The sequence below is a fragment of the Streptomyces sp. NPDC005799 genome, assembly GCF_040630525.1.
Lineage (GTDB): Bacteria > Actinomycetota > Actinomycetes > Streptomycetales > Streptomycetaceae > Streptomyces > Streptomyces griseorubiginosus_B.
Map to the genome: position 1 here is coordinate 1 of NZ_JBEXXQ010000056.1, position 53,905 is coordinate 53,905.

The window sequence follows — 53,905 nt, forward strand, 5'->3', positions numbered from 1 at the left end:
ATCGGCCCGCTCGTCTCCCAGCGCCAGCGCGAACGCGTCGAGGAATACATCGCCAAGGGCCGCGCCGAAGGCGCCCGCATCACCACCGGCGGCGGGCGGCCTCCCGGCCTGGACCGCGGCTGGTTCGTCCAACCGACGATCCTCGCGGACCTCGACAACACCTTCACGCCGGCCCGCGAAGAGATATTCGGCCCGGTCCTGTGCGTCCTGCCGTACGACGACGTGGACGACGCCGTACGGATCGCCAACGACTCCGACTACGGACTCGGCGGCACCGTCTGGAGCGCCGACAAGGACCGCGCCCTGGACGTCGCCCGCCGTGTGCAGACCGGCAGCATCGGCGTCAACGGCTACGCACTCGACCTCGGAGCACCCTTCGGTGGCGTCAAGGCGAGCGGCCTGGGCCGGGAGCTGGGGCCCGAAGGCCTGGCGGCGTACCAGCAGTTCAAGAGCATCTACCGTACGTCTTGACCGGAACCGCCACCGGGTACGTGCAGTACGTCGATGACAAGGTCCGCGTAGCGGCGCCACACCGCCGGGCTCACGGTGTTGTCGCTCACGAGCTGCTGGGCGACGCCGCCGACCAGGACGCGGCCCTCTTGCGGGGTGACGTCCGGGCGGACCCGGCCGGTGGCCTGGGCTGCGGTGAGCAGTACAGCGAGCTGTTCAAGGGTGTTGCCCACACTCGGGTCCGTGGCCGGCATCCGGCCGTGGCGCAGCAGGTGGATGACGGCCACCGGGCCGCCCGTGTGGGCGAGGGCCTCGCGGATCAGACGGTGCAGGCCGGCCACCGGATCGGGCTCGGTGGCGGCCTTCCCCGCCCGCTTGCTCATCGGCTCCATCCGCCTCACCGCGACCGCTGCGACGACAGTCCTTAGTCGGAAACCCCCAGTACACCGTGCATTTGCTGACCCCCGCCCGATCTCCGATGTTGGCAACAGAGGCCTCCAGCCCCCTTTTTCTCGAACAGCTCGACGGCGCAGTCCAGGACCCGTTCGCGATTACGGCCGGCATCTGCGCGGGGCGGGCAGGCGTCGGTCATGAGGTCGATTGCCCCGACCACTGGGAGGGACCTTCGCCCCTGCTGGGGCGCTCGACGGGGAGGCACGCCGTCGAATCAAGCGGGCCGCAGAGTCCGTTTCCGCAGTCCATAGGCGTTCGGCGCAGTCCAGTAAGCCCAATGACGCCGTCCATCCGCTACTCCGCCCGTCAAGGGCAGTTGGGAATCACATCATGTCCGTCACCACCAAGGCCGCGCTCGCCGTTCCCGGCCAGGACGCGTACCGCATCGCTGACATCACCGTCGGAGAGCCGCAAGACCATGAGGTCTTGGTCCGCGTCGTCGCCGCGGGTCTTTGCCACACAGACGCCCTCTTCAAGGGCGCCTGGCAGGACCCGTCCCTGCCGCCGATCGTGCTCGGGCACGAAGGCGCGGGCGTGGTCGAGAAGGTCGGCGCGCTGGTCACCTCGGTCAAGCCGGGCGACCGCGTCCTGATGACGTTCAACTCGTGCGGTGAGTGCGACCCGTGCCGCACCGGCCACCCCGCCTACTGCGCACGCTTCAGCGACCTCAACACCAGCCCCACCGGATCGGCCCGCACCGACGGCACCTCCGGACTGACCACCACCGACGGCAAGCCGCTGGCCGGCGGATTCTTCGGCCAGTCCTCGCTGGCCGGCTACGCGATCGCCAATGACCGCAACGTCGTGGCTGTCGACGCCGACGAGGACGAACTCGCCCTCCTCGCCCCGCTCGGCTGCGGCATCCAGACCGGTGCGGGCGCCATCCTCAACGAGCTCAAGCCCGAACCCGGCTCCACCGTCGCAGTGTTCGGCACCGGTGCCGTCGGCATGGCCTCAGTGCTGGCCGCCGGTCTCACCGGTGCGTCGAAAATCGTTGCCGTAGACATCGTGGACTCGCGCCTCGAGCTCGCGCGTGAACTGGGCGCCACCCACACCGTCAACAGCGCCACCACCGACCCTGTCGCCGCCCTGCGTGAGATCAGCGGTGGGCCGGGCGTTCAGGTCGCTGTCGAGACCAGCGGGGTACCGCAGGTCCAGGTGCAGGCCGTCGATGCGCTCGCGACCCGCGGCCGCCTCGGATTGATCGGCGTACGCCTGGATGGGCACTTCGATGTCCTGGGCACCTCGCTGCTTCGCGGCATCACCGTGAACGGCGTCATCGAGGGCGACAGCGACATCGTCACCTTCCTGCCCGCCCTCGTCGACTACGTCCGCCAGGGCCGCTTCCCCCTCCAGCGCCTCATCCAGGAATACCCGCTCAAGCAGATCGACCAGGCCGCCGCGGACTCCAAGTCAGGCAGGACCATCAAGCCGGTCATCCGCTTCTGACGGCTGGCCGCTCCGCACGCGTCGCTTCCTTCCCTCCCTGTCAATCCCCTCGCAGCGTGGAGACGAACTATGCGGCCAGTCCCTCGGTTCGGGTGGCCCGGTAGTCACGTTCGTAGTCGATCGGGCTCTTGAACCCGCATACGCTGTGTAGCCGCCTGGCGTTGTAGAAGTCGGTGATCCAGGTGGTGATCCTGATCCGTGCCTCGGCGCGGGTGGCGAAGGTGTGCCGGTGGACGTACTCGACCTTCGGCACGCCGTTGAACGCCTCGCTCACGGCATCGTCGAAACAAGATCCAACTCTGCCCATGGACTGGGTGACGCCCAGCTTGCGGCAGGCCCGCTGGAACGTCCGGGAGCAGTACTCGGCTGCCCCCGTCCCTGTGCATGATCACGACGCGGACGTCTCCGCCCCGGGTGGCCGCGGCCATGTTGAGTGAGGCCACCACCAGCTCGGCGTCGTGCCGCTCGCCCATCGCGTAACCAAGCAGCCGACGGGAGAACCGGGCGATCACGGTAGCGAGGTAGAGCTTGCCCTCGCCGGTATCGATCTCGGTCATGTCACCTGCCCAGACGAGGTCGGGCCCCTCGGCGGTGAAGTCCCGGCGGACGAAGTCCGGGGCCGCGGGCCGCTTGCCCGCCCTGGTCAGCGACCGGCGCCGGCGGACCTTCCATCCGGCCAGCCCGAGCTCGGCCATCACCTTCGCGACGGTGTTCACCGACACCCGCCAGCCCCGGCGCACCAGCTCGACGAACACCTTCGGCGAGCCGTAGGTGCCCCCTGAGCCGTTGAAGATCTCCTCGATGTCCTCCGCCAGGTGCTGCCGCCGCGTCTCCCGCGCGGCGGGCGGTCGCGCCACTTGTAAAACCACGACTCCGACACCCCCAACGCCCGGCAGGCGGTGCGCAATGGAACCTTCTGCCCGGCCTTGCAGCTGCTGATCACCCCGACCGCGACGGCGGGGTCCGTGTCAGCTGCTTCACCCACAAGGCCACGAATCGCTTGCACACATCACGCCCATCTCCAGCTCACGGATGCGCTTGTCCTTCTCCCTGGCCCCGGCCCTCAGCCGTGCAAGATCCGCCCGCTCACTCTCCCGCAGCCGGCCACCCGAGGGTTTGGCCGACGGCCTGTCCGACGACGGCGACCCGTTGCGCCGAGCCCAAGACACCCAGCTCTGCAGTGTCCCCGAATGAATGCCCAGATCCGCAGCCACCTCCGGGATCGGCTTCCCGGTCTCCGTCACGATCCGTACCGCCCCCTCGCGGAACTCTGCATCGGAGAGGCGCTTCTTGGATGCCATGACTCCAACTATCCCGACGGTCACGGTCTCCACAGTAGGAGGGGAACCTCCTCATTCTCGATAAAGCTGTGCATGTATGTCTCCATACCGCCGCCGATGATCATGACAAATCACTACTTCATGTCGTGGAGGCTGAGCTTGTCGCCGTAGACCTCGAGGTTTCCGATGATGGCGGCGAAGTCGTCGGTGGGATTTCCGGCGCTCGATGGCAGGGGCTCGTGCCGTAGTCGGCAAGGAGACAGCTCGTACATGTACTCCTAAGTGCAGCCGAGTCCAAGATGTCTGCTGCAGAGCGACACTGGACCGCATTCGACACCCGGAATGCCCGAATACGCAGTGTGAGCGGCAGACAGAAACGACGATACCTGCAGCGCAGATTCGACCCGGATTCGACCCCGAGGGTTTGTTCAGTCAGTAAACATAGCCTCTGACCTGCGAAAATACGGGGCGGCAGACGAGCAGGGCTGTACGCCGGGTTCTGTTCCCCGGTCCCTCGCGGGAGTCGGGGTGACGGCCATCCATCTAGGGCCGGTGTTGCCACCGGCCTCGTGCGGTCTACCCGGGGACTTGGGCGGGCAGCCCTCGAACGTCCCCGCAGAGCGCTTTTCACGGCGCTCCTTTTGACCTTGCTCCGGGTGGGGTTTACCTAGCTGCCCAGGTCACCCTGGGCACTGGTGGTCTCTTACACCGCCGTTTCACCCTTACCCGGCACCGAAGTGCTGGGCGGTTTGTTTTCTGTGGCACTGTCCCGTGGGTCGCCCCAGGTGGCCGTTAGCCACCACCCTGCCCTGTGGAGCCCGGACGTTCCTCGGGGAGCCCCTCAAGGGGACTCCACGCGGCCGTCCGCCCGGCTCGTCTGCCGTGATGACCATGCTACCCGCCGTGTGCGGGTGCCCGCGGACGGACCGGGCGGACCGGACGGACCGGCGGGGCCGTCGGGAGCAGCGGCCACCGGGCCCGCCGTCGTCGCCAGGACCGAACCCGCCAGGATCAGCGTGAACGCCGCTCCGATGCCCCACGTCAGGTCCTCGCCCAGGAAGAGGGCCCCGGCCGCGACCGCCACCGCCGGGTTGACGTACGTGAAGACCGTCGCCCGGGTCGGGCCCACCTCCCTGATCAGTTCCAGGAAGGCGACGAAGGCCAGGGCCGTGCAGATCACGCCCAGGCCCAGCAATGCCGACAGGACGGAGGCGGAGGGGAGGGAGGAGGGCCAGGAGAGGGCCGCCGACGGGGCGTAGACCAGGGCCGCCAGGGCCAGGCACGGGGCCGTCAGTTGCAGGGTGGGGACGTCCTTCAGCCAGCGGGATGCGATCAGGGGGGCCGTTGCGTAGCCGAGGACCGTGAGGAAGACCTCGACCAGGGAGCGGGCGTCTCCGCCGGTGAGGTGTGGGATGGTCAGGACGGCCACCCCGGCCAGGCCCAGCCCCAGGCCCACCATCCGACGTACGCCCAGTCGCTCCGCGCTGCCGAAGAAGCGGGCCAGCACGACCCCCACAATCGGTACGCCCGCGATCAGCAGGCCCGCCGTCGAGCTGGACAGGTGGCGCTCGGCGTCGGTGAGGGTGAACCAGGGGCCGATGATCTCTATGCACGCGAACGCCAGCATCGGCAGCCAGTGGGCGCGGAGGACGCGGAGCAGGCCGCCGCCTCGGATCGCGAACGGCAGCAACAGCAGCGCGCCCAGGGCGCAGCGCGTGAACACCACCATGGACGGGGACAGTGGGGCGTCCACCGCTACCTTGATCATCAGGTACGGGATGCCCCAGACCACTCCCATCAGGGAGAACAGGAACCAGCCGCGTGCAGTCATGCGGACAGGATCGGCCGAGCCGCTACCTGCCGTCTTGAACGCTGTTGCGGTACGCCGCCGGCGTCACCCCCAGCACCCTCCGGAACCAGCGCGTCAGGTGGGCCTGGTCCGCGAAGCCGACCAGAGGTGCGACCTCCGCCGGGCGCAGGCCCGCGTCCAGGAGGCGGCGGGCGCGGGTCACGCGGTGCTGGGCCAGCCAGGCGTACGGCGGTATCCCCATCGTCGTACGGAAGGCTCGGAGGAGTTGGTAGCGGGACAGGTTCAGCTCTGTGGCGAGGGCTGCCAGGGACGGGGGCTGCAGGAGTTCGTCGGCCAGGCGGTCTCGTACGAGCAGTGCTATGCGCTCGGCTCCCGGTACCTCGTCGCTCGTGGGGCGGGCTGTCGAGTGGCGGCGGGCCAGGGCAGTGAGGAGCCAGGGGAGGCGGGACTCCGTCTCCAGGGGGTCGGGGCAGGCACTCAGTTCGGTGTGGGTGGAGAGGATCGCCGCGGCCAGTTCCGGGTCGTCTATCAGGGGGTCGCGGAAGTGGGGGAGGCCGCCGAGGGTGCCTTCGGTGAGGAGGGTGGTGTCGGCGTAGAGGGCGCGGTAGGCGTAGCCGTCGGTCGCGTTTCCCGGGCCGCCGGTGTGGACCTCGTCCGGGGCCAGTACGACGATCGAGCCTGGGCCCGTGCGGATGTGGCCGCCTCGGTAGTCGATGACCTCGGAGCCGCCGACGCAGACGCCGACCGTGAACTCGTCGTGGGCGTGCGGCGAGTAGACGTGTTTGTCGAAGCGGGCGGTCAGGAGGTCGAGGGAGGGGCCGCAGCGGCCCAGCCACGTCCTCGTCCACAGCGCCTGTTCGGCCATCGCTTCCCCCTTCGACCCCTTCGTCGTTCTAAGGGTGGAACGCTCTCAGGCCCCTTTTCCATGCCGCCCCCAGATCCGCGTCGTCCGGAAAACGGCCGTGGATTTCCAGGATCACCATCCCGTGCGCGAAGGCCCACAGGGACCGGGCCGTGTCCAGATCGCCGCCGCACACCCGCATCAGCGGCATCGCCGCCCGGTCCTCCAGCCCCGGTGGGAGGGCGGCGCGGGGCAGGGGGCGTTCCGTGGCCAGGCAGTACAGGTGCGGGTGGGTGAGCGCGTAGGCGCGGTACGCGTCCGCCAGTGCCGTCAGTGAACCCGGTTCGCGCTCCTCCGCCGCCTCCAGGGCCGCCGCCGACTCCTCCAGCATCTGGGCGATCAGCTCGACCTCGACGGCGTTCTTGTCGGGGAAGTGCTTGTAGAGGGACGGCGCCTTGATGCCGAGGCGGTCGGCGAGGGCCCGCATGGTCAGGGCGGTGGGCCCGGACTTCTCGAGGATGTCCCGGGCGACCGCCGCGATCTCGCCGGCCCTCGGCGTCAGTCGTTCACCCACGCTGGAAGCCCTCCTTCGTCCGCAGCCCATAGCCGAAGGCGCGATCGTACGAGATGTGAGCGAGCCAGCCGCACAGCGCCGCGAAGGCCGGCGCCCAGGCGAAGTACGGCTGGACCGCGTACCCGACCAGCAGCGCCAGCGGGACCAGGGCGCGGTGCATTGCGTTGTAGTACGGCACCGCGCGCGGCGCCAGCTGCCCCTTCGCCATACGGGGCGCGTCGTCCAGGGCGACCAGGAAGGTCAGGTCCGGCAGGACGAGGAAGACGAGCGCGAGAGTGCCCGCGAGCCAGCCGTGGTTCACGGCTTCGAGGACCGCGAAGGCGGACCAGAACAGGGCGTTCGCGAGCCACGCGGTGCGGCGGACGACCAGGGTGGCCGAGGGGCGGCGGGAAGTAGTGCTGGTGCTGGTGCTCACGAGGGGCTCCTGAGGGTCTCTGCCGTGGCTAACGGCGTTAGCCCCTGACATCCATGACCGTACGGCTAACAGCGTTAGCCGTCAAGAGCTCCCTTGATCCTGCCGCGACGTCAACCTCCCGACTGGTCCCATGCGGATCGGAGAACTCGCCGCCACCATCGGTGTCACCACGCGGGCTGTGCGGCACTACCACCATCAGGGGCGTATTCGGCGGCTGACCGAGGTGGGGCTCGGGTTGGCGGAAGTGCGGACCGCCTCGTCCGCTTCCACGCCGACGACGCCGAGGTCGTCGTACACCAGATCACGCAGGCGCGAAACGTACCTTCGCCGTTCCCGGGTCGGCCTGGGTGAGGCGGACCCGTAGGCGTTCGCCGAGGGGGAGACGACCGAGGGGGAGATTGTCGCCCTCGATGCGGCCTATGACCGCCGGGGACGTCAACTGCACCACTCCCACGGTTGGTTGACGCTCCTCGACCTCCACCACGCAGCCGTCGAACTCCTCCCCCACCCGGTCCTTCAGCAGCGCCGCCTCCACGATGTCCACGCACTCCCGCTCGACCGTTCCAGCGCGCCGGTTGCCGTCCGCCATCTCGTGCGGCAGCACGTCGAGGGCCGCGAGGACCCAGTCCGGCGCAGGAACACCTGCCACCGCGGCCAGGCAGATCTCCGACGCGTAGCGGTCGGCCAGGCGTCTGAGGGGGGCCGTGCAGTGGGCGTAGGGGGCGGCTACTGCGGCGTGGGTGGTGATGGCGGGGAGGTGGCCGTCCCGGAAGACGGTGTAGCCGGCGCCGCGGAGGAGGGTCGTGCACTCCTGGAGGAAGGCCGCGTGGTGGGAGTTGTGGGGGTCCAGGGAGCGGATCAGGTGGGCGTAGGAGACGTGGTGGGGCCAGTCGACGTGCAGGGCGCGTGCGGTACGGCGGAGGCGGCCGACGGCACCGTCCGGGGCTGCGGGGAGGGTACGCAGTACACCGGTGCCGTGCGTCAGCATCAGGTCGGCGGCCGCCATTCCGGTCAGCAGGGAGATCTGCGCGTTCCAGCCGTCGGCCGGGAGCGGGGCGCGGTACGTCAGCTCGTACGCGTCGTCCCGCTCCACGATCTCCTGCTCGGGCACGTTCAGGGAGATGCCGCCTCGCTCCACCTCCAGGCGCTCCCGCAGCTCGCCGATCACCTTCAGAAGGGCCAGTGGCTCGTCGGCCGTCCCCTCGTCGATCTGGCGCTGCACGCCCTCGTAGTCGAGCTTGGCGCGGCTGCGGACCACGGCCCGGCGGACGTCGACGGCGACGGTACGGCCGTCCTCGTCCAGGTCGATCGCCCAGAGGGCGGCGGGGCGTTCCTGGCCGGGGAGGAGGCTCGCGGCGCCCTCGCTCAATACCTGTGGATGCAGCGGGACCTTCTCGTCGGGGAAGTACAGGGTCGTCACCCGGCGGTGGGTCTCCGCGTCCAGTGTTCCGCCGGGTACAACGAAGGCGGCGACGTCTGCGATGGCGTACCGGACGCGGTAGCCGCCGGTGGGCCGGCGGGACAGGTGCATGGCCTGGTCGAGGTCGGTGGAGGTGCGTGGGTCGATCGTGAAGAGGGGGATGGCCGTGGCGTCGTACGGCGGGATGGGCGGGGCCTTCGCGGTCTGCTCGGCCTCGGCCAGGGCCTCGGGTGGGTAGCCGTCGGTCACGCCCAGTTCGGTGCGCAGGGCGGTGAGGGCGGCCCGGAGGGGGGCTTCGGGGGCGCCGGTCACGCGGATGTGGCGGCGGGGCATACAGCGAGGGTATGCAGATCGGGGGTCGTACGCTGTGCGGAGCTCAAGAGAAGGAGATCGTCCGTGCTCGTCCTGCTGCCCCCGTCCGAAGGCAAGGCCGCCTCATCCGGCCGTGGCGCCCCGCTGAAGTTGGAGTCGCTGTCGCTGCCGGGGCTGACCGCCGCTCGTGAGGCCGTACTCGGTGAGCTGGTGGAGCTGTGTGCCGGGGACGAGGACAAGGCGTGTGAGGTGCTCGGGCTGAGTGAGGGGCTGCGGGGCGAGGTCGCCAAGAATGCCGGGCTGTTGACGGCCGGGGCGCGGCCCGCCGGGGAGATCTACACCGGGGTGCTGTACGACGCCCTGGATCTGGGCTCGCTGGACGCGGGTGCGAAGAGGCGGGCGGGGCGGTCGCTGCTCGTCTTCTCGGGGTTGTGGGGTGCGGTGCGGGTCAACGACCGTATTCCTTCCTACCGTTGCTCGATGGGCGTCAAGCTGCCGGGGCTCGGGGCGCTGGGGGCGCACTGGCGGGCGCCCATGGCGGACGTGCTGCCCGAGATCGCGGGCAGTGGGCTCGTGCTTGACCTGCGGTCCTCCGCTTATGCCGCCGCCTGGAAGCCCAAGGGGGAGGTGGCTGGGCGGACGGCCAGCGTGCGGGTGCTGCACGCGCCCACGCGGAAGGTCGTCAGTCACTTCAACAAGGCGACCAAGGGGCGGATCGTACGGAGTCTGCTGGCGTCCGGGATCGCGCCGAAGGGGCCGGCGGAGCTGGTGGAGGCGCTGCGGGACCTGGGGTATGTGGTGGAGGTCGAGGCGCCCAAGGGGGCTGGGCGGGCGTGGACGCTGGATGTGCTGGTGGACGAGGTGCACTGAGAGAGCGACCCGAGGTGTTGCAGCATGCGCAATGAGCTTTGCGCATGCTGCGATACGGCGGCACGATGACGTCATGACCTCGCCCCTGTCCTCGCCGCCGTCCTCGCCTCTGCCCGGCTCCGTGCTGGACCTCGCCCCCGTCGTCCCGGTCGTCGTCATCGAGGACGCCGCCGACGCCGTACCGCTCGCACGGGCCCTGGTCGCCGGGGGGCTGCCCGCGATCGAGGTGACTCTGCGGACGCCGGTCGCGCTGGAGGCGATTCGGGCCATTGCCGCCGATGTGCCGGACGCGGTCGTCGGGGCCGGGACCGTGATCACGCCGGAGCAGGTGAAGGAGTCGGTGGCCGCCGGGGCTCGTTTCCTGGTCAGCCCGGGGTGGACGAACGTACTGCTGGAGGCGATGCGGGGGGCGGGGGTGCCGTTCCTGCCGGGGGTGTCCACGGCTTCGGAGGTGGTGGGGCTGCTGGAGCGGGGGGTGCGGGAGATGAAGTTCTTCCCGGCCGAGGCGGCGGGGGGTACGGCGTATCTGAAGTCCCTCGCCGGGCCGTTGCCGCAGGCGCGGTTCTGTCCGACGGGCGGGATCGGGGCCGGGAATGCCACTGACTACCTGGCGTTGCCCAACGTCGGCTGTGTGGGCGGGACTTGGATGCTCCCGGCGGACGCCGTGGCCGCCCGGGACTGGGGGCGGGTCGAGGCCCTTGCCCGGGAAGCCGCCGGGCTCCGTCAGCGCAGGTGAGACGTGTCGTTGAACAGCCGTACGCTCGCGTTGCCGTCGGCGTAGTACGCCACCGCGGACAGTGAAGCCGCCGAGAGTTCCATGCGGAACAGGGCCTCCGGCGGGGCGCCCAGGGCTAGTTGGACGAAGGTCTTGATCGGCGTGACGTGGGAGACGAGCAGGACCGTGCGGCCCGCGTAGGCCGCGACCAGCTTGTCCCTCGCCGCCGCGATACGGGTCGCCGTCGCCGCGAAGCTCTCGCCGCCGCCGGAGGGTTCCACCGTGGGGTCGGACAGCCAGCGGGTCAGGTCGTCCGGGTAGCGTTCGCGGACCTCGGCGAAGGTCAGGCCCTCCCAGGCACCGAAGTCCGTCTCCCTGATCTCGTCCTCGACGCTCACCTCCAGACCGAGGTGGCGGGCGACGATACCGGCGGTCTCGCGGGTGCGAGCGAGGGGGGACGCGACGATCGCCTGGATGGTCCCGCGCCGGGCCAGCGAGGCGCCCGCCCGCTCGGCCTGCTCCCGGCCGACGTCGGAGAGGGAGGGGTTGGTGCCGCCGGAACCCGAGAACCGCTTCTGCGGGGTCAGCGGGGTCTCACCGTGCCGGAGCAGTACGAAGGTCGCGGGCGCGCCCATGTCGACGGGGGCCCAGCCGGGGGTGGCGACAGCCGTAGCGGCCCGCACGTCGGCGTCAGCGGGAGAGGAAGGAGCGGCGGCGGAGTCGGAAGCATCCGCGGCCGACCGGGACGCCCCGCTGTCCAGTTCCGCCGTCGACCTCGTCGCCGACCACTGCTCCCCCCGCTTCCCCGCGTCCATCGCCTCGTTCGCCAAGCGGTCCGCGTGCTTGTTCTGCTCGCGCGGGATCCACTCGTACGTCACCTGGTCCGGCGGGAAGATGCGGGACGCCTCGGCGGCCAGCGGCTTCATGTCGGGGTGCTTGATCTTCCAGCGGCCCGACATCTGCTCGATGACCAGCTTGGAGTCCATGCGGACGTGGACGGTCGCGGAGGGGTCCAGTTGGTGCGCCGCCCGCAGGCCCGCCATCAGTCCCCGGTACTCGGCGACGTTGTTCGTGGCGATGCCGATGTACTCGGCCGCCTCGACCAGGGGCTCCCCCGTCGCCGCGTCCAGCACGACCGCTCCGTAGCCCGCCGGGCCGGGGTTGCCCCTCGACCCTCCGTCGGCCTCGACGATGAACTCCCGCACGGAACGCGCCCCTTACCCTTGCAGCCCTTACAGACCGGACTCGGCCGTACGCACCAGGATGCGGCGGCAGTTCTCGCAGCGCACCACCGTGTCGGGGGCGGCCGCGCGGATCTCGTTGATGTCGGTGATGGCCAGCTCCTGGCGGCAGCCCTGGCAGGTGCGCTGGTAGAGCTTGGCCGCACCGATGCCGCCCTGCTGCTCGCGCAGCTTGTCGTAGAGCTTGAGCAGGTCGGCGGGGATGGTGGCGGCGATGACCTCGCGCTCCTTGGTCACCGTGGCCACCTCGCCGTCGATCTCCTCGAAGGCCGCGTCCCGGCGCGCGGTCGCGTCGTCGATCTTCGACTGGACGGAGGAGACCCGCTCGGTCAGCTCGCGCACCCGCTCCTGCACGGACTCGATGCGCTCCATGACCTCCAGGACGACGTCCTCGAGGTCGCCCTGCCGCTTGGCGAGGGAGGCGATCTCGCGCTGGAGGTTCTCCAGGTCCTTTGGAGAGGTCACCGCGCCGGAGTCCAGGCGCTGCTGGTCGCGGGCGGCGCGCTGGCGCACCTGGTCCACGTCCTGCTCGGCCTTGGTCTGCTCGCGGGCGGTGTCGCTCTCCTCGGTCTGCGCGGCCACGAGCAGGTCGCGCAGCTGGGTGAGGTCCTTGGTCAGCGACTCGATCTCGGCGTGTTCGGGCAGGGACCTGCGCCGGTGCGCGAGCTGCTGCAGGCGGACGTCGAGTGCCTGGACGTCGAGGAGTCGGATCTGGTCGGCGGGCGCGGCGTTCAGTTGGGGGCTCCAGGTGAAGGGGAGTGGCTGGTCCAGGGGTCGGTGACCGTCTTGGAGACGTGGACGCGCAGGTCCCAGCCGTGACGGTCGGAGATCTCGTCGAGCTGGGCTGCGGCCAGCTCGCACCAGGGCCACTCGGTGGCCCAGTGCGCCGCGTCGAGCAGCGCGAGGGGGCTGTGGAGGACGGCCTCGGAGGCCGGGTGGTGGCGCAGGTCGGAGGTGAGGAAGGCGTCGACGCCCGCCGCGCGGACCTGGTCGAAGAGGCTGTCCCCGGAGCCGCCGCTGACGGCGACCGTGCGGATGGTCGCCCGGGTGTCGCCGGCGACGCGGATGCCCTGCGCGGTGGCGGGCAGGCGTTCGGCGGCCCGTGCGGCGAACTCGGCGAGGGTCAGTGGGTGGTCCAGTTCGCAGATGCGGCCAAGGCCCCGGCGGCCCTCGGGGTCGGTGGGGTCCGGGACGAGGGGGCGTACGACCCGCAGGTCCAGGGCGCCGGCGAGGGCGTCGCTCACACCGGGGTCGGCCGTGTCCGCGTTGGTGTGGGCCACGTGCAGCGCGATGTCGTGCTTGATGAGGGTGTGTACGACCCGGCCCTTGAAGTGCGAGGCCGCCACCGTCGTCGTACCGCGCAGGTAGAGCGGATGGTGGGTGATCAGCAGGTCGGCGTCGAGCTTCACCGCCTCGTCGACGATCTCCTTTACGGGGTCCACGGCGAACAGGACCCGGGTGACCTCCTGGTCGGGGTCGCCGACGACCGTGCCGACCGCGTCCCAGGACTCGGCCTGCTCGGCGGGCCACAGGTTGTCCAGCGCGGCGATGACTTCAGACAGACGGGGCACGGACAAAAGGCTACCTGCCTGATCTGTGCTGCTGAACCGAAGCCCGTGGTCGGAGTGCGGCCCGGGAGTACGGGTCTCGTCGCCCCGCTGCGCCCCGATCGGCCCCTATGGCCCTCTTCAGCACAATCGCCCCCTTTCCCTCAGGCGAATCGTTCCGCTGCCATCCTTATGTGTGAAGCGTGAGCCTGGTGGTCTCACGTCCGTGCGTACGAAAACTAGCTTCGTGGCCGGAGGTGACCAGACGATGACGGCCTGTGCGATCCAGCCCGAGGCCGCCCCCGGGGGCGAGGCTCCCCGGGCGGCGTGCACCATCACCGCTGACGGCGCCTACGCCGCCCGCCTCGCCCTCGACGGCGACTGCTGGTTCCCGGAGCGCTGGACGCTGGACGGCCCGGAGCCGTACGCCGTGCCGCTGCCCGGCAACCAGCCCGAGGAGCCCGGCACCGAGGTACAGCCGATGGGCGACGGGCGGGTGCTCATCCGGCGGGTGACGGAAGGGCGGCACGTCTTCTCGCTGCTGTATCCGACCGGCCCCGGCACCGGCGAGGTACTGATCGGCTCGGTCGAGTGCCCGGACGAGGACACCCGGCTGGGGCTGCTGCCACCGGCACCGGGAGGTGCGCGGGCCTACGCCCTCGCCGTGGGCCGGCGTTCCAGCACGCTGTGGCTGGTGGCGGGCGGGGCCTTCGGTCCCGAGCGGGTGACCGAGGTCCCGGGGCGCTGCTCGGGCGGGGCGTGGCTGGACCACGCGGGGCGGATGCTGGCCCTGGACCGGGAGGTCGGGGGGCGGACCAAGACGATCGTGGTGGATTTGGAGCGGGGCGGCGAGGTGTCGCCGTTCCTGCAGATCGCCGACGGCAGCGACGACCGGCTGCTGCTGGCCGACCCGGACAGCGGGCTGCTGCTGATCCGCTCGGACGCGCCCTCGCCCGGCGAGGGCCGGCTGGGGTGGGGGGTTTTGGGCAGCACGCTGCCGGCGCGGTTCCCGGAGTGCCTGCGGGTGCCCAACTGCACGGTGACGCCGTTCGCGATCCAGCCGGGGCGGGTGCTGGTCCCGGAGAGCTGTGCGGTGGCGCTCCGGGTCGACGGGCCGGTGGGCAGCTGGGTGGCGGTGTGGCGGCCGGACCGGCGGCAGGTGCACCATCTCCCGGCGCCCGAGGGATGGTTGACGGGCGCGGGGCTGTGGACGGCGGACGGGGTACTGCGACTGCCGTACGCCACGGCCGAGGTGCCGTGCGGGGTGGCGGGGGTGACCGTGCCCACGCCGGATCCGGTGCCGAGTGCGGTGGCCTCGGCGGATCCGGTGCCGGGTTCGGTGGCCTCGACGGATCCGGTGCCGAGTGCGGTGGCCTCGGCGGATCCGGTGCCGGGTTCGGTGGCCTCGACGGATCCGGTGCCGAGTGCGGTGGCCTCGACGGATCCGGTCGGCGGAAACGGCAGTTCAGTCGCGGCGCAAGACGGCAGTTCCGCAACAGCGCCTGAGGAACACCCCGCGGAGCCGGTCGTGGCGCGTCCGGTGCCGTTGCAGGAAGCTCCGCTGGGACGTCTTGTAACGAAGTAGTGCCGATGGGCCGTGGCGCCTGGATTCGGCCCGAGGTGTGCTGGTTACACTCGCCGGGCTGTTAGAAAGATCATGTTGTTACGGGGTGAAACCTTCCGATGAGCGACACCAGCACGATGCAGCCGCTGTCCGCCGAGGCCCAGGAGGACGCCGGTCACGGTCGTCACCGGGGTCCGGTCTCGGTCCAGGACGGTGACACGGCTCCTCAGGGCCGTCACCGCAAGCAGTCCGAGGACTCCGGGTCGGCTGCCTGAGAGTAGACGGGAAGGGCCCGCACATCACTGCCGATGTGCGGGCCCTTTCCCTTGGCTCACCTTCCTCGGCTTACGTGCGCTTCAGGCCCAGCACCTCCACCGCACCGAACGTCTCCCCCTCCGGGCGTTCGGCGTAGTGCGGGGTGAGGACTGCCTCCAACTCGTCGTAGGTGAACGTGTCCTGCTTGCTGTCGAACTTGGCCCGCACCCGCGGCCGGTCGACGATCGCCACCATGCCGCCGTGCACCACGAGGAGCTGTCCGTTGACGCGGGACGCGGCGGGCGAGGCCAAGTAGCCGACGAGCGGGGCGACATGCTCGGGCGAGAGCGGGTCGATGCCGTCGTCGGGTTCCTGGAAGCCGGCGAAGACGTCCTCGGTCATCCGGGTACGGGCGCGGGGGCAGATGGCGTTGGCGGTGACCCCGTACTTGGCCAGCGCGAGGGCCGTCGACGTGGTCAGGCCGACGATTCCGCCCTTGGCCGCCGCGTAGTTGGGCTGGCCCGCGGAGCCCGCGAGGAAGGCCTCCGAGGACGTGTTGACGATACGGCCGTAGACCGGGGCGCCCGTCGCCTTGGAGCGTTCGCGCCAGTGGGCGGCGGCGAAGTGGGTCGTGTTGAAGTGGCCCTTGAGGTGGACCCGGATGACCGAGTCCCACTCCCCCTCGCTCATGGAGAACACCATCCGGTCGCGCAGGATGCCCGCATTGTTGACCAGGACGTCCAGCTTCCCGAACTCCGCGACCGCCAACTCGACCAGTTTGCTGGCCTGTTGGAAGTCGGCCACATCGCCGGTGTGCGCCACGGCCCGCCCGCCTGTCGCGCGGATCTCGGCGGCGACCTCCTCGGCGGGGGCCGCGGATGCCTCCCCCGTGCCGTCCCGGCCCGGCTGGCCGAAGTCGTTGACGACGACGGCCGCTCCGAGCCGGGCGAGTTCCAGCGCCTCGGCCCGGCCCAGGCCCCGACCCGCCCCGGTGACCACGGCGGACAGTCCCTCAAGTGGCAGTGACATGAGCACCCTTCACGTAGGCGTCTTCACGTAGGCGTCAGATCTCGATGCACGTACGCAGCGCGGTCCCCGAACGCATCTGGTCCAGCGCCTCGTTGATCTCGCTCAGCGGCACCCGGTGGGTGATCAGGCTCTCCAGGTCGACGCGGCCGGCCCGCCACAGGGCGATCGTGCGTTCGTAGGAGCGCAGGACGTCGCCGCCGCCGTACATGGACGGCAGGATGCGCTTCTCGTCGAAGAACAGCTCGAACATGTTGAGCTGCAGGAAGTCGTCCATGGCGCCCGCCCCGACGACCACGAGGGTGCCGCCGCGCCGGGTGTTCTCGTACGCCGTGCGGGCGGTGGCCGACTTGCCGACCACCTCGAAGACATAGTCGAAGCCCTCGCCGCCGGTGACCTCCTGCTTGGCGGTGGCCAGCTCGTCAGGTGAGACGGCCTTGGTGGCACCGAACTTGAGCGCCGACTCGCGGCGCGCGGCGACCGGGTCGACGGCGACGATCTCGGCGGCGCCCTTCAGCCGCGCCCCCTGGATCGCGGAGATGCCGACGCCTCCGCAGCCGATGACGGCGACCGACGAACCGGCCTCCACGTCGGCGGTGTTGAGGGCCGCCCCGAGTCCCGTGGTGACTCCGCAGCCGATCAGGGCGGCGATGTCGAAGGGCACGTCGTCGGGGATCGGCACCGCGCAGCCGGCGTCGACGACGACCTCCTCGGCGAAGGTGCCGGTGCCCGCGAAGCCGAAGACATCGCCGCCGGGGCGCTTGAAGTTGGGGGTGCCGGCGTTCATGAATCCCGCCAGGCACAGTTCGGTCTGGCCGCGTTTGCAGGCCGGACAGGCGCCGCAGGCGGGCAGCCAGCACACGACGACCCGGTCGCCGGGCTTGACGCGGGTGACGCCCTCCCCCACCTCCAGGACCTCGCCCGCGCCCTCGTGCCCGGGCACGAACGGCGCCGGCTGCGGCAGCACCCCGTTCATCGCGGACAGGTCCGAGTGGCACAGGCCAGTGGCGCGTATCCGGATCCGTACCCTGCCGGGTCCGAAGCCCGTCGGTTCGACGTCGTCGAGGACCTCCAGCTTGTCCTGGCCGATCTCGTTCAGTACGGCTGCTCGCATGGTGCGGCTCCCCTCAAGTCAGCTGGGATTCAGGAGTGTTCGACGACGGTGTCGGCGAGGACGGGCGCGTCGTCCCGCTCGACGGCGCTGACGGCGACCCTGGTGGACTCCGCCGTGTGCCACATGCGGATGCGCAGGGTCTCGCCGGGGTAGACCACGCCGGCGAAGCGGGTCGTGTACGAGCGCACCTGGCCGACGTCCCCGCCCAGCAGCATGTCGACGACCGCCTTCAGCGTCATGCCGTAGGTGCACAGCCCGTGCAGGATGGGCTTCTCGAACCCGGCGAGCTTGGCGAACTCGGGGTCGGCGTGCAGCGGGTTCCAGTCGCCGGAGAGGCGGTAGAGCAGGGCCTGGTCCTCGCGGATCGGGCGTTCTACGGTCCGGTCGGGTTCGCCGGTTGGTGCGTCGAGGCGGGTGGAGGGGCCGCGGTCGCCGCCCCAGCCGCCCTCGCCCCGTACGAAGATCTGGGCGTCGTTGGTCCACAACGGGCCGCCGGCGTCGGCGACTTCGGTGCGCATGACCAGGACGGCCGCCTTGCCCTTGTCGTAGACGGCGGCGATACGGCCCGTGGCGGTGGCGGTGCCCTGGGCCGGGATGGGGCGGTGCAGGGTGAGCGACTGGCCGCCGTGCAGGACCTTGGCGAGGTCGACCTCGATACCCGGCATCGACAGTCCGCTGATCACGCTCGGTGAGCCGGAGCCGGCGACGGTGGCGAAACTGGGCAGCACGTGCAGCCGGGACTCCAGGGTGTAGCGCAGCTCGTCGGGGTCGGTGGCGGGGATGCCGGCGCCGATGCCGAGGTGGTAGAGCTGGACGTCCTTGGTGGTCCAGGTCAGCTCGCCGGTCCGGGGTTCGGCGGCGAGGGCCTTGGCTGCGTCGATGGGCATGGGGCTCCTGAAGGTGGCGACTGAAGACCCCGGTGCGGCCGTCCGCACCGTCGGCCGCACCGAGGTCGCTGCGGGCCGATCTAGAACGCGTTCCAGTCCGGCGCCCCTTGTATAGCCCAGCGCACCGCCATTGTGAAGGCTCCTGACGCTGTGTCAGGTGACGGGGTTCGGGACATTTGTACTGCCCGGGTCCGTACAAGCGCATCTGCCGGGCGGGTGCCGGGGTTCGTAGCGTCGTAGGCATGACAGTCGTAGGGATGACATCGGACACCGAAGCGGCCGTGTCCTTCACGGGGGCGGTCAAGAACTACGGCAAGGTACGGGCCGTCGACGGCCTCGATCTCGTCGTCGCGCCCGGTGAGACGGTCGCGCTGCTCGGGCGCAACGGGGCCGGGAAGTCGACGGCGATCTCGCTGCTGCTGGGGCTGATCGAGCCCGACGAGGGGACCGTGCGGCTGTTCGGCGCGCACCCGGAGCGGGCGGTGCGGGACGGGCGGGTGGGCGCGATGCTGCAGGAGGCGCGGGCGGTGCCCCGGGTCACCGTGCGAGAACTGGTCACCTTCGTCGCCGGGCACTATCCGGCGCCGATGCCGGTCGCGCGGGCGCTCGAGCTGGCCGGGATCGCCGAACTGGCGGGGCGCCGGGTGGACCGGCTCTCCGGCGGGCAGGTCCAGCGGGTGCGGTTCGCGCTCGCGCTCGCCGGGAGCCCGGCACTGCTCGTACTGGACGAGCCGACCTCCGCGCTGGATGTCGAGGCACGGCAGGCGTTCTGGACGTCGATGCGCGGCTATGCGCGCCGCGGCCACACCGTCCTGTTCTCCACTCACCACCTCCAGGAGGCCGACGCCTCCGCGGACCGCATCCTCGTCATCGACCGCGGGCGGATCATCGCTGACGGCACCGGCGAGCAGCTCAAGCGCTCGGTCGGCGGTGGCCTGGTCGCCTTCGACCTCGCCGGCCGCCCCGCGGACGGCCTGGAGCGGCTGCCGGGCGTGCGGTCCCTGGAGATCCGCGGCGACCGGGCCCGGCTGCGCACCGACGACCCGGACGCGACGGTCATCGCCCTCGCGGCGATGGGCGCGATACACGGCCTGGAGGTCGCCCCCGCGTCCCTGGACGAGGCGTTTCTGGCCCTCACCTCATCGGTCACGGAATCGGTCACGGAATCGGTCACGGAGGCGGCGTGATGTTCGACTACCTGAAGCTCGAAGTGCGCCGCACCCTGCGGGACGTCGGTTTCGTCATCGGCGGGATCGCGATGCCGGTGCTGATGTACCTGCTGTTCACCAACCTCGGGGCGGCCGACGGTACTTGGAAGACCGGGGCGATGGTCGGGATGGCCGGGTACGGAGCCGTCGGCTGTGCGCTCAACACCGGCGGCGGGGTCGCCGAGGACCGGGCGATCGGATGGCTGCGCCAGCTCAGGGTGACGCCGATGACTCCGCGCCAGGTCGTCGTCGGCAGGACCCTGACCGGCTCGGTGACCGTCGTACCGGCGATTCTGGCGGTGCTCGCGGCGGGCGGGCTGCTCAACGGCGTACGGCTGGCCGTGTGGCAGTGGGCGGCGATCGCGGGGCTGCTGTGGCTGGGCTCGGTGCCGTTCACCCTGCTGGGCCTGGGCAACGGCTACCGGTTGACCGGCCAGACCACCGGCGTCACCAACATGGCCTGCAACCTGGGCCTCGCCGTCCTCGGCGGGCTGTGGTTCCCGGTCGCCCTCTTCCCGGACTGGCTGCGCACCGTGTCCGCCTACACCCCCACCTACCGCTTCGCCGAACTCGGCACCTCCGTCGCGTCCGGCCACGCACCGGCGCTCGGCGCGGTCGCGGTGCTGTCCGCCTGGTTGCTGGCGTTCGGTTCATACGCTGTGCTGTCGTACCGGCGGTCCGGTCGGACCGTCTGAACGGGGGAGCGACAGATGTACTGGACACGAGGGGCCGCCTGCCGGCTTCGCGAGTGGCGGGCCGCGCGAGCGCGGTGGCAGGCGGACATGCAGGCCTTCAAGGCCGCGGCGAAGGAGGCACGTCGCACCGGCGCCGAGGTGCCCGAGAACCCGGGCCCGCCGCCGACCGCCTTCTCCCTGCTTCCCTGGCTGCTGATGGGACTGGGCGCATTCTCCAACCTCTTCCAGGGAAAGACCCCCAACCCGTGGATCGGCGGCCTGGGACTGCTCGCCTTCAACTCCCTCTACATCTACGTCGCCGCCCGCTCCTTCGTGAAGGAGAAGCGCCAGGCGGCCTCCACCCGGGTGGCGCTGCTCCTGATGGCCGCGATCACCTGCGGCCTCGCCGGCGGCTACGGCGGCAACTGGCTGCTGTTCTTCCCCTTGCTGGGCCTGGCGACGGGTGCCGCGCTGCGGGGCGAGCACCTGCGCTGGTCCGGCACGGCCGTCGCCGTGCTCGCCGGTGTGGTCGCCGCCCTCCGCGACGGCTGGTCCGGCCTCACCATCGCGTACGCCACCTGGATCTCCACCATGGTGACGGCCGCGATCCTCTCCCTCTCCGAAGCGGTGCGCGAACTGCGCGCCGCGCGTGAGGAGTTGGCCCACCAGGCCGTCGAGAAGGAACGCCTGCGCTTCTCCCGGGACCTGCACGACCTGCTCGGCCACACCATGTCCGTGATCGTGGTGAAGTCGGAGGCCGCCCGTCGGCTGGCCCCGCGCGACCTGGACGCGGCGCTCGGGCAGATCACCGACATCGAGTCCGTGGGCCGCCAGGCACTCACCGAGATCCGCGAGGCCGTGACCGGCTACCGCGAGGGCAGTCTCGGCACCGAACTTGACCGGGCCCGCTCGGTGTTGACCGCGGCCGGTGTCGAACCGGTGGTCACGCGCGCCGGCGCTCCCCTGGCCCCGCAGTGCGAGGCCCTGCTGGGCTGGGTGGTGCGCGAGGCGGTCACCAATGTCGTACGGCACTCCGGTGCGACGCGCTGCGAGATCGGCGTGGTCGCCTCGGCCGAGCACGTCCGGCTCACCGTCTCCGACAACGGCGACGGCGAGCCCGCCGCGCCGCCCGCCGCCGGTATCGGCGGCACCGGTCTGAAGGGGCTGACCGAACGCCTCGCGGCGGCCGGCGGCTCACTGACCGCCGGCCCCGCGCCGCGCGCCGGCTTCACGGTCACGGCCGAACTCCCGGTCGAGACCGACGGCTTGCTGGACCCCGAGCCGGCCACGGCACCCAGCGCGCGCTGACCACCCGGCTCACGTCTGCCTCATCCGTCGCTCGGGGTGGTGATGGGGTACAGCGTGCGCAAGCCCTCGTTCAGTGCGTACGACAACGCCGACCCACGGCGGAAGCGCGATGTGCACGTCGTGCGGCCAGGGCACATCGGTCCCCTGCATCCGTCTGGTGGGCAGAACCTGATAGGTGTGCCGGGACTGGGACACGACCAACACGACCACCTCCTTGCCGAAAGCGGGATCGTTCGGACATTCCATCAGGGTTCTTCACATTCACGCTCCCCACGGAACCTATTCCAACCCGCCCCCGGCACGGCCGCGCCCTACCCTTGCCCCGTGGACGAGATGCCCCGGGACCGTCGCCCGGCGAAGAACGTGCGGGTGCTGCTCGCCGAGGACCAGGGGATGATGCGGGGCGCGCTCGCCTTACTGCTCGGCATGGAGCCGGACATGACCGTCGTCGCCCAGGTGGCCTCCGGCGACGCGATCGTGGACGCGGCCCTGACCCACCGTCCGGACGTGGCCCTGCTGGACATCGAACTGCCCGTCCGCAGCGGCCTGGACGCCGCGGCCGACCTGCGCGAGCAGGTACCGGACTGCCGGGTGCTGATACTCACCACCTTCGGACGCCCCGGCTATCTGCGCCGCGCCATGGAGGCCGGAGCCGCCGGTTTCCTCGTCAAGGACGGTCCCGTCGAGGAACTGGCGGCCGCGATCCGCCGGGTGCTGACCGGCGAAACCGTGATCGACCCCGCGCTCGCCGCGGCCGCGCTCAGCGCCGGGCCGAATCCGCTGACCGCCCGCGAGTGCGACGTACTGAAGGCGTCCGTGGACGGCGCGACGGTCGCCGACATCGCCACCAAGCTGCATCTGTCCGAGTCCACGGTCCGCAACTACCTGTCCTCGGCCATCGGCAAGACGGGCACCCGCAACCGGATGGAGGCGATGCGGGAGGCCCGTCAGCAGGGCTGGCTGTGAGCCGTCACCACGACGGCCCCGTCACCCGTGCTTGCTGGTAGGCCGTCCTCTTCGGTGCCAGGCACACGAACCAGCGGTCCTGGGAGCCCTCGGCCGTGCGGATACCTTGCTTGAAGTCGCCGTTGGACAGTTGTCCGGTGACCCTTTGCAGGACCGTGCCCGTTCCGTCCTTCCAGTCGCAGGTGACCTCCTGGGCGGTCTTGGCGATCCGGCCGATCACAAGCCGTTGAGGCGACTTGGAGCCCGGCGTCAAGCCGATCGCACCGGCGTCCATGTCCGTGCTGAGCTGGGCCGACCCCTTGGGCAGCGAGTTCTCGATCACCACCGATTCGTCGCCCTGGTAGCTGCGCTGCACGAAGTACGTCGTCTTGCCCACCAGATCGGCGGCCGTACGCACGGACGCGGGCCATTCGCCCTTGTATCCGCTCATCGCCATCAACTGGGCCTCCGCCTCCTCCTTGTTCCGCGGTGCGTCCCACACGTCGACGTAGACCTGCCAGTCCTTGCCGTCCTCCACCCCGCTCGCCAACTGCGTACGGTGCGGCTCGGTGAGGGAGACGTGCACCGGCGGGTGCGTGACCGCCGGCGTCACCCGCCCCCCGTCCCCGCCTGGCAGCCCTGTCAGCGCCACCGCGCCCGTCGTCCCGGCGAGCGCCAGCGCCGCACCAGCGGCCACCGCCCAGCGCCGGGCCCGGCGCCGTCGGCCACCGCGGATCACCGCCTGCGTGGGGGCTATACCGATCTCGACCCCGTCCGCCGCGTCGGCCAGCAGGAGGGCGATGTCCGTGTCCGTCATGTCGTGGCTCGCTTCCCGCTCCGCACCCATCAGTTCCGCCCCCCGCTCGGGTCAGTCAAAAGAGGCCGCTCCTCATGGCCGGGCCGGGCCTCCACAGGGCCGGGCCGGGTCACCATGTCGGCCAGTCCCGGTATGGCACGGAGTTTCGCGAGCCCCTTGGCCGCGTTGCTCTTGACCGTGCCCACCGAGCAGCCCATCGCCTCGGCCACCTGGGTCTCCGTCAGGTCCTCCCAGTACCGCAGGACCACCGCCTCGCGCTGTCGGGCCGGCAACTCGGCCAGCGCCTTCAGCAGAACCCCTCGGTCGTCGGCCTGCGCGATGCGGTCACCGGTGTCGGCGACCTCGCGCACCAGCCCCGAGTCGTCCTTCGGCGCGAGGAACTCCCGCAGCCTTCTGCGGTGTTTGCGGTTGTGCGCGTTGATCATCACGCGCCGTACGTACGCCTCCGGATCGTCCGCCGAGCCGACCTTGCGCCAGGCCACGTAGACCTGCTCGAACGTCGACTGGACCAGGTCCTCGGCGGCGTGTTGCTCCCCCGTGAGGAGAAATGCCGTCCGCAGCAGCCGCGGCCAGCGGCCGATGAAAAAGCTCTGGAACTCCGTGTCCCGAGCTTCCTTGCGATCCCCCATGGGCACCTCCTAGACATACAAAGGAGTCCATGGGCGGCCCGAACCGTTGCCTCACCCCGCCGAACTCTTCGAACCCGTCCCCGTTCCCGCCGTTCCCGCCGCTTCCGCCGCTTCCGCCGTTCCTGCCGTTCCCGCCTTTTTCGCCTTTTCCGCCGCCGTCTTCCGCGGCAGCCACACCAGCATCAGCGCCACCCCGGCGAGCAGCACCCCTACTCCCGTACGGAACACCAGCGCGTAGCCGTCCGTCAGCGCCCCGGGTGTCCCGCTGTCGCCGGTGCGCGCGGCGGCGATCGTCGACATCACCGCGAGACCCAGTGAACCGCCCATCGTGCGCGAGGTGTTGATCAGCCCGGAGACCAGCCCGGCCTCCCCCGGTGCCGCCCCCGAGGTGGCGAGGGCGGCGAGCGGGGTCGCGGTCAGTCCGGCGCCCAGCATCATCAGGATCCCGGGGAACATGATCTCGGTCAGGTACGCGCCCCTCGACGTCATCGCCGACTGCCAGGCAAAGCCCGCCACCGCGATCAGCGTCCCCAGCGCGGCCAGGTTCCGCGCGCCCAGCACCGGCATGAACCGCGGCGCGAGCTTCGAGCCGAGCACGATCGCCAGGGAGCTCGGCACCAGCGCGAGCCCCGCCTCCAGCGGGGAGTAGTCGAGCACGTTCTGCGCGTACAGCGTCATGAAGTACCACATGCAGAACATCGCGAACCCGGTCAGGAACATCGACGCGTTCGCCGACGACACGGCCCGCACCCGGAACAGCCCGAGCGGCATCAGCGGGGCCGTCGTACGCGCCTCGACGAGCAGGAACACCGCGATCAGGGCCAGTCCGGCGGCCAGCGGCAGCAGGGTCGCGGCGGCCGTCCAGCCCTTGGCCTCGGTCTGCGAGATGCCGTACGCGAGAGTCGCGAGCCCGGCCGTGACCAGGACCGCGCCCGGGAGGTCCAGCCTGCGTCCGTCCCCGTTGCGGCTCTCCGCGAGCCATCGCAGGGAACCGGCCAGCACCACGGCCCCGACCGGCACGTTGATCAGCAGTACCCAGCGCCACGACAGCCCGTCCACCAGCGCACCGCCGACCAGCCCGCCGGCGGCGCCGCCGCCCGCGCCGACAGCGCTCCAGGTCGCGATCGCCCGCATCCGCGCCGCTCCCTCCGGCACGGCGGAGGTGAGGATCGTGAGGGTCGAGGGCGCGAGCACCGCGGCCCCCAGCCCCTGCACGGCCCGTGCGATCAGCAGCTCGCCGCCCTGCTGAGCGAGCCCGCCGCCGAGCGAGGCCAGCGTGAACAGGCCGAGCCCGACCAGGAACATCCGCTTGCGCCCGTACAGGTCCCCGGCGCGCCCGCCGAGCAGCATGAACCCGGCGAAGGCGATCGCGTATGCGTTCACCACCCACTGCAAGCCCTGTGCGCTCAGCCCCAGGTCGGCGCGCATGGACGGCAGCGCCACATTGACGACTGACACGTCCAGCACGACCAGGAACTGCCCGGCGCAGGCGAGCGCCACCACCAGCCAGGTGGGGGAGGCGGTACGGGTGGGGGTCCGGGTGACGTCAGCGGCTTCCAGCATGCCTGTCATGTTCCCAACCCGGTTACACCCCTTGCATCAGGATTTCGCCCCACCCACCCCTCATCCGCCGGACCTAGGCCCTGCCTGGCCCGGCGCCGCCCCGGCGACGGCCGACTCGCTCACGCCCCCGCCGCAGGCTCGACCGCGCGCAGCAGTGTCACCACCGCCGCCCCGCCCAGCCCGATGTTGTGCGCGAGCCCGATCCTCGCGCCCGGGACCTGCCGCTCCCCTGCCTCGCCCCTCACCTGCCAGACGAGTTCGGCCACCTGGGCGATGCCGGTCGCGCCCAGGGGATGCCCCTTGGAGATCAGGCCGCCGGACGGGTTCACCACCCACCGACCGCCGTACGTGGTCGCCCCGGACTCGACGAGCTTGCCGGACTCCCCCTCCCCGCACATCCCGAGCGCCTCGTACGTCAGCAACTCGTTGACGGAGAAGCAGTCGTGCAGCTCGACGACGTCCACGTCCTCGATGCCGAGCCCGGACCGCTCGTACACCTGCCGGGCCGCCTCCCGGGACATGGGCTGTCCGACGACGTCGATGCAGGAGCCGGAGGCGAAGGACTCCTCGGTGTCGGTGGTCATGGCCTGCGCGACGATCTCGACGAGTCCGGTCAGCCCCCGCCTCTCCGCGAACCGTTCCGAGACCACCACGGCCGCGGCGGCCCCGTCCGATGTCGGCGAGCACTGCAGCTTGGTGAGCGGGTGGTGCACGGTACGGGCGGCGAGGATGTCCGCCACCTCGTACACGTCCCGGAACTGCGCGTTCGGGTTGTGCGCCGAGTGCCGGTGGTTCTTTGCGGCCACGGCGGCGAGCTGCGCCTCCGTCGTGCCGTACTTCTCCATGTGCTCGCGGGCCGCGTCGCCGAAGATCTGGGCGGTGGGCGGGGTCATCTCGAAGCCGTGCCGGGCGGCCATGATCCCGTAGTGCCGGGCGACGGGCGAGGTCGAGAAGTCTCCGCCATCGGCTCCCCCGCCCAGCGCGCCCCTCTTCATCTTCTCGAAGCCCAGCGCGAGTACGCAGTCCGCCGATCCGCCCTCGACCAGCTGCCGGGCGAGCATCAGGGCCGTGGAGCCGGTCGCGCAGTTGTTGTTGACGTTGTAGACCGGGACGCCCGTGAGACCCAGCTCATACGCGGCGCGCTGGCCGGCGGTTGAGGGCTGGAAGCAGTAGCCGACGGGAACCTGTTCCACCTCGTCGTACGCAACCCCCGCGTCCGTGAGCGCGGCCCCGACCGCCTCCCGCACCATGTCCCAGTACTGCCAGTCACGGGTCTCGGGCTTCTCGAACTTGGTCATCCCGACCCCGGCCACATATGCCCTCATGGCGCGCGAGATTAGAACACGTTTCATTCGATGACCAGAGCTGACGAATGATCAGATTCCCATGACCCGGTCAAGAATTGATTAGAGGCTCGAAGCAACGGAATAGTTGCCCGTGCATACGAGGTTTACCCAGCACTTATCTTCACTGGAGGCCTCACCCCATGACCCACACGACGAACGACCAGCCCGCCCGGAGAGCGAGCGGGGCCGTGGTCCCCGTGCTCGCCTTCGCGGGGATCGTTGTCGCGGTGATGCAGACCCTGCTCGTCCCGGTGATCAAGGACCTGCCGCAGCTGCTGGACACCGCGCCGAGCAACGCCACCTGGGTCCTGACCTCGACGCTGCTCTCCGGAGCCGTGGCCACCCCGATCATGGGCCGCCTCGGCGACCTGTACGGCAAGCGGCGCATGCTGATCCTCAGCATCGCCCTGATGGTGGTCGGCGCCCTGGTCAGCGCCTTCACCAGCACCCTGCTCCCGATGATCGTCGGCCGTACGCTCCAGGGCTTCGCGATGGGTGCCATCCCGCTCGGCATCGGCCTGATGCGCGACATGCTGCCCCGCGAGAAGCTCGGCTCCGCGATGGCGCTGATGAGCTCCTCGATAGGCGTCGGCGGCGGACTCGCCCTGCCGCTCGCCGCCCTGGTCGCCCAGCACGCCAACTGGCACGCCCTCTTCTACGGCGCCGCCGGCCTCGGCGTCCTCTCCATCGTGCTCACCCTCCTCGTCGTACCGGAGTCCCCGATGCGCGCCGAGGGCACCTTCGACGTCCTGGGCGCGATCGGCCTCTCGGCCGGCCTGGTCCTCTTCCTCCTGCCGATCACCAAGGGCAGCGACTGGGGCTGGACCTCCGGCACCACGCTCGGCATGTTCGCCGCGTCCGCGATCGTCCTCGTCCTGTGGGGCCTGTTCGAGCTGCGCTCCGCCGCGCCCCTCGTCGACCTGCGTACCACCGCCCGCCCGGCGGTCCTCTTCACCAACCTGGCCTCGATCATGGTCGGTGTCTCCTTCTACGTCGTCTCGCTCGTCCTTCCCCAGCTGCTCCAGCTCCCGAAGGCGACGGGCTACGGCCTCGGCCAGTCGATGGTCGTCGCGGGTCTGCTGGTCGCCCCGCTGGGCCTGACGATGATGTTCACGGCGCCGGTGTACGCCCGCCTCTCGGCCAAGTACGGCCCCAAGGTCACCCTGATCCTCGGCATGCTGATCATCGCCATCGGCTACGGCGCGGGGCTCGGCCTGATGAGCGCGGCCTGGCAGAGCCTGGTCATCGCGGTCGTCCTCGGCGCGGGCATCGGCCTCGCGTACTCCTCACTTCCCGCGCTGATCGTGGGCGCGGTCCCGGCCTCGGAGACGGGGGCGGCGAACGGCCTCAACACCCTGATGCGCTCCATCGGTACGTCCGTGTCGAGCGCCGTCATCGGGATGGTGCTGGCCAACACCGCGAAGAACGTCGGCGGGGTCGAGATACCGACCATGCACGGCTTCCGGGTCTCCTTCCTGATCGCGACGGGTGCGGTGGCGATCGGCCTGCTGATGGCCCTGTTCCTCCCGAAGCCGAACCGGGCGCCGCAGCTGCGGGCCAGCAGCGAGGAGGACGCGGCGCTGGAGCGGGCCGAGGAGGCGCTGCGGGGGTTCCGCGGACGCGTCCTGGACGCCGAGGGTGCGCCGGTGGCTAGGGCCAAGGTGACGTTGATCGACCGGCGGGGGCGGCAGGCGGGGGCCGCGGTCTCCGATGACAACGGCAGTTATGAGCTCGCGGTACCGGCGGAAGGTACGTATGTACTGGCCGCGAGGGCGTTCGGGCACGGGCCGCTTGCGTCTGCCGCGTCGCATTCCGGGGAGGAACGGGCGGTGGATCTGGATCTTTCGCTGCCTGGGGAGACTGTTAGCGCGTAGAGCTCGGGGAGTTCTGTCGTTTGGCGGCTGCGGGTTCGTTGTGGCTTGTCGCGCCCACGCGGCGGAGCCGCATATCGATACAGCCCCGCGCCCCTGAAAGCATTGCCCACACCCCCTGTCGAATTGTCGGCCGGGGGTGCGGCAGCATGGGCCCCCAGACGCCCGTACTGACTGGAGGGGACCCCATGACCTCGGCACCCAAGCCGGAGATTCTTGCCGCCTTTGAAGCGGCCAAGGGGTTCATGCCCGTGGGGGAAGGGCTGGCGTTGTACGCGGCCGCGGTTGAGGCGGGGGCCCTGGGGCTTCCGCTGCTGGAAGTGGGCACGTACTGCGGGCGGTCCACCATCCTCCTCGCCGACGCGGCCCGGCAGGCCGGGGTGGTGGCGTTGACCGCGGATCATCACCGCGGCAGCGAGGAGCAGCAGCCCGGGTGGGAGTACCACGACCCGGAGACCGTCGACCCGGAGATCGGGCTGATGGACACGCTGCCGACGTTCCGGCGGACGCTGTACCGGGCCGGGCTGGAGGAGGATGTCGTGGCGCTGGTGGGGCGGTCGCCTCAGATCGCCCAGTTCTGGGGCACTCCCCTGGGGTTCGTCTTCATCGACGGGGGTCACACCGACGAGCACGCCACCGCCGACTACGAGGGCTGGGCCCCGCACGTCGCCGAGGGCGGGCTGCTGCTCATCCACGACGTCTTCCCGGACCCCGAGGACGAGTTCACCGGCCAGGCGCCGTACCGCGTCTACCTCCGGGCCCTGAAGTCCGGTGCCTTCACGGAGGTCTCGGCGACCGAATCGCTGCGCGTGCTACGGCGGACGGGGGCGGGGATCTGACGCGGGGCGGGGCGTCCGCCATTCGAATGACTGCGAAATGACGGCATCGACGATAAAATGCAGTCATGACGACTGCCTTCACCGTGCGGGACGTCCCCGACGACATCGCTCGCACCATAAAGATCCGCGCGGCCGAAGCCGGCCAGTCACTTCAGGGATACCTTCTCGGCCTCATACTCCGGGAGGCGTCCAAACCCAGTCTGGCCGAGATGGCCGCTCGCGCCGAGCGCTACGCGAGTGACCAGGTCGACCATGAGGACGTCCTCGCCGCTCTGGACGAAGGACGGCGGGGCCGTTGATTGTCGTCGACGCCTCCGCGGTCACAGAGTTCCTCACCTCCAACGGCGCACTCGGCGGTCGCGTGCGCGAGCGGATCGCGAGCGAGGACGAGATCCACGCCCCGTATCTGATCGACACGGAGGTGGCCTCGTCGGTGATCGGCATGGGCAAAGGCACCAGAGGCGGCAAGCCGAAGCTCGGAAAACCCGACGTGGATCGCTACTTGAAGGAGTTCGCCGACCTGCCCCTGACTCGCCATCCCGCGCTTCCCCTCACGGCACGCGTGCGCACGCTGGCAGCGAACCTGTCGGTGTATGACGCGACATACGTCGCCCTGGCCGAGGTTCTCGGTCTCACGCTGGTGACCACCGACTCCCGCATCAGGCGAGGCGTCGGACGGATGGCCAAATGCGACATCGTCGACTTCGGCGGCTGAGGGGCAAGACCCAGGCAGCCCGCTAGGGTGGCAGGCGTGTCGTACGTAGGACCGGACTTCGATCCACCCCAGCCCCGCCGTCCCCGCCGCGGCCCCCTCACCGTCGCGCTCGCCGCGCTCGTGCCGGGGGCGTTGCTCGGGTGGCTCGTGTACGCGGCCGTGGGCGGGTCGGGCGACGACGGCAAGGGCTCGGACCAGGCGACGGTACGGTCGTCCACGGCGGGTACGTCCCCCGGTGCCGCCGCCTCCTCACCCAGCGACGACGCCAAGCAGCCGGACAGCCCCAAGCCGACCCTGGCCTCCCCCACTTCCTCCGCGCCCGCCGCATCCGCGCCCGCCGCCTCCGGTTCCCTCAAGGGCAAGGTCATCGTGATCGACCCGGGCCACAATCCCGGCAACTTCCAGCACACGGCCGAGATCAACCGCAAGGTGAACATCGGGACGAACTTCAAGGAGTGCGACACCACGGGCACCTCCACCAACGCGGGTTACACGGAGGCCCAGTTCACGCTGGACGTCTCGCACCGGCTGAAGGCGCTGCTGGAGAAGCAGGGCGCGACCGTGAAGCTGACCCATGACAACGGCTCACCGTCCTGGGGCCCTTGCGTCGACCAGCGCGCCCGTATCGGCAACGTGGCCCAGGCCGACGCGGCGATCTCCATCCACGCGGACGGCGCGGCGGCCGGTGACCGCGGCTTCCACGTCATCCTGCCGGGCATCGTGCACGCGGGCGCCGCCGACACCCGCGCCATCGTCGCCCCCTCCGCCGACCTCGGCGAGCGCGTCGCGGGCAACTTCGTACGCGTCACGGGCGAACCGCCGTCCAACTACATCGGCGACGGCACCGGTCTCGTCACGCGTAAGGACCTCGGCGGTCTCAATCTGTCAACGGTTCCCAAGGTGTTCATCGAGTGCGGCAACATGCGCGATAGCAAGGACGCGGCACTCCTCACCAGCGCCACCTGGCGACAGAAGGCCGCACAGGGGATCTCTGAGGGAATCGTGAGTTTCCTGCGCGGTTAGCGGCGGGCGGGCTGGTCCCGGCAGACACCCTGGTCGGGGGGACGATAGTGTCTACCGACGACGAGACGACTGATCCGAAGGACCTGAAGTGAATATCCGCTCCCTCACTCGAGGCGACGGCGTGGTGATCGGGGCAGCGGTGTTGCTGTTCATCGCGTCGTTCCTCAAGTTCTACTCCGTCGACGGCGTCGCCAGCTATGACGCGAACGCGTGGGACGACCTCGGTACCGGCCTCGGCCTCTACATGGGCGGAGTGATCGGTGCCGCCCTGATCGTCGTCAACCGCGCGCTCCCGCAGCCGCGCAAGGTCGTCGGTCTGGACCTCGGCACGGTGGGCACGGCGTTCACGGTCCTCGTCGCATGGGCCCTGTTCTGGACGCTGGTGGACATCCCCACCGGGGGCAGCGCCGCCGCCGGCCTCCTCCTCGGCTTCATCGCCGCCCTCGTCCTCGCCGGCGCCGCCATCGCCACTCCTCTCGTCCCCGCCCTTCAGGCCGCGCTCGTCCCGGCGCCCAAGCCGCAGGTGACGCAGCAGCCCTACGGGGCTCAGCCGCCCGGGGGCTACGGATACCCGGGGGGCCAGCAGGCGCAGTACGGCGGGCAGCCGCAGGCGGGGCAGCCGTACGGGGCCGCGGCTCAGCCGCAGCCGGCGCAGGCGCAGCCGCCGGCCGGGGAGTTCTCGCCGTTCTGGTTCGCCGTTCCGGTGCCGCGACCGCTGTTCGCGGAGGACGGTTCGCCCACGCCGATCGCCGAACTCGCCCCGGGGACCTGGTACCTGGCCGTCGAGCAGCGCGGTCCGGCGCTGGTCGCGCAGACGCAGGACGGGCGGCGCGGCGTGCTGCAGGACACCTCCGGGATTCAGCGCGGCTGAGCCGCCTCGACGTCGTTCACGGCCTCTCGCCCTTCCGGGCGGCGGGCCGTTGTCGTACAGTCGCAGCCGCCGGTCCGGAATATGACGGACCGTCAGATGGGAGGCGTCATGCGACTCGGGCTGGCTCTCGGTTACTGGGGCCGTGGTCCCTCCGCCGATCATGTGCCGCTGGCCCAGGAGGCCGAGCGGCTCGGCTACGACTCGGTGTGGACCGCCGAGTCGTGGGGGTCGGACGTCTTCACGCCGCTGACCTGGATCGCCGCGCAGACGTCAAGGATCAGGCTGGGGACGGCCGTTGCGCAGATGGCGGCCCGCTCGCCGACCACCACCGCGATGCACGCCCTCACCCTCGACCATCTCTCCGGCGGCCGGGTCATGCTGGGGCTCGGGCTGTCGGGGCCGCAGGTGGTGGAGGGTTGGTACGGGCGTCCGTTCCCGAGGTCGCCGCTGACCGCGACCCGGGAGTACGTGGACGTCGTACGGCAGGTGTTGCGGCGGGAGGGGCCGGTGGCGCTGGACGGGCGGTTCCACTCGCATCCGTACCGAGGGGAGGACGGGACCGGGCTGGGCAAGGCGCTGAAGCCGATCACGCATCCGCTGCGGGCGGATCTGCCGATTCTGCTCGGGGCGGAGGGGCCGAAGAACGTCGCGCAGACGACGCGGATCGCCGACGGGTGGCTGCCGCTGTACTGGTCGCCGACCCGCCCCGAGGTGTACGAGGCCTCGCTCGCCGAGGCTCCGGAGGGGTTCCTCATCGCCCCGATGGCCCAGGTCCGCGTCTGTGACGACGTGCGCGAAGGGCTGCTGCCGGTGAAGACCATGCTGGGCTTCTACATCGGCGGGATGGGGCACGCGGCCCGGAACTTCCACGCCGATCTGATGGCGCGGATGGGGTACGAGGAGGAGGCGCGCCGAATTCAGGAGCTGTTCCTGACCGGGCGGCGCGAGGAGGCCGTGCTCGCCGTGCCGGACGCCTTCGCCGACGAGATCTCGTTGGTCGGCCCGCGGGAACGCATCGCCGAGCGGCTGGAGTTGTGGCGCAAGGGCCCGGTGACGGACCTGCTGGCCCTGGCTCCGGACCCGCATACGCTGCGGGTACTGGCGGAGCTGAACTCCTAGGGCCGCCGCGTACGAAATCAGCCGGGTTTCATTCAGAAACCGGCGGCAATCCGCAAGGTATGTCTCGATACAGCAGCGGCAATCGAGCCGGGGCGGTCATAGCGATCGTCGCCGACATCATGGCCCTCATCCTGGGCCTGTGGATTCTCATGTACCTGCTGGACGCCAACCGCGCCAACGATCTGGTGCAGTTCGTCCACAACGCGGCCAACTGGCTGGCCGGCTGGTCCCGTGACCTCTTCACCTTCGACAAGGCCTGGGCTCGCGTCATCGCAGGCTACGGCCTCGCAGCAGTCGTCTACCTCTTCGTCGGCCACGCCATCGCCGGCCGCATGCAGCGCCACTAGGACGGATGCTGGCCGGCCACACACCCGGCCACACACCCGGCCACACAGACCGTCCATCGTGACCTGCTCCAGTCCCGCGCGCCGGCGATGCTCGACCCTCCCCACCCCCGGATCAGCCAACCCACAGGGCTGGTCGCGCGACCCGGGGGTCCGGGGCCCCCAAACAGCGCCGGGGGCCCGCCTAATGGGCCCCCAGTCACAACTGTCCGGCTGAAGGGCCCGCGGCACGGGCCCTCAGTCGCAGCAGTCCGTTTCCAGGCCCCTCGGCAACTGGTCGCCGCCGAAGACCGCGCACGTGGCCTCGTGGCCGCCCAGGGCCGCGACGGCCAGGAGCAGGGAGCCGGCCGTCCAGGTGGTCAGTTCCTGGGGCCAGACGGCCTTGTCCTCGAAGACGTAGCCGGTCCAGTACAGGCCGCTCTCCGCGTCCCGCAGGTGCTGGATGGACTGGAGCACGTCCAGCGCCCGGTCGGACTCGCCCATCGCCCAGAGGGTGAGGGCGAGTTCGGCCGACTCACCGCCCGTGACCCACGGGTTGGGGACGACGCAGCGCACCCCGAGCCCGGGCACGACGAAGCGCTCCCAGCCCTCCTCGATACGGGACTTGGCCTCGCTGCCGGTCAACGCGCCGCCCAGCACGGGGTAGTACCAGTCCATCGAGTAGCGGTCCTTGTCGAGGAACCGTTCCGGATGCCGGCGTATCGCGTGCCGCAGCACGCCCACCGCCAACTCCCAGTCGGGCTGCGGCTCTTCACGCTGCTCGGCGATGGCGAGCGCGCAGCGCAGGGCGTGGTGGACGGAGGAGGAGCCGGTGAGGAGGGCGTCCGTGGTGGACGTGCCGTCGTCCTCGCCCTTCCAGCCGATCTGTCCGCCGGGCTGCTGGAGCCGGAGGACGTACTCGATCGCGGCGTAGACAGCGGGCCACATACGGTCGAGGAAGGTGTCGTCGCCGGTGGAGAGGTAGTGGTGCCAGACCCCGACGGCGATGTAGGCGACGAAGTTGGTCTCGCGGCCGCGGTCGGTGACGTCGGTGAAGTCGCCGTCGGCGTAGGCCGCGTACCAGGAGCCGTCCTCGTTCTGGTGCCGGGCGAGCCACTCGTAGGCCCGCTCGGCGGCCTCGTGCTCACCGGCGGCGTCCAGCGCCATCGCGGCCTCGGTGTGGTCCCAGGGGTCCAGGTGGTGGCCCCGGAACCAGGGGATCGCGCCGTCCTCCCGCTGTTGGGCGAGGATGCCGGCGACGGTCGCGGCGGCCTGCCCGGCGGTGAGGACCCCGGGCAGGACGAGGTGTTCTGTCCGGGGGGTGGTCACTTGGCGTCCACCGCCGGAAGGTGCGGCTTGGTCGCGTAGGCCACGAAGCTCTTGCCGATGAGCGGGTTCAGCGCCTGCTCGGCGACCCGGGTGGCCAGGGGTTTCTTCATGATGTCCCAGACCAGCAGCTTGTGGTACGCCTGCACCGGCAGCGCCTTGTCGTTGTCGACGCCGAACGCGCACTTGAGCCACCAGTAGGGGCTGTGCAGGGCGTGCGCGTGGTGGGTGCCGTACGGCTCGAGCCCCGCTTCCCTGATCTTCGCGAGCAGTTCGTCCGCCTTGTAGATGCGGATGTGGCCGCCCTCGACCTCGTGGTAGGCGTCGGACAGGGCCCAGCAGACCTTCTCGGGGCCGTAGCGCGGGACGGTGATCGCGATGCGCCCACCCGGCTTCAACACCCGTACCATCTCGGCGAGTACGCCCTTGTCGTCCGGGATGTGCTCCATGACCTCGGAAATGATCACGACGTCGAAGGACTCGTCGGGGAAGGGCAGGGCGAGGGCGTCGCCCTCCATCGCGGTGGCGGTGGCTCCGGCGGGGGCCTCCCCGGCCTCCTTCATCGCCGCGAACCACTTGGCGACCTCGCGGATCTCCTCGGCGTTCTGGTCGAGGGCCACGACCTGGGCGCCGCGCCGGTAGCACTCGAAGGCGTGCCGGCCGGCCCCGCAGCCGAGGTCCAGGACGCGGTCGCCCGGGGCGAGCGGGAACCGGGAGAAGTCGACGGTCAGCACGTGGCCCTGCTTTCGGAGTCTGCGTGGGGTTGGAGGGTGGGGGTGGTCTCCGTCACGGCCGCTGGTCGCGCCGCCACTGGTGGTACGGACGCGGCCGTGCTCGCCGGGGGTTGAGCGGCGGACCTCGCCCCGGCCTTCGCGCCGCGCGCCCCGGCGATGGCGGCACGGTAGTGGGCGACGGTGCCCTCGGCGGCCTTGGCCCAGGTGAACCGCGCCAGCACCCGCTCACGTCCGGCCCGACCCAGCCGTACGCGCAGCTCGGCGTCGCCCAGCAGCCGGCTCAGCGCGGTCGCGAGCGCCCCCGGGTCCCCGGGCGGCACCGCGAGGCAGGTCTCGCCGTCACGGCCGGCGACCTCGGGGATGGCACCGCCGGTCGTGGCGACGAGCGGCGTGCCGGTCGCCATGGCTTCGGCGGCGGGCAGCGAGAAGCCCTCGTAGAGCGAGGGCACGCAGGCGACCTGGGCCGAGCGGACGAGGTCGACCAGTTCGGCGTCGGAGATGCCCTTGACGAACTCGACGGCGCCCTCGAGGCCGTAGCGCTCCATGGCCTGCGCGACGGGTCCCTCGGCGGGCCGTGTGCCGACGACGACGAGGTGGGCCTCGGGGTGCTCGGTGCGCACCTTGGCGAGCGCCTCGACGAGGAAGACGAGCCCCTTCAGCGGTACGTCCGCGCTGGACGTCGTCACGATCCGTCCCGGGACGACGTCGACCGACGCGTCGGGCGAGAAGAGGTCGGTGTCGGCGCCGATGTGGACCACGTGCATACGGTCGTCCCGTACGCCGAGATGGTCGACGATCTCCTGGCGGGAGGTGCCGGAGACGGTGAGCACGGAGGGCAGCCGGCGGGCGACGCGCTTCTGCATGCGGGTGAAGGCGTACCAGCGCCGCTTGGACAGACGCTGCTGCCAGGTCTCGGCTGCGTCCAGCTCCAACTGGCGGTCCACGGTGATGGGGTGGTGGATGGTGGTGACGAGCGGCGCGCCGACGTCCCCCAACAGGCCGTACCCGAGGGTCTGGTTGTCGTGCACGACATCGAACTCGCCGCGCCGGGCGCGCAGATGGCGGCGGGCGCGCAGGGAGAACGTCAGCGGCTCGGGGAAGCCGCCGGTCCACATGGTGGCGACCTCCAGCGCGTCGATCCAGTCGCGGTACTCGTCGCGCTTCGGGGTGCGGAAGGGGTCGGGCGAGCGGTAGAGGTCCAGGCTCGGCAGCTCGGTCAGGGACAGGCCGTCGTAGCCCTCGTCGAGGACGGGATAGGGCTGGGAACCGATGACCTCGACACGGTGGCCGAGGCGGGCCAGTTCGCGCGAGAGATGGCGGACGTAGACGCCCTGGCCGCCGCAGAACGGGTTCCCTTTATAGGTGAGGAGCGCGATGTGGAGCGGTCGCTCGCCGTCGGCGGCGGGATCCTCCTGGCGGCCCGCCTGACTGGCCTCAGCGGTCACTCTGGGCCCCCTTCTGCATGCATTGTCCCGCGAGATTACGCCGGGACGCTAATCTAGAACAAGTTTCAGACTTGATCGTCCAGGAGGCTCTGAATCTACCGGGCGGTAGGGGCACTGTGAGCAGTGGATCAGGTGATTCGCGCCACGACGCACACCCTGCCAGGCTCGGTGCGATCACCAGCCCTCACCGAGTGTCACGGAACGGGATCCATGCCTGTGGAAGCCAAGCTCGAAGCCACCGGGCGCCCAGCCTCCCCGCCCCTCACGGAGCGACAGGAGGCGCGCCGTCGCCGCATCCTGCACGCGAGCGCGCAGTTGGCCAGCCGGGGCGGTTTCGACGCGGTGCAGATGCGGGAGGTCGCCGAGTCCTCGCAGGTGGCGCTGGGCACGCTGTACCGCTACTTCCCGTCCAAGGTACATCTGCTGGTCGCCACGATGCAGGACCAGTTGGAGCGCATGCACGGCACGCTCCGCAAGAAGCCCCCGCAGGGCGAGACGGCGGCGGAGCGGGTCGCGGAGACCCTGATGCGGGCCTTCCGCGCCCTGCAGCGGGAGCCGCATCTGGCCGACGCGATGGTCCGCGCCCTGACCTTCGCCGACCGCAGCGTGAGCCCGGAGGTCGACCAGGTCTCCCGTCAGACCACGGTGATCATCCTCGACGCGATGGGCCAGGAGAACCCGACCCCCGAGCAGCTCTCCGCGGTCCGCGTCATCGAACACACCTGGCACTCGGCCCTGATCACCTGGCTGTCGGGCCGCGCCTCCATCGCCCAGGTGAAGATCGACATCGAAACGGTATGCCGCCTGATCGACCTGACGGCTCCCCAGAACAAGCCCTGAAACTCGACTGGTCGGGCGCCGGTGCCGACGATTCGTTGCACCGGTACGGGGGGTCGCACCAGCCTGCCAGGCGCCTGTTACTCGTCCTCCGGTGGGAAAACCGCCTCCCCGCTGCCCAGTAGCGTGATCACGATCGCCTCCACGGGGCAGTTCTCGGCGGCGTCCAGGATGCGTTCGTTGGCGTCGGTCTCCGGGTCGGCCGGGTGGGACTGCATGGCGGAGTCGAGGCGGAACGCGCCCGTCGCGCGGTGGACGCACTGGGCCGAGCCGATGCAGACGGAGCGGTCGACCTCGACGTGCCAGCGGTCGCCCATGGCGGCTCAGCCCTCCCAGCCGGCCGGGAGGTGGATCATCTTGTGTTCGAGGTACTCGCCGTATCCCTCGGGCCCGAACTCCCGCCCCAGACCGGAGTTCTTGTAGCCGCCGAAGGGGCCGAGCATGTCCAGGCTGAAGGTGTTCACGGAGTACGTGCCCGTACGGACCTGCTTCGCGACCTCGATCCCGTGCGCCACGTCCGCCGTCCACACGCTGCCGCTGAGCCCGTAGTCGGAGTCGTTGGCGATCTTCAGGGCCTCGGACTCGTCGCCGTAGGGCAGCAGGCAGATCACCGGGCCGAAGATCTCCTCCCGGGCGATCCGCATGGAGTTGTCGACGTCGCCGAACAGTGTGGGCTCGACGTACCAGCCCTTGTCGAGCCCCGGCGGACGGCCCCCGCCGGTGAGGATCTTCGCGCCCTCTTCCTGCCCGATGCGGATGTAGTCGAGATTGCGCTGCTGCTGGCGCCGGGCCACCAGGGGGCCGACCTGGGTCGCCGGGTCCAGCGGGTCGCCGACAACCAGGGCGCTCGCCGCCGCGGAGAAGGCCTCGGCGAACTCGTCGTAGCGGGAGCGCGGCAGCAGGATGCGGGTCTGGGCCACGCAGGCCTGGCCGTTGTTCATCCAGGCCGCCGGGACGACGCCGGCGACGGTGGTCGCCACCTCCGCGTCCGGCAGGACCACGGCGGCCGACTTGCCGCCCAACTCCAGTGTCACACGGGTGAGATGGCGGGAGGCGACCTCCATCACGCGCTTGCCCGCGGCCACCGACCCGGTGAAGGCGACCTTGTCGATGTCCGGGTGCCCGACGAGGTACTCGCTGACCTCACGGTCGGCGGGCAGGATGGACAGCACGCCTTCCGGCAGCCCGGCCTCGCGGGTGATGTCGGCCAGGATGTACGCGTCCAGCGGCGACTCCGGCGAGGGCTTCAGAATCACCGTGCAGCCGGTCAGCAGCGCGGGCGCGAGTTTGGCGGCGGCGACGAACTGCGGGACGTTCCAGGGCACGACGGCGGCGACGACCCCGACCGGCTCCCGCCGCACGAGGATCTTCCCGAGGACACCGTCCCGCCTCTCCTCGTACGTGAAGTCGCGGGCGACCGTGATCGCCGCGTCCCAGACCATCATCGCGCCGAGCGCCTGGGCGAGGACGCTCCAGGAGTACGGCGACCCGTTCTCGGAGGAGATGACCCGGGCGAGTTCCTCGTGGCGGACCGCGATCGCGTCCTTGATCCGGGTGACGACCTCGATCCGCTCGTCCAACGACATCCGTGGCCAGGGCCCCTCGTCGAAGGCCCGCCGCGCCACGGCCACGGCCCGGTCGACGTCCTCCCGAGAGGCGTGCGGCACCCGCCCGATGACCTCCTCGGTATGCGGCGAGATCACCTCGATGACGTCCCCGCCCAGGGGATCGGTCAGTTCGCCGCCGATGAACAGCTGTCCGTGTTCCACGAGCTCGGCCATCGCCACTGCCCTCGTTTCTGACGGTGTTTCAGAAACTGATACCAGTTCCACTTCAACTAGGCCAGACCTCCTTCGCAGGGTCATGGGTGTTGCCGCGCTTCGGGTCATTGTGAAACGAGTTCTAGTTATAGTGGGCGATGGCCGTGGAGCGGAGGGTGGATGGTGGAGACGTTCGATCATGGTGGGGGTGTGCGGTCCATCAGGGTGCCCATCCCGGACAATCCCCTCGGCCACACGCTGGTCTATGTCGTCGACACCGACCGGGGGCCGGTGCTGGTGGACACCGGCTGGGACGATCCCGCGTCATGGGACACGCTTGTTCAGGGGCTCGTCGGCTGCGGGACGGCGGTCGAGGACATCCACGGGGTCGTGATCACTCATCACCACCCCGATCACCACGGACTGTCGGGCAAGGTGCGGGAAGCCTCCGGCGCGTGGGTCGCGATGCACGCGGCGGACACGGCGATCGTGCGGCGCACCCGGGAGACCCGGCCCGGGCGGTGGTTCTCGTACATGTCCGCCAAGCTGACGGCGGCCGGGGCGCCGGAGGAGCACGTGGCGCCGCTGCGCACGCCCCGCCCCCGTACCACCCTGCCCGGTTTCTCACCCGCCCTGCCCGACCGGGAGATCGTGCCCGGCGAACTGCTCGACCTGCCCGGCCGGCGACTGCGCGCGATCTGGACGCCGGGCCACACACCGGGGCATGTGTGCCTGCACCTGGAGGAGCAGCATCCGGCCGAACTCCCGGGTTCGGGACGGCTGTTCTCCGGCGACCATCTGCTCCCGGAGATCACTCCGCACATCGGCCTGTACGAGGACCCCGACGACGCCACGGTCACCGACCCGCTCGGCGACTACCTCGACTCCCTGGAGCGTGTCGGCCGGCTGGCCCCCGCCGAGGTGCTCCCCGCCCACCAGTACCTGTTCACCGACGCGGCAGCCCGCGTACGGCAGTTGCTCGACCACCACGAGGAGCGGCTCACCGACCTGCGCTCCCTCCTCGTCGAACCCCTCACGCCCTGGCAGCTGGCCGAGCGGATGGAGTGGAACCGACCCTGGAACCAAATCCCCTACGGATCAAGGAACATCGCCGTCTCGGAGGCCGAGGCACATCTGCGGCGACTGGTGAAGCTGGGGCGGGCCGAGGCGGTGACGGGGAGCGATCCGGTGACGTACGTCGCCGTCTGAGGCCGCTTCCTGTGCTACCACGTCCGTATGGATCATCTTCTCGCCGAACGCGCCTGTGAACGTCTGATCCTCGACTTCGTCCACCGACTCGACCTCGGTGAACCCGCCTCCGTGGCCGAGCTGTTCACCGAGGACGGGGTGTGGGAGTGGCCCCCACCCGGGGACGGACGCCGGTCGGAAGGGCGGGAGGCGCTGCGGGCGTACTTCGGCGCGCGCCCCTCGGACAAGCTCTCGCGGCGGATCATGTCCAACATCCGTGTCACGGTGACGTCCGAGGACACGGCCGAGGCGACCTCGTACTTCACCACGTACCGGATCGAGGGCTGGGACGGCGGCATGGTGCCGGCCGGCGCACCCGTGCAGGTCGGTCACTACGAGGACACCTTCCGGCGCGTCGGCGGGCGGTGGCTGCTCGCCTCCCGGACGTTGCGGCTGCCGTTCGGCGGGCCCACGCCTCGGCAGGGGCGGGGCGCGCTCGAAGCGGTGCGCACCGACCGGGCGCCGTTCGTGCGGTTCGCGGACGGCAGCGAACCGCCGCTGTCGCAGGGGGTGCGTGTCGGGCCGTTCCTCTTCACCTCCGGGCAGGGGCCGTTGGACCCGGTGACCGGGGAGATGCCGGCGGACTTCGACGCGCAGGCGCGGCAGGTGCTCGCCAACGTCGAGGCCGTCGTCGCGGCGGCGGGCGGCGACCGCACGTCGATCACCCGCTGCACCTGCTATCTCGCCGCCCCCTCCTCTCTCCCCCAGTTCAACGCCGTCTACCGGGAGTTCTTCGCCGGCTGCACCCCGCTTCCGGCCCGTACGACGGTGGTGGCGCGGCCGGTGCGGGAGGGGGTGCTGGTGGAGGTGGACGCGGTGGCGTCGCTCGGGTGACCGAGGAGCCTCGGAGCGTCCTGGAGGTCGGCGTGTGGACGCCCCTCCGGGTTCCCCGGATCCCCTGGGTCTCCCACCGGCAGCGGGTCGACGGCCAGCACCCGCTCCACCGGCATCCCCAGCCGCTCCCGGCTGGTGGCGAGGACACGCAGTCCCGGCACGGCCGTGAGCAGATCGGCGACCAGCGTCACGCAGTCCGCCAGCAGGTGCTCGCACGAGTCGAGGACCAGCAACAGCCGCTTGTCGCGCGCCCACACCGACAGCGCCTCGATCGCCGAACCGGTCGACTGGTCGACGAGCCGCAGCGTCTCCATGACGGCCAGTGGCACCTGGCCGCCTGCGCGGAGCGCGGACAACTCCACCAGCCACACGCCGTCGGGGTGGACCTCCCGGGCCGCCCCGGCCGCCCGAAGCGCGAGCCGCGTCTTACCTACCCCGCCGACCCCCACGAGGGTCAGCAGCCGGCCACCACTCACCAACTCCTCGCCCAGCCAGACGAGTTCGTCTCGTCGGCCGACAAAGGGGCGGCTGTCGGGCGGCACGTTCCCCGGACCGGGTGCGTCCTTCTTTCCAGGCACGCCGACAGTGTGGTCGTACCACGTCGGGACATATGCCACACGATCGAGTACGACCGGAAGATCGCCGCATTTGGTCGTTCCAGCACGAATCCCGACGGCTTCCGCTCACATCACAGTGCTCGAATCAAATCCTCCGCCGCACCGAGGAGTTCGACCTCCCGCCGGCTCATGACGGGCTGGGCCGCGCGTCGGCGCCGGGCCTCCGTCAGTCCGTCCTCGGTGAGATGGGAGGGGTCGGCGAGGAGGCCGGTCAGCACCTCGCGGGCGAGACCGGCGATCGGCTCCTCGCCCACGGCGACCTGGGCGAGGATGATCGCGGACATGCCCCAGTCCAGGCCGGGCAGGCCCACCTCGGCGTTGCTCCAGTCGATGACCCGAGGTCCGTCGGGGGTGAGCATCACGTTGTCGGGATGCAGATCGAGGTGCAGGACGCAGCCGCCGTTGTCCCATCCGGGAACGGCGTGCAACTGCCGCAACAGCCGCGCGAGCACAGCCCCTCCCTCGCGTGGCCTCATGACCCCATCCCCGAACGCCGCCAGCATCGTCGGCCCCGACAGCCGCTCCAACACCAGCTCGGTGCGGGTGGAATCGGCGAGGCGTACCCGGGGCACGGGATAGCCGTGCCCGCGCACATGCTCCATGACGGCCCCTTCGGCGAGGGCGTCCCCCCACCCCTCCCGGTTGCGCCGCAGCACCCATCCGGCGTCGAGCTCGTAGACGTCGGAGGTCCGCCCGGACCCGAGCAGCCTGCCGCCGCCACCGACCCTCCCCGTGATCCCCACGGCCAGGAACGTACCCCGCCCCACAGCCGCCGCTCAGGCGATTCCTACGGGCCGGTAGAGTGGCCGGGTCGCCATCACGCCCGTACAGGGGGAAGCCGGTGCAATTCCGGCGCTGACCCGCAACCGTCATCCGGCCGGACCCTGGCCGGTGAGCCGGACTGCCCTGTACGGACTCGTGACCGGCTCACGTGCGTCGGCAGTTCGCCGGCACACGGCACCGTCGAGGAATACGGGGCCGAGCCGCCGGGGTGTCCCGTGCTGCCCGGCTCCCTTCAGGGAGAGGCATCCGCCGATCATGAACGTCGTCAGCCGCTGCGCCGCGGCCCTGGCCGCCACGGTGGTGATCGGTACCGCGACCCCCGCGGTGGCCGCGCCGCCGTCTCCCTCGCCGAAGGTGGCGATACCCGACGGGTTGTACGGCACGGCGGATCCTACGTACGACGGGGTGTGGCGGCAGTCGCTGGCGTTGCTGGCGCAGAACGAGGTGGGCGTCGACCCCGCCGACAAGGCCGTTGCCTGGCTGGCCGGCCAGCAGTGCGCGAACGGCGCCTTCCCCGCCTTCCGCGCGGACACCGGCAAGCCCTGCGCGGCCAAGCTCGCGGTGGACACCAACAGCACGGCGGCCGCGGTACAGGCGCTCTCCACCCTCACCACCACGTACGACTCCCAGGTCGACAAGGCGGTCGCCTGGCTGAAGTCGGTACAGAACAAGGACGGCGGCTGGGGCTACTCCCCCGGCGGAGCCAGCGACGCGAACTCGACCTCTCTCGTGATCGGCGCGCTCGTACAGGCCGGCGTGACGGTGCCGAACCTCCGCAAGGACGGCAAGTCCCCGCTCGACGCCCTGGCCGAGCTGGCGCTGCCCTGCGGTGGCAAGGACGGTGGCGCCTTCGCCTACCAGCCGGACAAGAAGGGCGCCTTGACGGCCAACGCGGACGCCACCGCCGCGGCCGTGCTCGGGGCGTACGGCGACACGCTCGCGGGAAGCCCCCAGGACGACGCGGACGCGCCCAGGAGCTGTGTGAAAGCCACGGACGACGGCCTGGACACCGAGATCGGTGACAACGGCGCCGTATGGCTCGCCAGGACGCTGGCGAAGGACGGGTACCTCAAGTCCGTGCTGCCCGGGGCCGCGGACCAGCCCGACTACGGCAACACGGCCGACGCGGTCGTCGCCCTCGCCTCCGTGGGCCGCAACGACCAGGCCGCCGCATCTCTGCACTGGCTGGAGGGTCACGCCGGCAAGTGGGCGGAGCAGGGCGGCCCGGCCGCGTACGCCCAGCTCATCCTCGCGGCGAACGTCGTCCAGGGTGGGGACGCCCATCACTTCGGTGGCAAGGACCTGGTCACCCTGCTCAACGCGACGGGACCCGCCCCCCGAGCGATCAACAAGCTGCCTGCCAAGGCAACCCCTTCGCACGGCCCCAAGGCGTCCGACGACAACGACGGCTCCCTGCCCGTCGGCTGGACCGTGGGTGGCGGTCTGCTGCTGGGCGCGCTCATCGGCTTCGCGCTGATGCTCCGTGGCAGGAAGCGACAGTCATGAAACGCCGGTACGCGGCCCTGCTCCCCGCCCTGCTGCCACTCCTGCTCCTCGCCCCCACGCAGGCCCAGGCCACCGGATACCGCTACTGGTCCTTCTGGACCCGCACCGCCACGCACTGGGCCTACGCCACCCAGGGCCCCTCCACCGACCGTCCCGCCGACGGTGACGTCCAGGGGTTCCGTTTCTCCGTGAGCGAGGACTCCAGCGACGCGGCGACCCCCCGGGGGACCGCCGACTTCGCGACGATCTGCGCGAAGACACCGGCGCGGGACGGCAGGAAGCGGGTGGCTCTGCTCATCGACTTCGGCACTCGCGCGGACGCGCCGTCCGGCGAGACCCCGCCCCCCACCCGCACGGCCTGCGCCCAGGTGTCGCCCGACGCGACGACGGCGGAGGCCCTGGCCACGGTGGCGAAGCCACTCCGCTACGACACCAACGCCCTGCTCTGCGCGATCGCCGGCTACCCGGAGAAGGGCTGCGGGGAGCAAGTGGCGGCCGGGAAGAAGTCGCAGACTGCCACGAAGGAGAAGGAGGGGGAGAAGAAGGGGAGTGACGGTCCCTCGGTGGGGCTGTGGACGGGCGCGGCGGTCGTGGCCGTGCTGGGCACGGCAGCGGTGTGGCAGGCGAGGCGGCGCAGGCATGTCCGGTAGCAGGGCACAGCCGGAGAGCAGTCACATCGCCGAGGCGGCTCCCCCGCCGAGGTGGGGCAGCACCCCGCGCCCCGCGCACCCCACCCCCCTGCACCCCGGCGCCTGGTGGCTCTGGGCCATCGGGCTCGGTACCGCCGCCACCCGCACCACCAACCCCCTCCTTCTCACCCTGCTCATCGCCACGTCCGCCTACGTCGTGGCGACGTGCCGCCCCGCCTCCCCCGCCGCCCGTTCCTACTCCGCCTTCCTCAAGCTCGCCCTCGCCGTCCTCCTCATCCGGCTCACCTTCGCGACGGTCCTCGGCTCCCCGATCCCCGGCACCCACACCCTCGTCACCCTCCCCGAACTCCCCCTCCCCCACTGGGCCCAGGGCATCCGCATAGGCGGCGAGGTCACCGCCGAGTCCGTCCTCTTCGCCCTCTACGACGCCCTGAGACTCGCCGCCCTCCTCATCTGCGTCGGCGCCGCGAACGCCCTCGCCAACCCCGCCCGCCTCCTCAAGTCCCTGCCCGGCGCCCTGTACGAAGCCGGCGTGGCCGTCGTCGTCGCCCTCACCTTCACCCCCAACCTCATCGCCGACGTCCACCGCCTGGGCGCCGCCCGTCGTCTGCGCGGCCGCTCCGACAGAGGCATCCGGGGCCTCCTCCACGTCGGGCTCCCGGTCCTGGAGGGCGCGTTGGAACGCTCCGTCGCCCTCGCCGCCGCCATGGACGCCCGCGGTTACGGCCGTACCGCCGCCGTTCCCGCCCCCGTACGCCGTACGACCACCGCCCTCACCCTCGGCGGCCTGCTCGGCGTGTGCGCCGGAACGTACGGTCTCCTCACCGCCGAAGCCGGCACCTACGGCCTCCCCCTCCTCCTCGCCGGCCTCACCGCGGCCCTGGCCGGTCTGCGCCTCGGCGGCCGCCGCAGCCCGCGTACCCGTTACCGGCCCGCCCGTTGGGACCTCCGCGCCGGGCTGGTCGCCTGCTCCGGCGCCGCGGTGGCCGCCCTCCTCACCCTCGCCGCGTCCACCGACCCCGCCGCGCTCCACCCCGGCGTCGTCCCGCTGACCTCCCCCACGCTCCCCCTCTGGCCCGCCGCGGCCGTCCTCCTCGGCCTCCTCCCCTCCCTCCTCGCTCCCAAGGAACCGTCATGATCCGCTTCGAGAACGTCTCCGTGACGTACGACGGCGCGACCGAACCGACCGTCCAGGGCGTGGACTTCGAGGTCCCGGAAGGTGAACTCGTCCTCCTGGTCGGCCCGTCCGGCACCGGCAAATCGACCATCCTCAACGCGGTCAGCGGCCTGGTCCCCCACTTCACCGGCGGCACCCTCCGCGGCCGGGTCACCGTGGCGGGCCGCGACACGCGCACGCACAAGCCGCGCGAACTCGCGGATGTGGTCGGCACGGTGGGGCAGGACCCGCTGTCCCACTTCGTGACGGACACGGTCGAGGACGAACTCGCCTACGGCATGGAGTCGTTGGGTCTCCCGGCCGAGGTGATGCGCCGCCGCGTCGAGGAAACCCTCGACCTCCTGGGGCTCGCCGACCTCCGCGCCCGCCCCATCTCCACGCTCTCCGGCGGCCAACAGCAACGCGTGGCCATCGGCTCGGTCCTCACCCCGCACCCCAAGGCGCTGGTCCTCGACGAACCGACCTCGGCGCTGGACCCGGCAGCGGCGGAGGAGGTCCTGGCGGTCCTCCAACGACTGGTCCACGACCTCGGCACCACGGTCCTCCTGGCCGAACACCGCCTGGAACGGGTCATCCAGTACGCCGACCAGGTGGTGGTCCTCCCGGCCCTGGGCTCCCCACCCCAACTCGGCACCCCGGCCGAGATGATGGCGACCTCCCCGGTCTACCCACCGGTGGTGGAACTGGGCCGCCTGGCAGGGTGGACCCCCCTGCCCCTGACGGTGAGAGACGCCCGCCGCCAGGCAACCGACCTACGCGACCGCCTGGCAGGACCAACGCACAGCCCCACCGCAGCCGACTCCGTGCCGTCTGCGGCAACAGACCGCACCCCGCCGGCGCGGGCAAGCGAAACGCCCCCGGCCCCAGCCCCCACCCACCGCCGCCTGCCCTTCCTCCGCGACCGCACCCGCAAAGCCCCCACCACCTCGACAACACCCCCCGCCCACCTCCAAGCCGTAACAGTCACCCGCTCCCACACCCGAGCCCTCCACCAGGCCACCCTCACCATCACCCCCGGCGAGACCATCGCCGTGATGGGCCGCAACGGCGCGGGAAAGTCCACCCTCCTCAACACCCTCGTCGGCCTGCTCGAACCCTCCACCGGTACGGTCCGCGTCTCCGGCCTCACCCCCCACCGCACCGCACCCCCCACCCTCGTCCACCACGTGGGCCTGGTCCCCCAGGACCCCCGCGACCTCCTCTACACCGACACCGTCGCCGCGGAGTGCGCGGCCGCCGACCAGGACGCCCGAGCGGTCCCCGGCACCTGCCGCGCCCTCCTCTCCGACCTGCTCCCGGGCATCCCGGACGCCACCCACCCCCGCGACCTCTCCGAGGGCCAGCGCCTCACCCTCGCGCTCGCCGTCGTCCTCACCGCCCGCCCGCCCCTGCTCCTCCTCGACGAACCGACCCGCGGCCTGGACTACGCGGCGAAGACCCGTCTCGTCACCCACCTCCGCGCCCTCGCCGCCGAGGGCCACGCGATCGTCCTGGCCACCCATGACGTCGAACTGGCCGCCGAACTCGCCCACCGAGTGATCCTGCTCGCGGACGGCGAGGTCATCGCCGACGGCCCGACCGTGGACATCGTCGTGTCCTCCCCGTCCTTCGCCCCGCAGGTGACCAAGATCCTCGCCCCGCAGAAATGGCTCACGGTCACCCAGGTGAGAGACGCCCTGACAGGCGCCCAGGCGAGAGACGCGCGGCCATGACGAACGCCATCCGCCTCGGCCCCCGCTCCCTCACCGCCCTCGCCCTCACCTCCACCGTCGGCGTCGTCGCCTTCGGCTGGCCCTTCCTCGCGCCGCCGGACTCCACGCTCGCCGCCCACGCCCAGGACGCCCCCTGGCTCTTCGCCGGTCTGCTGATCCTGCTCGTCGCCGTCGTGGCCGCGACCATCGCCGAGTCCGGCCTCGGTCCGAAGGCCGTCGCCATGCTCGGCGTCCTCGCCGCGACCGGCGCCGCCCTGCGCCCCCTCGGCGCCGGAACCGCCGGCATCGAGCCGATGTTCTTCCTGCTGCTGCTCAGCGGCCGCGTCCTGGGCCCCGGCTTCGGCTTCACCCTGGGCTCGCTGACGATGTTCGCGTCGGCCCTGCTGACCGGCGGCGTCGGCCCCTGGCTGCCGTTCCAGATGCTGGCGATGGGCTGGTTCACGATGGGCGCGGGACTGCTGCCGGGCCCGGACCGCCTCCGGGACCGTACCGAACTCGCCCTGCTCTCGGCGTACGGCTTCCTCGCCGCCCTCGCCTACGGCACCGTCATGAACCTCGCCGGCTGGCCGTTCATGGGCGCCCTGGCCTCGGGCATCGCCTTCGACCCGCACGCGGCCGTCCCCGCCAACCTGGCCCGCTTCGTCGCGTACTGTCTGGCCACCTCCCTCGGCTGGGACCTGGGCCGCGCGCTCGTCACCGTCGTCCTCACGCTCGCCCTGGGTCCGGCCGTGCTCAAGGCGCTACGCAGAGCCACCCGCCGGGCCGCCTTCGAGACCGCCGTCACATTCAAGAGCGGTTGAGCGGTGAACCGAACCACATGACTCAGATCACTCACTACCCTACCTAGTAGGGCATATCGGACGCCATGGGCATGCCATAACCGCCTCCGACCTGCACATTGAGAGCCGGGTCACAGGAAGCACGTACCCCCCAGATGCGACCACAACTAGTAAAAGGGGTCATTGCAGACACCTTCCGAGCCTGTTTCTCTGGACGACGTCGCACGGCGCCGACAAGCCCCCGGGCCTCGGCGCCGACGCATGACCGCGACTCCCTGTCCCCGAAGAAAAGGTTCCTCGTGTTCGTCTCCCGCCTCGCCCGCCGCATCTCTCCGAAGAAGGCCCTCGCCTCCGCCGCCGTGGCCGCCGCCACCACCGGCATGGTGCTGACCGCGGCGCCCGCCCACGCCGCGAGTGCCGACTCCGTGACCCAGGCCAAGGCGATCGCGCACAGGATGATCCCGAACGCCGCCCAGTACAACGCCTTCAACAACATCGTCGCCCACGAGAGCGGCTGGAACGTCACCGCGACCAACTCCTCCTCCGGCGCCTACGGCCTGGTCCAGGCCCTGCCGGGCTCGAAGATGGCCTCGGCCGGCTCGGACTGGAAGACCAGCGCCAAGACCCAGATCGAGTGGGGTCTGCAGTACATGAACTCCCGCTACGGCAGCCCCGCCGGCGCCTGGGCCTTCTGGCAGGCCAATGGCTGGTACTGATCAGCCCGAGCCGGTGGCCGCGGCCGGTCCGGCTAGTCCGGCACGCCGTCGAAGTACCGCACCACCTGGGGCGCCGACACCGCGAACGACCCGAAGTGGTCCACGGCACCCTGATCGACGACCCGCACCCTCGCTCCCTGACCTGCGAGGGTGCGGGCGCATGTACGGGCATTGCCGATGGGCACGTCGGTGTCCTTGTCCCCGGCGTACAGCCGCACTGGGACCGATGGTTTCCAGTCACAGGTGTGGTCGGCCGCGCGCATCGCGGTGAGCAGGGCGCCGGTGGGGTGCTGGAGACGCTCGTAGGCGGCGGGCGTGAGCAGCTGCTTCACCGTCGGCGCCAGCTGAGCGAGCACATCGTCCTCCTCGTGGTCTCCGTCGTAGAGGGACTCGACGCGGTCGGCATAGGGCTCGCGGAACACCTCGCCGGGGGTGTCGTAGAGGTGGTGCAGACGGTTCTGGGCCACCAGCCAGTACGAGATGTAGAGGACACCGCTGGTGTCGTTGACCCGGCCGTCGAACAGGGCCGGCATCTCCGTGCCCTCCAGGTCGTACGGGCCGCTGATCGGGGCGAGCGCCTTCAGACGGAAGTGCTGGTCGGCGCCCTGCGACAGGGCCTTCCCCAGCGCCATCGCCACCTGGCCGCCCTGCGAGAAGCCGGTCGCGTAGAGGTTGCCGTCGAGCGGACGGCCGAGCCCCGCCGCGGCCGTCCGGGCCGCGCGCAGCATGTCGAGGGTGGCCGTGACGGAGGACCCGGTGTCCATGTACGGATGCAGGCCCGGCCCCTCACCGAGGCCCAGATAGTCGGGCGCCGCGACCGCGCGTCCCGCGCTCGCGTTCAGATACGACGGCACCCGGTTGAGGTCCTCGCTCGCCGAGGGCGCGTCGGTGCGCTTGACCATGGTGCCGTGCGTGTCGGACACGACGTCGAGGCGGTGCGCCCCGCCCGTGGGGAGGGTGAGCAGGCCGGTCGCGGTGGTCGGTTTCCCGTACGGGTCCACCGTGCGGTACGTCAGCCGGTACGCCCGTACGCCGTACCGCACCGAGTCCGCGACGATGTCCCGCTCCTTCATGTACCGCCGCACCTGCCCGGCGTCATAGCGGGCGAGCGGCGTGACGGCGACCAGCTCGCCCCGCCGGACATGCTGCTGCCCACCGGCGACCGCCGCCGGGGCGACCGCAAGCCCGGCGAGCAGCAGGGCCGCCACTCCGGCGAGCCCCCGCCGGGTACGCCAACTGGTCCGATTTTCCTGTGATTTGCGTGTCTCATCACTCATGTCCCCGACGCTACGGACGTACGCTTCGCGTCGACATCCGAGAGTCCCCCGCGCCCATGGTGCACTTGGGTGCACCCCGCCCGTCCGGCCGACCGGAGCCATCATGAGCGAGCAGAGCACGCAGCCACAGAAACGGACGGACGAGCGCGAGGCGCGCGGACTGCGGCTCGTGGTCGTCCTGTTGGGGCTGACCGTGGTCAGCGGGCTGATCGACGCGGTGAGTTATCTGGGGCTCGGCCATGTCTTCACCGCCAACATGACCGGGAACGTCGTCGTCCTCGGGTTCGCGGCGGCCGGGGCGCCCGGCTTTTCCGTGCCGCACACCGCCACCTCGCTGGTGTTCTTCCTGCTCGGCGCGGTGGCCGGCGGGCGGGTCGCGCGGTGGCGGGGTGAGGGCTCGCGCCGTGCCTGGGCGCGGCTCACCCTCGCCGCGGAGGCGGTGCTGGTCGGCGCCTCCGCCGCCGTCGCGTTCGCCGCGCCGCACGCCACCGCCACCGTCTACGCCGTGATCGCCCTCACGGCCTTCGCGATGGGTCTGCGCAACGCCACCGTCCGCAAGCTCGGCATCGCCGACCTGACGACGACCGTCCTGACCATGACCCTCACCGGTCTCGCCTCCGACTCCCGCGCGGGCGGCGGCTCGGGCCGGCGCTCACCGCGCCGCAGCGCCTCGGTGGTCGCGATGGCGGCGGGCGCCTGCCTGGGCGCGTGGCTGGTCCTCCACCACGACCTGGGCATCCCGCTGCTGGTCGCGGCGCTCACGGCGGGGGTGCTGGCGGTGGTGGCGTCGGGCCGGGAGTAACCGGACAGGTCAGCGGAGGTCCACCGGGATCCGGTGGTCCGGTCGGCCGTCCTTGGCCAGGATCCAGTGCTCGTCGGCGACGGCGCGGTACAGCCGCATCCCGGAGTCGCCCCGTACGTCGGCCGGCGTCCAGGCCCTCCCTCCGTGCTCCAGCGAGCGGCGGGAGAAGACCTCCATCGCGCGCCCGGCCGCCTCCGCGTCGACCACCTCCGCTGCCACGGCCGCCATGTACACCCCCTGCCCGGTCCCGATGGCCGCCGACGAGTCGAACACCGAGATCCCCACCTGCGGCCGTACCGCGATGTTGTGGGAGTGCCGGGCGTCGGGCGAGGAGATCCAGAAGAAGGTACGGCAGTCGTCGTGCGCGAAGTAGATCGGCGAGCTCCAGGGGCGCCCGTCGGCGTCGGCGGTGGCGAGCACCAGGTACAGGGCGCTGTCGACGATCTCGCGTACGGTCCCAGCCCCACTCATCGGCCCCTCCGGCGGTAGGTGAGGCCGAAGTCCCGCTCCCACTCGCCCGAACCGTCCGCCGGGCCCCTCTCCCAGGCGCCCGAGATGGTGTCACCGTCCTCGCCGAGCCGCCCGACGTACCGCTGCCGGAAGGCGAGCGGTGTGAAGTCCGGCTTCTCGCGCAGCAGCTGCCATACCCCGTCGGCCAAGGTCATGGCGTACACGCGTACGACGCCCCGGGAGTCGTAGTAGTGCTGGGTGTAACCGCCCGTCTCCGGGTCCACGGAGATCACCGACATGCTGGCCGGCGCCGGGCTCGGCGCCTCGCTGCGCTGGACGAGGAACCGCCCGTCCAGCGTCCACTCGAAGACGCAGCGCCCTGGAGGCGTCTCCAGCCCCGGGAAATCGGCTTCCATCACCCACTCACCGACCAGGACGTCCAGCCGCCGTTCCAGGGCTTCCCGCTCTGCCGTCGCGACCACCGCGACCACCTCCTCAACCAAGAGGAAGACACCACCGGCCGACAAAACTCATCGGTCGGCGAGGGTGCTGAGCCGGGCCGTGCGCAGGCCGGTCTCCGCCGGATGCCGGGTTCGGTTGCCGATCGTGTCGCCCGTCGTCTCCCGGGGCGCACCGATCTCGAACCCCAGACTGCGCAGAAACCCCAGCCCCGGCTCCCATGCCGACGGGCAGATGGCCGTCACGGTCCGCATCCCCCGCCCCGCCGCCTCCTCGATCAGCCGTCGCGCGACACCCGTACCGACCCCCGCGCGCCGCACGTCCGGGGCGACGAGAAACAGCCCGGCCGAACAGCTCGCCGCGTCCGGATGCCGGTCCACGAGATCGACGAGACCGACGATCTCCTCGCCCCGGCACAGCACCAGCAGCCGCTTCTGGTCGACATCGGCGCCCTCGGGGAGCGCGTAGTACAGGCTCTGTACGTCCGCCGCGAGCGCCGGCGCCCCGGTCGCCGCGACGAAGTAGTCCTCGCACGCCGCGAACAGCCGGGCCACGCCCGCCTCGTCCTCCGGCGCCAGCTCCCTGACCTCGATCTCGTCCATGCCTCACGAGTATCCCGAGATCTCGAACCACACCGTCTTCCCGCCCCCGGGCGCGGGCGCCACACCCCACTTGTCGACCACGGCATCCAGGAGCAGCAGTCCTCGTCCGCTCTCCCCATCCTCTCCCAACTCGCCGAGTTTGCATGGAGGTTGATGGCTCCCGTCGGACACCTCCACCCGGATGCCCGCCGTCTGCCGCAGCACCAGCAGCACACAGCGGCGGTCCGGCACATGCCGTACGACGTTGGCGACCAGCTCGGTCACGGCCAGCTCGACGGAGTCGGTCAGCTCCGGCATGCCCCACTCCGCCAGCAACGAGCGGACGATACGGCGGATGTGACGGGCCGAATGCTCGCTCGCGGTGAGGCAGAGCCGGTGATCACGCGAGAGGTCTGCACGCGTAAGTCCAGCTACAGCAGCGACCAGGGCGGCGAGTGCCTCGAGGTCGCCGAACTGCCAGAGGCCACCGTGGCCGTACGCGACTCCAAGAACCCCGCCGGGCCGGCGCTGGCGTTCCGGCCCGACGCGTTTCGTCAGTTCGTTTCCTGGGCCGGTGCCATCCCCGCCTGACGGCGGGATCTCCACTCTCTTCGGGCGAAGAAGAAGCGCAGGACGCCGACGGCCAGGAACATCAGGCCTATTCCGCCCCGGGCCAGGCCTCCGTCCGTGAAGAACCAGTAGAAGGCCAGGCCGGCGAAGAACGCGCAGATGGCGATG

Annotated in this window: 60 protein-coding genes, 1 other RNA gene, 5 pseudogenes and 1 riboswitch (1 of these 67 cut by a window edge); of the genes and pseudogenes, 31 read left to right on the plus strand and 35 right to left on the minus strand. The window is 71.0% G+C overall.

The window, feature by feature from the left end:
- A partial coding sequence (locus ABZ453_RS39640; protein WP_359023066.1) for an aldehyde dehydrogenase family protein occupies nt 1-471 on the plus strand: 471 nt, incomplete at its 5' end.
- On the opposite strand, the gene ABZ453_RS39645 is transcribed toward ABZ453_RS39640, so the two are convergent.
- Together ABZ453_RS39645 and ABZ453_RS39650 are read right to left on the minus strand one after the other, a co-directional pair.
- Nucleotides 456-833 (minus strand): hypothetical protein, encoded by a 378-nt coding sequence (locus ABZ453_RS39645; protein ID WP_359023068.1) that lies wholly within the window; start codon nt 831-833, stop codon nt 456-458. The two genes, ABZ453_RS39640 and ABZ453_RS39645, sit on opposite strands and share 16 nt — an antisense overlap.
- Before the next feature lie 49 nt (nt 834-882).
- Nucleotides 883-1,014, minus strand: a pseudogene (locus ABZ453_RS39650) (hypothetical protein); the annotation flags it as partial.
- Nucleotides 1,015-1,233: 219 nt separating this feature from the next.
- On the opposite strand from ABZ453_RS39650, the gene ABZ453_RS39655 reads away from it, so the two are divergent.
- On the plus strand, nt 1,234-2,352 hold the full coding sequence (locus ABZ453_RS39655) for an NAD(P)-dependent alcohol dehydrogenase (RefSeq protein WP_359023070.1): 1,119 nt from the start codon (nt 1,234-1,236) through the stop codon (nt 2,350-2,352).
- Nucleotides 2,353-2,419: 67 nt separating this feature from the next.
- Here the strand turns inward: ABZ453_RS39655 and ABZ453_RS39660 are convergent, their stop codons facing one another.
- The 9 genes and pseudogenes from ABZ453_RS39660 to ABZ453_RS39700 all read right to left on the minus strand — a co-directional run bounded on the left by ABZ453_RS39660 (nt 2,420) and on the right by ABZ453_RS39700 (nt 7,272).
- On the minus strand, nt 2,420-2,677 hold the full coding sequence (locus ABZ453_RS39660; RefSeq protein ID WP_359023204.1) for an integrase core domain-containing protein: 258 nt from the start codon (nt 2,675-2,677) through the stop codon (nt 2,420-2,422).
- Nucleotides 2,678-2,777: 100 nt separating this feature from the next.
- A pseudogene (locus ABZ453_RS39665) lies at nt 2,778-3,221 on the minus strand (IS3 family transposase); the annotation flags it as partial.
- Nucleotides 3,222-3,329: 108 nt separating this feature from the next.
- A complete protein-coding gene (locus ABZ453_RS39670) occupies nt 3,330-3,677 on the minus strand; it encodes a transposase (RefSeq protein WP_359023072.1) in 348 nt (115 codons plus the stop codon).
- Nucleotides 3,678-3,766: 89 nt separating this feature from the next.
- The gene (locus tag ABZ453_RS39675; RefSeq protein ID WP_359023074.1) at nt 3,767-3,904 is read right to left on the minus strand and encodes a hypothetical protein; all 138 of its coding nucleotides are present in this window, start codon (nt 3,902-3,904) and stop codon (nt 3,767-3,769) included.
- Between the two features lie 200 nt (nt 3,905-4,104).
- An RNA gene (gene rnpB / locus ABZ453_RS39680) (RNase P RNA component class A) lies at nt 4,105-4,508 on the minus strand.
- A gap of 169 nt (nt 4,509-4,677) precedes the next feature.
- A pseudogene (locus ABZ453_RS39685) lies at nt 4,678-5,463 on the minus strand (DMT family transporter); the annotation flags it as partial.
- 22 nt (nt 5,464-5,485) lie between these two features.
- A complete protein-coding gene (locus tag ABZ453_RS39690) occupies nt 5,486-6,307 on the minus strand; it encodes an AraC family transcriptional regulator (RefSeq protein WP_359023076.1) in 822 nt (273 codons plus the stop codon).
- Between the two features lie 28 nt (nt 6,308-6,335).
- Entirely contained in the window at nt 6,336-6,887 is a 552-nt protein-coding gene (locus ABZ453_RS39695) for a TetR/AcrR family transcriptional regulator (RefSeq protein ID WP_359023078.1), read from the minus strand.
- The gene (locus tag ABZ453_RS39700) at nt 6,850-7,272 is read right to left on the minus strand and encodes a DUF4260 family protein (RefSeq protein WP_359023080.1); all 423 of its coding nucleotides are present in this window, start codon (nt 7,270-7,272) and stop codon (nt 6,850-6,852) included. Before ABZ453_RS39700 ends, ABZ453_RS39695 begins: the two co-directional genes overlap by 38 nt.
- 130 nt (nt 7,273-7,402) lie before the next feature.
- On the opposite strand from ABZ453_RS39700, the pseudogene ABZ453_RS39705 reads away from it, so the two are divergent.
- Nucleotides 7,403-7,522: pseudogene (locus ABZ453_RS39705) on the plus strand (MerR family DNA-binding transcriptional regulator); the annotation flags it as partial.
- Nucleotides 7,523-7,573: 51 nt separating this feature from the next.
- On the opposite strand, the gene ABZ453_RS39710 reads toward ABZ453_RS39705, so the two are convergent.
- Nucleotides 7,574-9,025: an RNB domain-containing ribonuclease gene (locus tag ABZ453_RS39710; protein WP_359023082.1), complete on the minus strand. Its 1,452-nt coding sequence runs from the start codon at nt 9,023-9,025 to the stop codon at nt 7,574-7,576.
- Nucleotides 9,026-9,088: 63 nt separating this feature from the next.
- On the opposite strand from ABZ453_RS39710, the gene yaaA reads away from it, so the two are divergent.
- A complete protein-coding gene (gene yaaA / locus ABZ453_RS39715; RefSeq protein ID WP_359023084.1) occupies nt 9,089-9,874 on the plus strand; it encodes a peroxide stress protein YaaA in 786 nt (261 codons plus the stop codon).
- Nucleotides 9,875-9,947: 73 nt separating this feature from the next.
- The gene (locus ABZ453_RS39720) at nt 9,948-10,610 is read left to right on the plus strand and encodes a bifunctional 4-hydroxy-2-oxoglutarate aldolase/2-dehydro-3-deoxy-phosphogluconate aldolase (protein WP_359023086.1); all 663 of its coding nucleotides are present in this window, start codon (nt 9,948-9,950) and stop codon (nt 10,608-10,610) included.
- Here ABZ453_RS39720 and ABZ453_RS39725 read toward each other — a convergent pair.
- From ABZ453_RS39725 to ABZ453_RS39735, 3 genes are read right to left on the minus strand one after another with little or no spacing between them, the layout of a single operon-like run.
- The gene (locus ABZ453_RS39725; RefSeq protein ID WP_359023088.1) at nt 10,598-11,794 is read right to left on the minus strand and encodes a bifunctional RNase H/acid phosphatase; all 1,197 of its coding nucleotides are present in this window, start codon (nt 11,792-11,794) and stop codon (nt 10,598-10,600) included. The two genes, ABZ453_RS39720 and ABZ453_RS39725, sit on opposite strands and share 13 nt — an antisense overlap.
- Before the next feature lie 27 nt (nt 11,795-11,821).
- Entirely contained in the window at nt 11,822-12,565 is a 744-nt protein-coding gene (locus ABZ453_RS39730; RefSeq protein ID WP_359023206.1) for a C4-type zinc ribbon domain-containing protein, read from the minus strand.
- Nucleotides 12,562-13,401 (minus strand): Nif3-like dinuclear metal center hexameric protein, encoded by an 840-nt coding sequence (locus tag ABZ453_RS39735; protein ID WP_359023090.1) that lies wholly within the window; start codon nt 13,399-13,401, stop codon nt 12,562-12,564. The genes ABZ453_RS39730 and ABZ453_RS39735 overlap by 4 nt, the downstream gene beginning before the upstream one ends.
- Before the next feature lie 244 nt (nt 13,402-13,645).
- On the opposite strand from ABZ453_RS39735, the gene ABZ453_RS39740 reads away from it, so the two are divergent.
- Nucleotides 13,646-14,962 carry a hypothetical protein gene (locus ABZ453_RS39740; RefSeq protein ID WP_359023208.1) on the plus strand — a complete coding sequence of 439 codons (1,317 nt, stop codon included), beginning with the start codon at nt 13,646-13,648 and terminating at the stop codon, nt 14,960-14,962.
- A gap of 98 nt (nt 14,963-15,060) precedes the next feature.
- Entirely contained in the window at nt 15,061-15,216 is a 156-nt protein-coding gene (locus ABZ453_RS39745) for a hypothetical protein (protein WP_359023092.1), read from the plus strand.
- Between the two features lie 70 nt (nt 15,217-15,286).
- Here the strand turns inward: ABZ453_RS39745 and ABZ453_RS39750 are convergent, their stop codons facing one another.
- From ABZ453_RS39750 to ABZ453_RS39760, 3 genes are read right to left on the minus strand one after another with little or no spacing between them, the layout of a single operon-like run.
- Nucleotides 15,287-16,225, minus strand: coding sequence for a 3-oxoacyl-ACP reductase (locus tag ABZ453_RS39750; protein WP_359023094.1), 939 nt, complete (start codon nt 16,223-16,225; stop codon nt 15,287-15,289).
- A 34-nt stretch (nt 16,226-16,259) separates the two neighbouring features.
- Nucleotides 16,260-17,336, minus strand: coding sequence for a Zn-dependent alcohol dehydrogenase (locus ABZ453_RS39755; RefSeq protein ID WP_359023096.1), 1,077 nt, complete (start codon nt 17,334-17,336; stop codon nt 16,260-16,262).
- Between the two features lie 29 nt (nt 17,337-17,365).
- The gene (locus tag ABZ453_RS39760) at nt 17,366-18,223 is read right to left on the minus strand and encodes a MaoC/PaaZ C-terminal domain-containing protein (protein WP_359023098.1); all 858 of its coding nucleotides are present in this window, start codon (nt 18,221-18,223) and stop codon (nt 17,366-17,368) included.
- A gap of 257 nt (nt 18,224-18,480) precedes the next feature.
- Between ABZ453_RS39760 and ABZ453_RS39765 the strand changes: the two genes are divergently transcribed.
- From ABZ453_RS39765 to ABZ453_RS39780, 4 genes are all read left to right on the plus strand, one after another.
- Nucleotides 18,481-19,410: an ABC transporter ATP-binding protein gene (locus ABZ453_RS39765; RefSeq protein ID WP_359023100.1), complete on the plus strand. Its 930-nt coding sequence runs from the start codon at nt 18,481-18,483 to the stop codon at nt 19,408-19,410.
- Nucleotides 19,410-20,126 carry an ABC transporter permease gene (locus ABZ453_RS39770; protein ID WP_359023102.1) on the plus strand — a complete coding sequence of 239 codons (717 nt, stop codon included), beginning with the start codon at nt 19,410-19,412 and terminating at the stop codon, nt 20,124-20,126. Before ABZ453_RS39765 ends, ABZ453_RS39770 begins: the two co-directional genes overlap by 1 nt.
- Nucleotides 20,127-20,141: 15 nt before the next feature.
- The gene (locus ABZ453_RS39775) at nt 20,142-21,413 is read left to right on the plus strand and encodes a sensor histidine kinase (protein WP_359023104.1); all 1,272 of its coding nucleotides are present in this window, start codon (nt 20,142-20,144) and stop codon (nt 21,411-21,413) included.
- A 333-nt stretch (nt 21,414-21,746) separates the two neighbouring features.
- Nucleotides 21,747-22,379, plus strand: coding sequence for a response regulator transcription factor (locus tag ABZ453_RS39780; RefSeq protein WP_356763728.1), 633 nt, complete (start codon nt 21,747-21,749; stop codon nt 22,377-22,379).
- Nucleotides 22,380-22,383: 4 nt separating this feature from the next.
- Here the strand turns inward: ABZ453_RS39780 and ABZ453_RS39785 are convergent, their stop codons facing one another.
- From ABZ453_RS39785 to ABZ453_RS39800, 4 genes are all read right to left on the minus strand, one after another.
- Nucleotides 22,384-23,175, minus strand: a complete 792-nt coding sequence (locus ABZ453_RS39785) for a hypothetical protein (protein WP_359023106.1) — start codon at nt 23,173-23,175, stop codon at nt 22,384-22,386.
- A 29-nt stretch (nt 23,176-23,204) separates the two neighbouring features.
- On the minus strand, nt 23,205-23,804 hold the full coding sequence (locus tag ABZ453_RS39790) for a SigE family RNA polymerase sigma factor (protein WP_359023108.1): 600 nt from the start codon (nt 23,802-23,804) through the stop codon (nt 23,205-23,207).
- A 51-nt stretch (nt 23,805-23,855) separates the two neighbouring features.
- Nucleotides 23,856-25,367, minus strand: a complete 1,512-nt coding sequence (locus tag ABZ453_RS39795; RefSeq protein ID WP_359023110.1) for a DHA2 family efflux MFS transporter permease subunit — start codon at nt 25,365-25,367, stop codon at nt 23,856-23,858.
- Between the two features lie 119 nt (nt 25,368-25,486).
- On the minus strand, nt 25,487-26,692 hold the full coding sequence (locus ABZ453_RS39800) for a lipid-transfer protein (RefSeq protein ID WP_359023112.1): 1,206 nt from the start codon (nt 26,690-26,692) through the stop codon (nt 25,487-25,489).
- Nucleotides 26,693-26,853: 161 nt separating this feature from the next.
- Here ABZ453_RS39800 and ABZ453_RS39805 point away from each other — a divergent pair, with 161 nt between their 5' ends.
- The 8 genes from ABZ453_RS39805 (at nt 26,854) to ABZ453_RS39840 (ending at nt 33,498) form a co-directional block, all read left to right on the plus strand.
- The gene (locus ABZ453_RS39805) at nt 26,854-28,587 is read left to right on the plus strand and encodes an MFS transporter (RefSeq protein WP_359023114.1); all 1,734 of its coding nucleotides are present in this window, start codon (nt 26,854-26,856) and stop codon (nt 28,585-28,587) included.
- Nucleotides 28,588-28,772: 185 nt separating this feature from the next.
- Nucleotides 28,773-29,423: a class I SAM-dependent methyltransferase gene (locus ABZ453_RS39810; protein ID WP_359023116.1), complete on the plus strand. Its 651-nt coding sequence runs from the start codon at nt 28,773-28,775 to the stop codon at nt 29,421-29,423.
- 65 nt (nt 29,424-29,488) lie between these two features.
- Nucleotides 29,489-29,722, plus strand: coding sequence for an antitoxin (locus tag ABZ453_RS39815; RefSeq protein WP_359023118.1), 234 nt, complete (start codon nt 29,489-29,491; stop codon nt 29,720-29,722).
- Nucleotides 29,719-30,138 (plus strand): type II toxin-antitoxin system VapC family toxin, encoded by a 420-nt coding sequence (locus tag ABZ453_RS39820; RefSeq protein WP_359023120.1) that lies wholly within the window; start codon nt 29,719-29,721, stop codon nt 30,136-30,138. The genes ABZ453_RS39815 and ABZ453_RS39820 overlap by 4 nt, the downstream gene beginning before the upstream one ends.
- 36 nt (nt 30,139-30,174) lie before the next feature.
- Entirely contained in the window at nt 30,175-31,161 is a 987-nt protein-coding gene (locus ABZ453_RS39825; protein ID WP_359023122.1) for an N-acetylmuramoyl-L-alanine amidase, read from the plus strand.
- An 88-nt stretch (nt 31,162-31,249) separates the two neighbouring features.
- The gene (locus ABZ453_RS39830; protein ID WP_359023124.1) at nt 31,250-32,032 is read left to right on the plus strand and encodes a hypothetical protein; all 783 of its coding nucleotides are present in this window, start codon (nt 31,250-31,252) and stop codon (nt 32,030-32,032) included.
- Between the two features lie 108 nt (nt 32,033-32,140).
- On the plus strand, nt 32,141-33,151 hold the full coding sequence (locus tag ABZ453_RS39835; protein WP_359023126.1) for an LLM class F420-dependent oxidoreductase: 1,011 nt from the start codon (nt 32,141-32,143) through the stop codon (nt 33,149-33,151).
- A gap of 59 nt (nt 33,152-33,210) precedes the next feature.
- A complete protein-coding gene (locus tag ABZ453_RS39840) occupies nt 33,211-33,498 on the plus strand; it encodes a hypothetical protein (RefSeq protein ID WP_133041315.1) in 288 nt (95 codons plus the stop codon).
- Nucleotides 33,499-33,732: 234 nt separating this feature from the next.
- On the opposite strand, the gene ABZ453_RS39845 is transcribed toward ABZ453_RS39840, so the two are convergent.
- Genes ABZ453_RS39845 through ABZ453_RS39855 form a run of 3 tightly spaced genes read right to left on the minus strand, consistent with a single transcriptional unit; the run spans nt 33,733 to nt 36,979 of the window.
- Nucleotides 33,733-34,803 carry a prenyltransferase/squalene oxidase repeat-containing protein gene (locus ABZ453_RS39845; protein WP_359023129.1) on the minus strand — a complete coding sequence of 357 codons (1,071 nt, stop codon included), beginning with the start codon at nt 34,801-34,803 and terminating at the stop codon, nt 33,733-33,735.
- Nucleotides 34,800-35,534: a class I SAM-dependent methyltransferase gene (locus ABZ453_RS39850; protein ID WP_359023131.1), complete on the minus strand. Its 735-nt coding sequence runs from the start codon at nt 35,532-35,534 to the stop codon at nt 34,800-34,802. Before ABZ453_RS39850 ends, ABZ453_RS39845 begins: the two co-directional genes overlap by 4 nt.
- Nucleotides 35,528-36,979 carry a glycosyltransferase family 4 protein gene (locus ABZ453_RS39855; RefSeq protein WP_359023133.1) on the minus strand — a complete coding sequence of 484 codons (1,452 nt, stop codon included), beginning with the start codon at nt 36,977-36,979 and terminating at the stop codon, nt 35,528-35,530. Before ABZ453_RS39855 ends, ABZ453_RS39850 begins: the two co-directional genes overlap by 7 nt.
- A gap of 210 nt (nt 36,980-37,189) precedes the next feature.
- On the opposite strand from ABZ453_RS39855, the gene ABZ453_RS39860 reads away from it, so the two are divergent.
- Entirely contained in the window at nt 37,190-37,819 is a 630-nt protein-coding gene (locus ABZ453_RS39860) for a TetR family transcriptional regulator (protein ID WP_359023135.1), read from the plus strand.
- A gap of 77 nt (nt 37,820-37,896) precedes the next feature.
- Here the strand turns inward: ABZ453_RS39860 and ABZ453_RS39865 are convergent, their stop codons facing one another.
- On the minus strand, nt 37,897-38,133 hold the full coding sequence (locus ABZ453_RS39865; RefSeq protein WP_359023137.1) for a ferredoxin: 237 nt from the start codon (nt 38,131-38,133) through the stop codon (nt 37,897-37,899).
- Nucleotides 38,134-38,139: 6 nt separating this feature from the next.
- Entirely contained in the window at nt 38,140-39,597 is a 1,458-nt protein-coding gene (locus ABZ453_RS39870) for an aldehyde dehydrogenase (protein ID WP_359023139.1), read from the minus strand.
- Nucleotides 39,598-39,756: 159 nt separating this feature from the next.
- Between ABZ453_RS39870 and ABZ453_RS39875 the strand changes: the two genes are divergently transcribed.
- From ABZ453_RS39875 to ABZ453_RS39885, 3 genes and pseudogenes are all read left to right on the plus strand, one after another.
- Nucleotides 39,757-40,785 (plus strand): MBL fold metallo-hydrolase, encoded by a 1,029-nt coding sequence (locus ABZ453_RS39875; RefSeq protein WP_359023140.1) that lies wholly within the window; start codon nt 39,757-39,759, stop codon nt 40,783-40,785.
- Nucleotides 40,786-40,812: 27 nt separating this feature from the next.
- Nucleotides 40,813-41,244, plus strand: a pseudogene (locus ABZ453_RS39880) (nuclear transport factor 2 family protein); the annotation flags it as partial.
- Between the two features lie 90 nt (nt 41,245-41,334).
- A complete protein-coding gene (locus tag ABZ453_RS39885) occupies nt 41,335-41,658 on the plus strand; it encodes a RidA family protein (protein ID WP_359023210.1) in 324 nt (107 codons plus the stop codon).
- On the opposite strand, the gene ABZ453_RS39890 is transcribed toward ABZ453_RS39885, so the two are convergent.
- Nucleotides 41,544-42,236, minus strand: a complete 693-nt coding sequence (locus ABZ453_RS39890) for a hypothetical protein (RefSeq protein WP_359023142.1) — start codon at nt 42,234-42,236, stop codon at nt 41,544-41,546. The genes ABZ453_RS39885 and ABZ453_RS39890 overlap by 115 nt on opposite strands.
- Nucleotides 42,237-42,346: 110 nt before the next feature.
- Nucleotides 42,347-43,018: a phosphotransferase gene (locus ABZ453_RS39895; RefSeq protein ID WP_359023144.1), complete on the minus strand. Its 672-nt coding sequence runs from the start codon at nt 43,016-43,018 to the stop codon at nt 42,347-42,349.
- An 86-nt stretch (nt 43,019-43,104) separates the two neighbouring features.
- Nucleotides 43,105-43,182: riboswitch (cobalamin riboswitch) on the plus strand.
- A 131-nt stretch (nt 43,183-43,313) separates the two neighbouring features.
- Here ABZ453_RS39895 and ABZ453_RS39900 point away from each other — a divergent pair.
- The 6 genes from ABZ453_RS39900 to ABZ453_RS39925 all read left to right on the plus strand — a co-directional run bounded on the left by ABZ453_RS39900 (nt 43,314) and on the right by ABZ453_RS39925 (nt 49,598).
- Nucleotides 43,314-44,564, plus strand: coding sequence for a prenyltransferase/squalene oxidase repeat-containing protein (locus tag ABZ453_RS39900; RefSeq protein ID WP_359023146.1), 1,251 nt, complete (start codon nt 43,314-43,316; stop codon nt 44,562-44,564).
- Nucleotides 44,561-45,214, plus strand: a complete 654-nt coding sequence (locus ABZ453_RS39905; RefSeq protein WP_359023148.1) for an SCO2322 family protein — start codon at nt 44,561-44,563, stop codon at nt 45,212-45,214. Before ABZ453_RS39900 ends, ABZ453_RS39905 begins: the two co-directional genes overlap by 4 nt.
- Entirely contained in the window at nt 45,204-46,352 is a 1,149-nt protein-coding gene (locus ABZ453_RS39910) for an energy-coupling factor transporter transmembrane component T (protein WP_359023150.1), read from the plus strand. Before ABZ453_RS39905 ends, ABZ453_RS39910 begins: the two co-directional genes overlap by 11 nt.
- A complete protein-coding gene (locus ABZ453_RS39915) occupies nt 46,349-48,103 on the plus strand; it encodes an ATP-binding cassette domain-containing protein (protein ID WP_359023152.1) in 1,755 nt (584 codons plus the stop codon). Before ABZ453_RS39910 ends, ABZ453_RS39915 begins: the two co-directional genes overlap by 4 nt.
- Nucleotides 48,100-48,903 carry an ECF transporter S component gene (locus tag ABZ453_RS39920; protein ID WP_359023154.1) on the plus strand — a complete coding sequence of 268 codons (804 nt, stop codon included), beginning with the start codon at nt 48,100-48,102 and terminating at the stop codon, nt 48,901-48,903. Before ABZ453_RS39915 ends, ABZ453_RS39920 begins: the two co-directional genes overlap by 4 nt.
- A gap of 278 nt (nt 48,904-49,181) precedes the next feature.
- Nucleotides 49,182-49,598: a transglycosylase SLT domain-containing protein gene (locus ABZ453_RS39925; RefSeq protein WP_359023156.1), complete on the plus strand. Its 417-nt coding sequence runs from the start codon at nt 49,182-49,184 to the stop codon at nt 49,596-49,598.
- Nucleotides 49,599-49,630: 32 nt separating this feature from the next.
- Here ABZ453_RS39925 and ABZ453_RS39930 read toward each other — a convergent pair whose 3' ends face one another.
- On the minus strand, nt 49,631-50,875 hold the full coding sequence (locus ABZ453_RS39930; protein WP_359023157.1) for an alpha/beta hydrolase: 1,245 nt from the start codon (nt 50,873-50,875) through the stop codon (nt 49,631-49,633).
- A 103-nt stretch (nt 50,876-50,978) separates the two neighbouring features.
- On the opposite strand from ABZ453_RS39930, the gene ABZ453_RS39935 reads away from it, so the two are divergent.
- Nucleotides 50,979-51,677, plus strand: coding sequence for a YoaK family protein (locus tag ABZ453_RS39935; protein ID WP_359023159.1), 699 nt, complete (start codon nt 50,979-50,981; stop codon nt 51,675-51,677).
- Between the two features lie 9 nt (nt 51,678-51,686).
- Here the strand turns inward: ABZ453_RS39935 and ABZ453_RS39940 are convergent, their stop codons facing one another.
- The 4 genes from ABZ453_RS39940 to ABZ453_RS39955 are packed head-to-tail and all read right to left on the minus strand — an operon-like array spanning nt 51,687 to nt 53,614.
- Nucleotides 51,687-52,148: a pyridoxamine 5'-phosphate oxidase family protein gene (locus ABZ453_RS39940; RefSeq protein WP_359023161.1), complete on the minus strand. Its 462-nt coding sequence runs from the start codon at nt 52,146-52,148 to the stop codon at nt 51,687-51,689.
- Nucleotides 52,145-52,609: a hypothetical protein gene (locus tag ABZ453_RS39945; RefSeq protein ID WP_359023163.1), complete on the minus strand. Its 465-nt coding sequence runs from the start codon at nt 52,607-52,609 to the stop codon at nt 52,145-52,147. The genes ABZ453_RS39940 and ABZ453_RS39945 overlap by 4 nt, the downstream gene beginning before the upstream one ends.
- Before the next feature lie 48 nt (nt 52,610-52,657).
- Nucleotides 52,658-53,188, minus strand: a complete 531-nt coding sequence (locus tag ABZ453_RS39950) for a GNAT family N-acetyltransferase (RefSeq protein ID WP_359023165.1) — start codon at nt 53,186-53,188, stop codon at nt 52,658-52,660.
- 3 nt (nt 53,189-53,191) lie between these two features.
- On the minus strand, nt 53,192-53,614 hold the full coding sequence (locus tag ABZ453_RS39955; protein WP_359023212.1) for an ATP-binding protein: 423 nt from the start codon (nt 53,612-53,614) through the stop codon (nt 53,192-53,194).
- Between ABZ453_RS39955 and ABZ453_RS39960 the strand changes: the two genes are divergently transcribed.
- The gene (locus ABZ453_RS39960) at nt 53,564-53,758 is read left to right on the plus strand and encodes a DUF397 domain-containing protein (RefSeq protein WP_359023214.1); all 195 of its coding nucleotides are present in this window, start codon (nt 53,564-53,566) and stop codon (nt 53,756-53,758) included. The two genes, ABZ453_RS39955 and ABZ453_RS39960, sit on opposite strands and share 51 nt — an antisense overlap.
- Here the strand turns inward: ABZ453_RS39960 and ABZ453_RS39965 are convergent.
- On the minus strand, nt 53,722-53,905 hold the 3' portion of the coding sequence (locus ABZ453_RS39965; protein ID WP_359023167.1) for a hypothetical protein. It continues 56 nt past the right edge of the window; 184 of the gene's 240 nt are visible here — the last part of the coding sequence; its start codon lies beyond the right edge, outside the window; it ends in the stop codon at nt 53,722-53,724. The genes ABZ453_RS39960 and ABZ453_RS39965 overlap by 37 nt on opposite strands.

Bases quoted from the DNA above. Each gene is read 5' to 3' on its own strand.
- ABZ453_RS39645 (WP_359023068.1), bottom strand. From the start codon at position 833: ATGAGCAAGCGGGCGGGGAAGGCCGCCACCGAGCCCGATCCGGTGGCC.
- ABZ453_RS39655 (WP_359023070.1), top strand. From the start codon at position 1,234: ATGTCCGTCACCACCAAGGCCGCGCTCGCCGTTCCCGGCCAGGACGCG.
- ABZ453_RS39675 (WP_359023074.1), bottom strand. From the start codon at position 3,904: ATGTACGAGCTGTCTCCTTGCCGACTACGGCACGAGCCCCTGCCATCG.
- ABZ453_RS39690 (WP_359023076.1), bottom strand. From the start codon at position 6,307: ATGGCCGAACAGGCGCTGTGGACGAGGACGTGGCTGGGCCGCTGCGGC.
- ABZ453_RS39695 (WP_359023078.1), bottom strand. From the start codon at position 6,887: ATGGGCTGCGGACGAAGGAGGGCTTCCAGCGTGGGTGAACGACTGACG.
- ABZ453_RS39710 (WP_359023082.1), bottom strand. From the start codon at position 9,025: ATGCCCCGCCGCCACATCCGCGTGACCGGCGCCCCCGAAGCCCCCCTC.
- ABZ453_RS39720 (WP_359023086.1), top strand. From the start codon at position 9,948: ATGACCTCGCCCCTGTCCTCGCCGCCGTCCTCGCCTCTGCCCGGCTCC.
- ABZ453_RS39740 (WP_359023208.1), top strand. From the start codon at position 13,646: ATGACGGCCTGTGCGATCCAGCCCGAGGCCGCCCCCGGGGGCGAGGCT.
- ABZ453_RS39745 (WP_359023092.1), top strand. From the start codon at position 15,061: ATGAGCGACACCAGCACGATGCAGCCGCTGTCCGCCGAGGCCCAGGAG.
- ABZ453_RS39750 (WP_359023094.1), bottom strand. From the start codon at position 16,225: ATGTCACTGCCACTTGAGGGACTGTCCGCCGTGGTCACCGGGGCGGGT.
- ABZ453_RS39755 (WP_359023096.1), bottom strand. From the start codon at position 17,336: ATGCGAGCAGCCGTACTGAACGAGATCGGCCAGGACAAGCTGGAGGTC.
- ABZ453_RS39760 (WP_359023098.1), bottom strand. From the start codon at position 18,223: ATGCCCATCGACGCAGCCAAGGCCCTCGCCGCCGAACCCCGGACCGGC.
- ABZ453_RS39765 (WP_359023100.1), top strand. From the start codon at position 18,481: ATGACATCGGACACCGAAGCGGCCGTGTCCTTCACGGGGGCGGTCAAG.
- ABZ453_RS39770 (WP_359023102.1), top strand. From the start codon at position 19,410: ATGTTCGACTACCTGAAGCTCGAAGTGCGCCGCACCCTGCGGGACGTC.
- ABZ453_RS39775 (WP_359023104.1), top strand. From the start codon at position 20,142: ATGTACTGGACACGAGGGGCCGCCTGCCGGCTTCGCGAGTGGCGGGCC.
- ABZ453_RS39780 (WP_356763728.1), top strand. From the start codon at position 21,747: ATGCCCCGGGACCGTCGCCCGGCGAAGAACGTGCGGGTGCTGCTCGCC.
- ABZ453_RS39785 (WP_359023106.1), bottom strand. From the start codon at position 23,175: ATGACGGACACGGACATCGCCCTCCTGCTGGCCGACGCGGCGGACGGG.
- ABZ453_RS39790 (WP_359023108.1), bottom strand. From the start codon at position 23,804: ATGGGGGATCGCAAGGAAGCTCGGGACACGGAGTTCCAGAGCTTTTTC.
- ABZ453_RS39795 (WP_359023110.1), bottom strand. From the start codon at position 25,367: ATGCTGGAAGCCGCTGACGTCACCCGGACCCCCACCCGTACCGCCTCC.
- ABZ453_RS39800 (WP_359023112.1), bottom strand. From the start codon at position 26,692: ATGAGGGCATATGTGGCCGGGGTCGGGATGACCAAGTTCGAGAAGCCC.
- ABZ453_RS39805 (WP_359023114.1), top strand. From the start codon at position 26,854: ATGACCCACACGACGAACGACCAGCCCGCCCGGAGAGCGAGCGGGGCC.
- ABZ453_RS39810 (WP_359023116.1), top strand. From the start codon at position 28,773: ATGACCTCGGCACCCAAGCCGGAGATTCTTGCCGCCTTTGAAGCGGCC.
- ABZ453_RS39815 (WP_359023118.1), top strand. From the start codon at position 29,489: ATGACGACTGCCTTCACCGTGCGGGACGTCCCCGACGACATCGCTCGC.
- ABZ453_RS39835 (WP_359023126.1), top strand. From the start codon at position 32,141: ATGCGACTCGGGCTGGCTCTCGGTTACTGGGGCCGTGGTCCCTCCGCC.
- ABZ453_RS39840 (WP_133041315.1), top strand. From the start codon at position 33,211: ATGTCTCGATACAGCAGCGGCAATCGAGCCGGGGCGGTCATAGCGATC.
- ABZ453_RS39860 (WP_359023135.1), top strand. From the start codon at position 37,190: ATGCCTGTGGAAGCCAAGCTCGAAGCCACCGGGCGCCCAGCCTCCCCG.
- ABZ453_RS39865 (WP_359023137.1), bottom strand. From the start codon at position 38,133: ATGGGCGACCGCTGGCACGTCGAGGTCGACCGCTCCGTCTGCATCGGC.
- ABZ453_RS39870 (WP_359023139.1), bottom strand. From the start codon at position 39,597: ATGGCCGAGCTCGTGGAACACGGACAGCTGTTCATCGGCGGCGAACTG.
- ABZ453_RS39875 (WP_359023140.1), top strand. From the start codon at position 39,757: ATGGTGGAGACGTTCGATCATGGTGGGGGTGTGCGGTCCATCAGGGTG.
- ABZ453_RS39900 (WP_359023146.1), top strand. From the start codon at position 43,314: ATGAACGTCGTCAGCCGCTGCGCCGCGGCCCTGGCCGCCACGGTGGTG.
- ABZ453_RS39905 (WP_359023148.1), top strand. From the start codon at position 44,561: ATGAAACGCCGGTACGCGGCCCTGCTCCCCGCCCTGCTGCCACTCCTG.
- ABZ453_RS39910 (WP_359023150.1), top strand. From the start codon at position 45,204: ATGTCCGGTAGCAGGGCACAGCCGGAGAGCAGTCACATCGCCGAGGCG.
- ABZ453_RS39915 (WP_359023152.1), top strand. From the start codon at position 46,349: ATGATCCGCTTCGAGAACGTCTCCGTGACGTACGACGGCGCGACCGAA.
- ABZ453_RS39920 (WP_359023154.1), top strand. From the start codon at position 48,100: ATGACGAACGCCATCCGCCTCGGCCCCCGCTCCCTCACCGCCCTCGCC.
- ABZ453_RS39930 (WP_359023157.1), bottom strand. From the start codon at position 50,875: ATGAGTGATGAGACACGCAAATCACAGGAAAATCGGACCAGTTGGCGT.
- ABZ453_RS39935 (WP_359023159.1), top strand. From the start codon at position 50,979: ATGAGCGAGCAGAGCACGCAGCCACAGAAACGGACGGACGAGCGCGAG.
- ABZ453_RS39940 (WP_359023161.1), bottom strand. From the start codon at position 52,148: ATGAGTGGGGCTGGGACCGTACGCGAGATCGTCGACAGCGCCCTGTAC.
- ABZ453_RS39950 (WP_359023165.1), bottom strand. From the start codon at position 53,188: ATGGACGAGATCGAGGTCAGGGAGCTGGCGCCGGAGGACGAGGCGGGC.